The sequence below is a fragment of the Nocardiopsis sp. NPDC058631 genome (assembly GCF_042716955.1).
In the GTDB taxonomy this organism is placed as follows: domain Bacteria; phylum Actinomycetota; class Actinomycetes; order Streptosporangiales; family Streptosporangiaceae; genus Nocardiopsis.
In genome coordinates this window covers 1-56187 of record NZ_JBHXQY010000034.1, presented here as the reverse complement: position 1 = coordinate 56187, position 56187 = coordinate 1, and the positions used below count along the sequence as shown (strand labels likewise).

Here is a 56187-nt window from a genome sequence, read left to right as displayed (position 1 = left end):
GACGACGAACGTGTCGACCCCTCGTCCGCGCCATGATCGGAAGAGCTCCTCAACCGCCTCCTCCGTAACGGCCTCCGACGGTCAGCTGCCCTCGCACGCCAGGTGGCGGCTGATCACGAGGCGCTGCACCTGGTTGGTGCCCTCCACGATCTGGAGCACCTTGGCCTCGCGCATGTAGCGCTCGACCGGGAAGTCGCGGGTGTAGCCGTAGCCGCCGAAGACCTGGACCGCGTCGGTGGTGACCCGCATCGCCGTGTCGGTGGCCATCAGCTTGGCCATGGCGGCCTGTTGGCCGAAGGGCCGTCCGGCGTCGCGCAGCCGGGCCGCGGACAGGTAGAGGGCACGGGAGGCGGCGATCTGCGTGGCCATGTCCGCGAGCATGAAGCCGACGCCCTGGAAGTCGCCGATCGAGCTGCCGAACTGGCGGCGTTCCCTGGAATAGGCCACCGCGGCGTCCAGTGCGGCCTGGGCGACGCCCACGGCACAGGCGGCGATGCCCAGGCGACCGGAGTCGAGCGCGGCCAGGGCGATGCCGAAGCCCTTGCCCTCCTCCCCGATCAGGGCGTCGGCGCCGAGCCGGACGTCGTCGAGGAGGACCCCGGCCGTCGGTGAGGAGCGCATGCCCATCTTGCGTTCGGGCGGGGCCGACCCCAGCCCGGGGGTCCCGGCGGGGACGTGGAGGCAGCTGATGCCCCGGGCTCCCGAGTCCCGCGGGCCGGTGCGGGCGAAGAGGGAGTAGTAGTCGGCCTCGCCCCCGTGGGTGATCCAGGCCTTGGCACCGTCGACCCGGTAACCGCCGCCCTCCACCCGCTCGGCGCGGGTGGTCAGGGCTGCGGCGTCGGAACCGGACGTGCTCTCGGACAGGCCGTAGGCGCCGAGGAGGTCGCCGCCGACCATGCCGGGCAGGTGGGCGGCCTTCTGCTCCTCGCTGCCGAAGGCGGCCATCGGGTAGCAGGACAGGGTGTGGACGCTGACGCCCAGTCCCACCGCGAGCCATCCGCGCGCGAGTTCCTCCACCACCTGGAGGTACACCTCGTAGGGCTGCTCGCCGCCCCCGTACTCGCCGGGGTACGGGAGTCCGAGCAGGCCCGCCGCACCCAGGACCCGGAAGACCTCGCGGGGGAAGACCCCCTCCTCCTCGTCCTGGGAGGCGCGGGGGGCGAGCTCCTTGTCGACGATCTCCCTGGTCAGAGCGAGGAGCTGTTCCGCCTCTGGTGTGTACAGCGTACGTTCGACCGCCATGAGCCTCTCCCGCGGTTGCGCCCCGACCCATCCATTGTGTGGATGTAGTAGGACGTCAAACTATATGGTGATGAGCGGCACCCTATCCCACGGGACGCGCGCGCACGCGGGCCGGGGACGCCCGCCCCTCGACAGCCGCGAAGCGGACCGCCGACCGCCTGGACACCACGACTCCCAGCGCCTTCCCGAACAAGACGGCTGTACACGGACCCCTCGGCCGTCCTAGATTCCACGCATGGACCTCGAACTCCGCCACCTGCGCACCATCTGCCTCCTGGCCGACACCGGCAGCGTGACCAAGGCGGCAGCCGCGCTCTCCACCTCCCAGCCCGCTCTCACGACCCAGCTCCAGCGGATCGAGCGGGAGGTCGGCGGACAGCTGTTCCACCGGGGGCGTGCGGGGGTCCGCCCGACCGAGTTGGGGGATTTCGTCCTGGTACGCGCGCGCTCGGTCCTGCTGTCCATGGACGACCTGCTGCACGACATCACCGCGCGCGGGGCCTCTCCCGCCACGCTCAGGGTGGGCGGGGCCGGACCGCTGACCATAGAACTCTCGGCCCGGCTGCCGGAGGTCTTCCCCAACGTCCCCGTGCACGTGCGCACCGAGTACTCCCCCAAGCTGGTCACGGACCTGGTACGCGCCGGACGCCTGGATCTGGGGACCACCATCGACTACGTGGACCGCGACCTGTCCACGGACGGCCCCCTCTCCTGGGCCATGCTCTCGGTGGAACCGCTGCACGTGGCCCTGTGGGCGGACCACCCGCGCGCGCACCAGCCGCTGATCCGGCTGGGCGACCTGGCCGGGTGCCCGTGGGCGCTGACCCCGCCGGACGGCACCGGCTGGCCCGAGTGCTTCTACCTGGCCTGCCAGCGCGCGGGGTTCAGCCCCGATGTGCCCTACCGCCTCTACGACAGGTCGGAGATCCGCGACCTCATCGCCGACCGCCGGGCGATCGCCCCCTGCCAGTCGGACTTCGACACCGGCCGGGGCGTGGTGATCCGCCCGCTGGAGGGCGCGCCCATTCAGCTGCGACACCTCCTGGTCTGGCGGCGGGACAGCGCGGTGCACCAGGCCTCCGACGGCATCGCGCGGCTGGCGCGCGAGATCCTGCGGGGGGCGCCCAGGTCCGCGGGGGCGGCCGACCCCGCCGACGGCGCCGTTCCCACCGCAGGCTCCGGCCGCTCCCAGGGCCCGGCCTGACCCCCCACCGGGGCCGCCTGTGATCCGCACCACGGGCCCGCACGCACCCGGCGCCTCCCGGCAACACGGCGAAGACCGGCTTCCGGCTGTGGGCACGCGGTAGCCGTCCGTGCGCGCGGACCCGAGCCTCCACCGCCCGAGTGCGCACCGACGCCGCTCATATCGCGGTGGCGTGCGGCACGCGTATGGTGTTTACTCGCAAGTAACGTACTCGTGAGTAGGTTTTCCACCGCCTCCCGTTTCACACCCGTGAACTACTCCCCCAGGGGCCACACACCCAGTCTGATCAGGCGCGACCTAGCCCAGGACACCACACATGCGAACACTGAGCACCACCGCCTCGGCACTGGCCGTCGCGGTTCTCGTCTCCTCGTGCTCCGGCGGCCAGGCCGCGGACGACGGGGCCGCGGCCCCGGAGGCCGACACCCGGGGGGTCAGTGACGACGCCGTCGTCATCGGCACGCACCAGCCCCTCACCGGACCGGCCTCTCCCGGATTCCGCCACGTGTCCACCGGCGCCCGCGCGGTGTTCGACTACATCAACGACAACGGCGGCATCCACGGACGCCGGATCGAGTACCAGGTCCAGGACGACGCGTTCGACCCCGCGCGGACGATGGAGGCCACCGACGCCCTCATCAACGACCACGAGATCTTCGCGATGCTCGGCGGCCTGGGGACGCCGACCCACGAGGCGGTGATCGACGACCTCAACGAGGAGGGCGTCCCCGACCTCTTCGTCTCGTCGGGCGCCCTGGCCTGGGACCAGCCGGAGGTCTACCCCTACAGCTACGGATTCCAGGTCGACTACTCAAGGGAGGCCAAGGTCCAGGGCAGCTTCATCGCGGAGAACTTCCCCGGTGACGACGTGGGCCTGCTCTACCAGAACGACGACGTCGGCCCCTCCTCCCACGCCGGGATCGAGCAGTACCTCACCGAGGAGATCGTGGCCTGGGAGTCCTACGACCCGGGTGTCCCCGAACTCGACGGGCAGGTCGCCGAACTGAAGGCCTCCGGTGCCGACGTCGCGGTCTGCCACTGCATCCCCGCGTTCCTGGGCATGGCCATCATGGAGGCGACCGCCATGGGGTACACCCCGCAGTGGATCGCCCCCAGCTTCGGCGGCGACGTGGAGATCGTCACCGGTCTCATCGAGGAGTACGCGGAGGGCACCGCCGCGGAGGACCTCCCGGCGGAGGGCTTCACCGACGGGCTGATCATCACCGCGTTCCTGCCCATGGCGGCCCAGCGCGAGGACCCGTGGACCGAGTTCTTCCTGGAGATCCATGAGGAGTACAACGAGGGCACCCCGTTCACCGACACGACCGTGTACGGCATGGTGCAGGCGACCCTGTTCGCCCAGCTGCTGATGGAGACCGGACCCGACCTGACCCGGCCGAACCTGATCGACACCCTGCACGCACACGAGTGGGTCGGCCCCGGTCTGGTCCCGTTCGCGGCCACCGAGGACGACCACAGCGGCTACTCCGGCGTCATGGTGGTGCAGAACAGGACGGGGGAGGAACCCGAGGTCCTCCAGGAGCCGATGGTCACCGACAGCGACGGCGGGGAGATCCTCCCCTTCGAGATGGAGCGCCCCACCCCCGACGAGGTGGCCCTCTTCGGCCCCTCCGGCGGGTAGGGCACGGCCCCGTGGTGGCGGGCCCCGGCTCAGGCCGGCCGTTCCCGGGGCCCGGGCCCCGCCGCGGACCGGCTCCGCACCCACCACACCGCACCGATCACCACGGCGAGCAGCGTCCCCGCCACGGCCACCGGTACACCGAGGTCGGCTCCCCCGCCCCCGACCAGTACCAGTGCCGCCGTCGCGGGGACAGCTCCCGCGAACGTGCCCGAGGCGAACGGCCACACGCCCATCCGGGTCAGCCCGAGGCCGTAGTTCACCGCCTGGTACGGAACCACGGGTAGCAACCGCAACTGCAGCACCGCCACAAACGCATGCCCGCCCGCCAGTGCGTCCAGCCGGCCGCGGACCCCCTCGGACAGCCGCCGCGCCACCGCGTCGCCGGCCACGTGCCGGGCCACCGCGAACTGGACCAGGGCGGCGCCCACACCTCCCACCAGTGCCAGGACCAGTCCGAGGGGCACCCCGAACAGCAGCCCCGCGAGGGCGTTCAGGGCAGGCCGGGGCACGAAGGCGAACACCGCCACGACGTAGGCGGCGAGGTAGACCGCGGGACCGGCCGCGCCCGCGCCCTCCACCCAGCTGCGCAGTGCGTCCGGGCCGGGCCCCTGGACCAGCGCCAGAACCAGTACCGCGACCCAGACCGCGAGCAGCACGGCCCGCGACATCCGCCGGCCGCGCCCGCCGGCGCCGCCTCGCGGCTCCTTCCCCATCCCCGCAGCCTATTCCGGTCGGCCTCAGCGGCGCTCCAGGCGGGGGAACACCACCTGTTTCAGAATGATGGTGAGCGCCGCCGCCGTCGGGATCGCCAACAGGGCACCCACGAGCCCCATCAGTGCCCCGCCGACCAGCGCCGCGGTGATGTTCGCGGTCGGCGCGACGTCCACCGCGTGACGCATTACCCGCGGCGAGATCACATAACTCTCGATCTGCTGGTAGACCAGGAAGAACACCAGTGTGACCAGACCCAGCAACGGGTTTCCCAGGGCCACCGCCAGGGAGGCCACCAGCGCCCCGATGGTGGTTCCCACGAGCGGGATGAGCGCGGTCACGGCCACCACCAGGGCCAGGGTCAGGGCGTAGGCCGAGCCGATCGCCCACAGGAAGAAGAACGCCACCACGCCGCCGAAGACCGCCACCACCAGCTGGCCCGCGATGAACGAGCCGATGCGCCGGACGATCTCGTCGCCGATCCGGCGTACGCCGTCGCGGCTGGAACGCGGCACGAACCGGTAGGACACATCCAGGATCGCGGGCAGCGAGGCCATGAAGAACAGCGTCAGGACGAGCACCGTGAACGTGGCGAACAGGGAGTTGAACACGACCTGACCGACCCCGACCAGCCCTCCGAAGAGCTGCTGTCCGAAGTCCGGTGCGGTGACCACTCCCTCGAACCGGTCGAGCAGGTCGTAGCGCTGCTCCAGGTCGGCGAAGAAGGGTGTGTTCTGGAGATCGTTCAGGGTGTCCGGCAGGTTCGTGGCGAAGCTCGCCACCTGCTCGGTGAGCGGAGGCACGATGGTCCAGACGAACACCGCGGCGAAGAACACCAGCGTCAGGCACACCGTGAGGATGGCCCCCCAGCGCGGCATGCGCGCCCGGCGGCGCAGCCCCTCGATCACGGGGTTGAGCCCGACCGCGAGGAAGAGCGCGACGAGGATGTAGACCAGGACCGCACGGGCCCCGACGAGTGCCTGGGTGAGGAACCACGCGGTGAGCACGCCCAGGGCACCGACGAACCCGAGGAGGAAGTAGTTGGGGTGCTTCGGCCCGTTCCCGCCGGCGGGCAGTGCGATCAGTTCGCCTCCGGATGGCACATCCCCCTCCTCCGCTACTCGCTGGTGTCGGGGATGCGCAGGGTGAACACCGCACCGCCGAGCAGGTCGCTGTGCCCGGCCGTGAGGCTGCCCCCGTAGGACCGGGCGATCTCGCGCGAGATGGGCAGGCCCAGTCCGCTACCGCCCGGGTCCCGCTCACGCGACTCCTTGAGTCGCGCGAACCGTTCGAAGATCCGTTCGCGGTCCATGGCGGGGATGCCGGTCCCGTCGTCGTGGACCTCCACCACCGCGGCGTCCCCCTCGCGCTCGACGATGACGTCGACCCGGGACCGGGCGTGGCGTTCGGCGTTGGCGATCAGGTTGGTGAGGACGCGGACCAGACGGAGCCTGTTGAGGGTCACGTGGACCGGGCCGGAGGCGTGCACCCGCAGTGCGGGGTGGCGTCGCTTGTCCACGAACTCCCCCGTGATGACCGCCGTCAGGTCCATCGGCTCCCGTTGAAGGGCCACATCGGTGTCCAGGCGGGCGAGTTCGAGCAGGTCCGAGACGATGTTCTCCAACCGCTCGGTGTCCGAGAGCAGGCCGGTGAGCAGGAGTTCGCGCGAGCGGGTGTCGGGTTCGGGGTCGGAGAGCTCGACCTCCAGCTTGGCGCGCATCCCCGCGATGGGGTTGCGCAGCTCGTGCGAGGCGTCGGAGACGAACCGCCGCTGGCGGGTGACGGCCTCGTCCAGCCGGGCCAGGCTCGCGTTGGCGGTGCGGGCCAGGTGGGCGATCTCGTCGTGGGTGTGGGGGACGGGGAGCCTGCGGTTCAGGTCGCTGGCGGAGAGCGTGTCGAGCTGGGCGCTGATCCTCTCCACCGGACGCAGGGCTCGGCCGACCCCGAACCAGATGATGGCCCCGGTGACGACGAGGAGCACCACGGCCGTCCCCAGCAGCACCATCTCGATCGAACCCGTCTCCAGGATGCCGGGCGTCCTCGCCGCGGCCAGGACGAGGGCCTCGCCGTACTCGGATTCGTTGACGCCGTACCCGACGACGAGCAGGCAGTCTTCGGGCGTGGGTCCCGCGACCTCGCCGCAGACGGTGGTGTCGAGGCGGAAGTCCCCCCGGGCCGGACGCTCCTCCGTCATCGCGGGCTGGCCTTCCACCGAATCGGTGGCCGCGACCACCTCACCGGTCTCCCAGTCGACGATCTGCACGCGCAGGATCGTCGAACCGTCGGGGATGGTGCCCTCGTAGCGCTCGGTGGCGATGTGCTCGGAGACCCGGCGGGCCTCGGTGTCGGCCTGGTCCCTGGCCTGGTTCAGCGCTATCTCCCGGATGAGGAAACTGCTGAGGAAGAGCGACAGCCCGCCGACCAGCATCAGGGCGACGATCGCTCCGGCGGTGACCCGGGCACGGATCGACCGGGGGCGCAGCCTGCCCCACACTCCCCCACGCCCGCTCCGCTCTGACACCCGCCCATTGTCACCCAGCGCAACCATAATCCGGCGAAAGGTGAACGGTGTGGCGGAGAGCGGACCGGGGAGGGAGCGGCGTCGGCCCCGGGAGGCGGTGCGCGCCCCGCGGGCCCCTACTCGTAGGGGTCCGGCGGGTCGGTGACCTCCTGGACCTCCAGGGCCGTCAGCTCGTGTTCGCTGACCTCGAAGATCTCGCCCTCGGGCTCGACCCAGGTGCCCCGCACCGTCCACCAGGTGTCGGCCTCGGGTGCGGGCTCGTTGGAGATGTACACCTTGTTGACGACGGCGTCGGCGGCACAGCACGCCATCTGGAGGCGGGCCAGGTACCACCCGTCCCCGTCCTTCTCGGGCACCGCGAACCCGGTCAGTTCGACCTCCTGCCCTGCCAGCAGCCGGTCCTCGTCGATCCAGGCGCGCATCACGAACTGCCGGATGTCCATGGTGACCACCTCACCCGGGGCCGCCTCCTCGACCCCGTCGTCGAACACGCCCGAGCGCCGGTCCTCCGGGGGCGGCCCGGACGAACCGGACGTGGCCTCCACGGTGTAGGAGCCCAGCGCGGGCGGGGCGACGACGAACACGGCGAGCACCGGGAGCAGGAGCAGCCAGGCGACACCGGGGGCACGGGAGTGGTCGTGACCGCGTCTGCGGTCGTACGCCTCCTCGTAGTCCCTCTCCACGGCGGACGCGCTCTGCGCGTGGACCGCGGCGGGCTCCTCCTGTTCGTGCCGCTCCTCCACCGCATCGCCCTCGCCGCGGATCTCGGCGACGATGACGAGCACCCCGAGGAGGACCATCACCGCACCGGCGGCGATGAGGAAGGGTCCGAAACCGGCCTTGACCCAGTTGAGGTAGAGGTCGGTGGGGATCGTACTGGTCAGCGCGGCCGCGCCGAGCAGGACGAGGGTGAGCCCCTGGGCGATGCGGTTCACAGGATCAGTCCTCCGATCAGGAACGTGCTGAGCAGACCGACCAGCAGACACAGCGGCGCGAAGCGGACCACGAAGCGCCAGCCGAACACGCCCGCCTGCATCGCGAGGAGCTTGAGGTCGACGATCGGTCCGATCACCATGAACGCGAGCTTGGCCGTGGGCGAGAAGTCGGTGAGGCTGACGGCGACGAACGCGTCGGCCTCGGAGCAGATGGACAGCAGGATGGCGAGGAGGGCCAGCACGAGGACCGAGACCACCGGCATACCGGCGACCGTCAGCAGCCACTCGCGCGGCACCATGATGTTGAGGGTGGCGGCGGCCAGGCCTCCGACCACCAGGTAGCCGCCCGCGTGCATCATGTCGTGCAGCATCGACTCACGGAAGACCTGCCACCGGGAGCTTCCGGGCGCGTGCGCGTGCGTGGGCAGGCGCAGCCAGTCGGCGCGGCCGAAGCGCACCCAGATCCATCCGATGACCACGGCCGCCAGCAGCGAGGCCACGAACCGGGCCAGGACCATCTCGGGCTGTCCGGCGAAGGCCACCGCCGTGGCGATCATGACGACCGGGTTGATGGAGGGCGCCGCCAGCAGGAAGGTGAGCGCGGCCGCAGGGGCGACCCCGCCCTTGATCAGGCTCCCGGCGATGGGCACCGAGGCGCACTCGCAGCCTGGCAGCAGGGCCCCGGAGACCCCCGCGACCGGTACCGCCCGGCTCGGCTTGGACGGGATGAACCGCTGGTAGGCCGAGGGCGGCACGAACGCGGTGAGCGCGGCCGACAACGCCACCCCGAACACCAGGAAGGGCAGCGCCTGGAAGCTGATCGCGGTGAAGATGGTGGCCCACGCGAGGAACGCCTGGCTGGTCAGCTCGTCCGAGATCCAGGCGTGGCCCAGCGCCATCGCGGTGATGAACAGGGCGAACAGCCAGACCGTCCCGGTCCTGCGGCGGCCCCGCTCGCGCCCCCAGTCCGCGGGGGGAAGCTCTTCGCCGCGCTCCGCCCACCCCCCGGCGAGGGAGTCGCCGAGGGAGGCCGGCTGCGGGGTGGGTTCGGCGGCCGGTGTGGTCCGGTCGGGCACGTCGGTCTCCGTGGTGGTCGGGTGGGGTCTTCACGCATAATACCGACAATCGTTTTCGGCCGGGACAAGCCCGCTCCCCCCCTGTGGACGACCGTCCCCCACGGGTCGGAGCGGAGCCGGACACCGCAGGCCGTGCGCGCTTGCCCGTCACCGGCGCTTCGGCGTCGGACGGACCCGCTAGCGCTCCGTCGGGCCCTCCTCCTGGCCGCCGTCGCCCGGGGCGCCCTCCTCCCCGCCGGGGTCCGTGTGGGCACCACCCGTCCCACCGCCGTCCGCGTCCTGCTCCGCCAGGGCCGTGGCCGGGTCGCTCGGGGCCTCCCCCTCCCCCCGCTGGACGTCCTCGGGGAGGGAACCGGAGGCGGGGCCCCAGCACTGCACGTTCTGGATGTCGGGCATCTTGGACAGCGTGAACTGCGGGTCGAGCCCGTTGCGGAGCTGGCGGCTGTAGTCGGCCAGCAGGCGGAAGGCGACGGTGGACAGCGGTGCCAGGGCCACCAGGTTGACGGTGGCCATGGCCCCCATGGCGATGTCGGCCAGGTTCCACACCACGGTCAGCGGGGCCACGGAGCCGATGAACACCGCGGCCAGCACCGCGTAGCGGAAGTAGGTCATGTGCTGCGGGTCGGCGTCCAGGAACCGGAGGTTGGACTCGCCGTAGTAGTAGTTCCCCAGTACGGAGGTGAACGCCAGCAGGAACAGGATCACCGTGAGGGCGTGCACGGACCAGTCGCCCAGGGAGAACTGGAGGGCCCGCTGGGTGACCTCGGCCCCGGCCTCCGCCGAGAAGTCGGGGGTGTACACGAGGACGATGAACGCGGTCACCGAGCAGATCAGCCAGGTGTCGAAGTACACGCCGAGGGCCTGCACGAGGCCCTGTTTGGCGGGGTGGGAGACCGAGGCGGTGGCACCCGCGTTGGGGGCGGACCCCAGGCCCGCCTCGTTGGAGAACATCCCGCGCCGCAGGCCCTGCACGATCGCGGCGCCCACGCCGCCGGCCGCGGCCTCGCGCAGACCGAACGCCGAGGCGAAGATGTCGGAGACGACCCGCGGCAGCTCATCGATGTTGAGGATCACCACGGCCGCGCCGAGCAGGATGTAGAGGATCGCCATGAGGGGCACGAGTGCCTGGGCGACCGTGGCGATGCGGCGCACCCCGCCGAAGATGACGGCCGCGGTCAGCCCGGCCAGCGCCAGTCCGATCAGCACGTTCAGGAACCAGCCGGTGGGCGAGCCCAGGTCCTGCGCGGAGGTGGAGACGGCGCCGGAGATGCTGTTCGCCTGCACGGAGTTGAAGACGAGGCTGAAGGTGATGGTGATGAGGACCGCGAAGAGGGCGCCCATCCACCGTTGGCCCAGGCCGAGGAACATGTAGTACGCGGGTCCGCCCCGGAACCCCGTGCTGGTGCGCACCTTGTACAGCTGGGCCAGCGTCGACTCCACGAACGCCGCCGCTCCCAGCACGCAGGCCATCGCCCACATCCAGAAGACCGCTCCGGGCCCGCCCAGCATGATCGCGGTCGCCACCCCGACGATGTTCCCGGTCCCCACCCGGGAGGCGGCGGAGATGGCGAAGGCCTGGAAGGAGGAGATCTCCCTGCCGCCGTCGGGCGCGATTCCCGGACTGCTCCTCAGCACCCGGAACATCTCCGGGAACAGCCGCAGCTGCACGAGTCCCGAACGCACCGTGAAGTACAGGGCGAGAACGACCAGGAGCGGGATGAGGAAGTAGCTCCAGAAGAAGTCGTTGACGGCGACGAGAAGGACGTTGAGGACGTTCACGCGTTCCCCTTCAGGCGGCGTGGTGGTCCCGAGTACGGCATCGGGGCTGTCCGCAACTGTCCACTCCGCCCCCGGTTCAGGGCGATTCGGACACGCGAAGGGGCGGTAAAAGACCGTAATGGGTCAACAACCCCGGGCGGGCACATGATCGGGGGCCGACCTGTGGGGGTGGGGCCCGTGGCCAGCCGGACGCGCCCTTCCCACCGTTCCGGCATGGAACAGAACTCCTCCTGCGCGAGGTGCCACTGTCCGAGAGATGAGGGTGACCCCGGTACAAGGCTCGGGCCCGGCAGGAGAACCTGCCGGGCCCGAGTGCGTTCACACCCTAGTGCTGCGGGGCGGAGTCGTAGCGGTCGGTACGGGGACGGTCGCCCCGGTAGCCGCCGCCACCGCCGCGGTTGTCGCCGCCACGGTAGCCGCCACCACCGGCGCTGCCGCCACGGTAGCCGCCACCGCCGCGGTTGTCGCCGCCACGGTAGCCGCCCTCGGTGCGCGGGGCGTACTCGCGACGCTCTCCACCGCGGTAGCCGCCGCCCTCACCGCGGTCGGTGCGGGGACGCTCTCCGTCACGGAAGCCGCCGCCCTCGCCCCGGTCGGTGCGGGGACGGTCGCCCCGGTAGCCGCCACCACCGGCGCCACCACCGGCGCTACCGCCGCGGTAGCCGCCGCCACCGCCACTGCGGTCGCCGCGGTAGCCACCCCGGTAACCGCCGCCACTACCGCCACTGCCGCCGTAGCCGCCGCTGCGACGGGGGCCGCCGCGCCCGCGACGCTCGCGCACGGGCTCGGGCGGCTCGATCCACGGCTCCCAGGAGGGCTCCTTGGCCCCGGTCACCTCGGAGAGCAACTCGTCGCCCGGGTTGACCAGGTGCTGCTTGGCGTCGACGCCGGCGTCACTGAGCAGGCGGCGCGCCATGCGGCGCTGGTTGGGCGCGACCAGGGAGACGACCAGGCCGGAGGCACCGGCGCGCGCGGTACGGCCACCGCGGTGCAGGTAGTCCTTGTGCCCGGCGGGCAGGTCGATGTTGACGACCATGTCGATGCCGTCGACGTGGATGCCGCGGGCGGCGACGTCGGTGGCGACCAGCGCCTGGATCTTGCCCTCGCGGAACTTGGCGAGGGTGCGGGTGCGCACGCTCTGCGTCTTGCCGCCGTGCAGGGACGCGGAGGGCACGCCCGCCGCCGCCAGCTGCTCGCTGATGGAGTCCGCGCGGTACTTGCTGCGCACGAACAGGATCGTGCGGCCGTCGCGCGCGGCGATCAGGGTGATGATCTTGTTCTTGTCACGGGGCAGCACCTTGAGCAGGTGGTGCTCCATGGCGGTGACCTGGGAGACCGGCGGGTCCACGGAGTGGGTCTGCGGGTCGTTCATGTACTTGCGGACCAGCTTGTCGACGTCACCGTCGAGTGTGGCCGAGAACAGCAGGGTCTGGCCGTCGGGGCGCACCTGGTCGAGGAGCTCGCTGACCTGCGGCATGAAGCCCATGTCGCACATCTGGTCGGCCTCGTCCAGCACCGAGACCTCGACGTCGCTCAGGTCGCAGACGCCCTGGTCGATGAGGTCGGACAGGCGGCCGGGGGTGGCGACGAGGACCTCGACGCCACGGCGCAGTTCGTTGATCTGTCGGGTGTAGGAGCTACCGCCGACGACGTCGCCGACGCGCACACCCACGACGCGGGAGTAACCGCGCAGGGCGTCGCGCACCTGGTGGGCGAGTTCGCGGGTGGGAACCAGGATCAGGGCCCGGGGGCGGTTGGCTGCGGCGCGGCGCTCGGCGGCGCGCATCAGGACCGGCAGGCCGAAGGCCAGGGTCTTGCCCGATCCCGTGCGACCGCAGCCGAGGACGTCGCGGCCCTCGATGGCGTCGGGGATGGTGGCGGCCTGGATCGGGAACGGGGTGGTCACACCGTTCTTGGCCAGCTCGTCGACGATGTCCTGGGGAAGCCCCAGGGTGTCAAAAGCAGGCATTACGGCAGTGTCCGTCGTCAAGTGACGTGTACCTTCCTCATCGTTTGGCGGCGTTTCGAGGAAGGCTCCACACGGCCACAGCGGACCCAGCGAAGAAATCACACAAACGCGCCTGATCACACGCGGAAGCGGACCCCTTCGATCATCGGGGCTCCTACGCTCGGCAGATCCCACTGTGTGGGGACGAGCAGCTCTTCGGGTAAGAGTGGCGCCGACGGGGTCGACACGCTCTCCGCGTCTTGTGCGGCCTCGGCGCGCTCGGATGCGCGCGGCATTACTGAACGACCGCTTGCAAGAGCGTACTAGAGATCATCCGGGAACGGGGACGGGATGGGGGTTTTTCACCGGTGATACGGATCTCCCCCATCCCGTCCGAAGGTGTCTCGCCACGGGTGCGCGACCGCCTCGTCCCACGTGGCCGGCGAGCCTAGGCAGACATCGTCCTGGCGAGGGCGGTCAGGCGGCCGACCTGGGCGCGGCGCTCCGCGGCGGCCTGCTCTTCGAGCGTGTTGGCCGCGGCCTGTTGGAGGAGGGCCTTGGTGGCGACGGCGGCCTCGGCGTCCGTGGCCAGGAGTGCGGCGACGACGTCGTCCACGGCGCCGGAGAGCTCGTCGGCGGGGACGACGAGTTCGGCCAGGCCGAGTTCGCGGGCCTCCTGGGCGCCGACGCGGCGGGCGGTCAGGCAGATCTCGACCGCGCGGTTGACGCCGACGATGTCCACGAGGGGCTTGGTGCCGGTGAGGTCGGGGACGAGGCCGAGTGCGGGTTCCTTCATGCAGAACTTGGCGTCGTCGGCGAGGATGCGCAGGTCGCAGGAGAGCGCCAGCTGGAAGCCCGCGCCGATGGCGTGGCCGCGCACGGCGGCGATGCTGACCAGGTCGGGGCGGCGCAGCCAGAGGAAGCCCTCCTGGAGGCCGGCGATGTACGCCTCGACGTCGGCCTCGGTGGAGGAGCCGTCGAGGATGCCCGCGACCATGGAGCGCTCGCCGTCCACACCCTCGGGGGTGAACATGGTGAGGTCGATCCCGGCGGAGAAGATGTCGCCGTCCCCGGCGAGCACGACGATTCGGACATCGGCCGGGAGGGTCTGGCCGATGTGGGCCAAGGTGGTCCAGGTGCGCCCGGTCATGGCGTTGCGCCGTTCGGGGCGGCTGATGGTGATGCGGGCGACGTGGCCGTCCACGGCCAGTCTGAGCCCGGCCCGGGTCAGCTCCGCTTCCGTGGGCAGCTGCCCGGGCCCGTTCGACGCCTGTGCCATGGGTTCCTCCGTCGTGCTCGGTGTCACCTCAGATATTACTCATCGGTAACCACCGGTCGCGCGTGCGGGCCTCAGGCCTTGCGTGTGGCCCCACCCCGCCCGCGCAGCTCGGCTCCCGCCTCACTGAGCAGCCGGTGGACGAAGCCGTAGGAACGCCCCGTGGCCGCCGCCAGCATGCGGATGCTCTCCCCCGAGTCGTAGCGCCGCTTGAGCTGGGCCGCGAGCTCGGAACGGTCCGCCCCCGCCACCCGGGTGCCCTTCCTCAGCGCATCGTCCACAGTTCACTCCTCCGATTCGTCCGGTCAACCGCTTCTGGAATCCCTGCCATGATCCGGCATCGCGCTCACGCCCCGCCACATCCACCGTGCGCCACGCCGCGGCCCCCGCCTGGGCCCAGGTTTCGGAACGCCGCAAACAGCAACCGAAAAAGAGGGAGGTGAACCTCCCAGCGCGCTGGGCGTCCACCTCCCTCGCCAAGGGGCCTCACGGCCCCGTCTCACGCCAGCGAGATCAGGTCCTCGAAATCGGCGTTCCACACGTCCTCGACACCGTCGGGCAGCAGGATGACCCGTTCGGGGTGGAGCGCGTCGACCGCGCCCTCGTCGTGTGTCACCAGCACGATCGCGCCCTTGTAGTTGCGCAGCGCCGCCAGGATCTCCTCGCGGCTGGCCGGGTCCAGGTTGTTGGTGGGCTCGTCCAGCAGCAGCACGTTGGCGCTGGAGACGACCAGCGTGGCCAGGGCCAGCCGGGTCTTCTCCCCGCCGGAGAGCACACCCGCCGGCTTGTCGACGTCGTCACCGGTGAACAGGAACGAGCCCAGCGTGCGCCGCGCCTCCACCTCCGGGAGCTGCGGGGCCGCGCTCATCATGTTCTCCAGGACACTGCGCTTCACGTCCAGGGTCTCGTGCTCCTGGGCGTAGTAGCCGAGCTTGAGCCCGTGCCCGGGGATCACGGCGCCGGTGTCGGGCTCCTCGACCCCGCTGAGCAGCCGCAGCAGCGTGGTCTTGCCCGCGCCGTTGAGGCCCAGGATCACCACGCGGCTGCCCCGGTCGATCGCCAGGTCCACGCCGGTGAAGATCTCCAGCGAACCGTAGGACTTGGACAGCCCCTCCGCCATCAGCGGCGTGCGGCCGCTGGGCGCCGGGTCGGGGAAGCGCAGCTTGGCCACCTTGTCGGACTTGCGGACGCCCTGCACGCCGTCGAGGAGCCGGTCGGCCCGGTTGAGCATCTGCTGGGCCGCCCGCGCCTTGGACGCCTTGGCCCGGAACCTGTCCGCCTGCTTGCGCAGGGTGTCGGCCTGCTTCTCGGCGTTGGCCAGCTCGCGCCTGCGCCGCCGCTCGTCGGCCTCGCGCTGCTCCAGGTACAGCTTCCAGCCCATGTTGTAGATGTCGATGACGCTGCGGTTGGCGTCCAGGTAGAAGACCTTGTTCACCACGTGCTCGACCAGTTCGACATCGTGGCTGATCACGATGAGTCCGCCCTGGTGCGACTTGAGGAAGTCGCGAAGCCAGACGACGGAGTCGGCGTCCAGGTGGTTGGTGGGCTCGTCCAGCAGCAGTGTGTCCGCGCCGCTGAACAGGATGCGCGCCAGCTCGATGCGGCGGCGCTGGCCGCCGGAGAGCGTGTGCAGGGGCTGGGAGAGCACCTTGTCGGGCAGACCCAGGCTGGAGGCGATGGAGGCGGCCTCGGCCTCGGCGGAGTACCCGCCCAGCACGTGCAGGCGCTCCTCCCACCGGGAGTAGGCGCGCACACCCTTGTTACGGGTCTTGTTGTCGGTGCTGGCCATCTTCTTCTCGGCCTCGCGCATACCGCGCAGGGCCTCGTCGATGCCGCGTGCGGACAGCACGCGGTCCCGGGCGATGACGTCCGGGTCGTCCGTGCGCGGGTCCTGCGGCAGATAGCCGATGGTGCCGGAGGAGGTGACCGTGCCGCCGGTGGGCAGGCCCTCGCCCGCCAGCACCTTGGTCATGGTCGTCTTGCCCGCACCGTTGCGGCCGACCAGTCCGATCCGGTCCCCGGCGGCGACGCGGAAGGTGGTCGGCTCCAACAGGAGTCGAGGACCGACACGCAGTTCGAGATCGGTGGCGATCAGCATGGTGGGGCTTCCTACGAGGTGGTGGGACGGTTCGGTTCGGCCGGACGCGCACCCGCGGCGACGGGAGCGGTGGCTCCTCCGCGTTGGTGGGGGGTGGTGGCCTTCGGGCCGACCGACCCAGCCTAACGGCAAGGACGGGGGGTGCGGCGATCCCTTTCTGGAAGCGCCCCGACAGGGCGGTGCCCCCGCCACCCGGTCAACGGGGGCGGGGGCACCGTGCATTCCCCGCGGTCGGGCGGCGCCGGTCACCCCGGCACCCGCCCCGCGGCGTCCGCGGGCCCCTACTCCTCCTTGGCGGTGGAGCCGGTGCCCTCGGTCCCGCTGTCCTCGGGCGCCTCGGCCTTGGGTGCCCTGGCCACGACGACCGCTGCCGCCGCCACGGGTTGCTTGTCGTCGGGGACCGCCGACCGCGTGTGCGCGGAGCCGTCCTGGCTGCTCGGCGGGCGGTTGCGCAGCAGGGCCGCCAGGACCGCGGCCACCGGCGTGGCCAGGAACATCCCGGGGACGCCACCGACCACCGCGCCCACGGAGATCGCGATCAGCACGACGGGCGAGGGCAGGTCGAGCGACGCACCGTAGATGCGCGGCGCGAAGACGTTGCTCTCCAGCTGCTGCACCAGGACCACGGCGCCGACGACGAAGAGCGCGACGATCCAGCCCTCGGTGACGAACGCGACCATCGCGGCGAGAAGGCCCGTCAGGAAGGCGCCGATGATGGGCAGGAACGCGCCGACGAAGGTCAGCACGATCAGCGGGATGGCCAGGTTGATGTCGATCAGGAACACCAGGGCGAGGCCGATACCGACGGCGTCGAAGAATCCGACCGCGGCCACGCCGCGCACGTAGCGCCCCATGACGTTGTAGGAGACGTCGCCCGCGTGGCGCAGGCCCGGACGGGACCGGGGCGGGAACAGGGTGAGGAACCAGTCCATGAGCTGGTCGCCCGAGTGCACGAAGTACACGGTCAGGGCGATGATCAGGACGATGCCGACCAGGACCGAGATCACGGCGGCGCCCGCGGTCCAGGCACCGCTGAGCAGCTGGTCCTGGTTCTCGGAGATCATGGCCTGGATCTGCACCCAGGCGTCGTCGATCATGTCGGTGAACAGCGCCGGGTCGAGCCCGAAGGGCACATCGATGTCCTGGAGCTCGCCGACCGCGCTGGTGACGCTGTCGACCAGGGGGCCGAAGCCCTGCACGGCGGGCGTGACGATCATCGAGATGACGCCGCCGAAGATGACGAGTCCGGTGAGGACCGAGATCGCCGTCGACGAGCCCCGGCCCAGGCCCTTGCGCCGCAACAGGTTGGCGAGCGGCATGAGCAGGGCGGTGATGAACACCGCGAGGACCATCGGCAGGGTGACGACCGACAGGTAGACGAGCCCGTAGAGGACCAGGCCGGCCACGACACCGACGAGGAGGAAGCGCCATGCGACGTCGCTGACCGACTTCAGGATGTCCCCCGCTCCGACGTCGTCCTGTTCGGCCGGGCCCTGGTCGGGGTCCTGGGGTTCGGGCTCGGAGCGCTCGTTCTGAGCCTCCACCTGGGCGAGGCGCTCGGCTCTCGCCCTGCGGGCGGTGAGCCACTTGTTCAGGAGCGCCCACACTCCCGGCCGTTGGGCTTGCACATGAACTCCATTCTCATGATGCTGCGTGATGCCCGTACAGGAGGCGACGGGCACGGGGAAGCGGTACCGGGGGGATGCGCGGACGAGGCTCCTGGTTCTCCCGGGCCCGTCGGGAACTCAACGGCCTCAGAACTGCCAGGGTTCCCTGGGGTGGCCGCTCCGCACGATCTCGTTGCCGAACGGCGCCAGCGCCACGGGGATCATCTTGAGCGAGGCCCAGGCCATCGGAATCCCGATGATAGTGACGGCGAGGCCGACCGCGGTGGCGATATGGCCGATCGTCAGCCACCAACCGGCGACGATGAACCAGATGACGTTGAGGAAGGTGCTGCCGCCGCCGGCCCCCTGGTTGCGGACCAGCTCCCGGCCGAAGGGCCAGATCGCGTAGCTGGCCATGCGGAAGGAGGCGATCCCGAACGGGATGGTGATGATCAGGATGCAGCAGATGACTCCGGCGATGACATAGCCGACCGCCAGCCAGAAACCGGCGACGAAGAGCCAGATGACATTCAGGATGAGCCGCAAGAGGGCCACGGTGCTTTGTCTCCTTGGATTGGGTCCCGCATCCGCGGGTGCGCGCGATCCCGCATGGACGGGGGCCGCACCCGTTGCTTTCTACCGTCTGGGACGCCGCTGCACCATGACCCGTTCCGGGCTGTCGCCCTGGTCCTTCCCCTAGGGGTGGGGGCGTACGCGCACCGGGCCCCGGGGGGCGTGCGGGACGGCGCGTCGCGGCGTGCCCGGGGAGGATATCGACCCGGGGCGCCGGGGGCTGGCACCCCGCGCCGTGCACCCCGCCGGACGCGACGCAGGGTGAGGACATACGGTCACACCAAATCTCGGAGCCCAACACAGACCACAATGTGATCGGCGCATCAGGAGAACCCCCTAGGCAGGAGGGACATCGCACCATACGATGTGCTGTGTCCTGCTCAAGACCGTAGATCCTGTGATTTACGACAAACTCGGACAAACGACCGAAGACCAGTCAGTAGACATCAGGTTTCGGTAACGGTTGGGCGAGTAATTTCCCCACCCCCCGTGCAGGATCGGGAGTGGGGATGGCATGATTACGTACCGGCTCGGACGGAGGCCGTCACCGCCTCCGCAGCCGTTCGCGTGAGAGCACTCCGTCTTCAGCACATTCTGCCGCATGGTCTGTGCTTCTCGTGGTCTCAGCCACACCGGGGAACATCGTCTGCACCGTCCGGCGTTTGCGTCGTGCGGGGTGGCTCACGCCGCATGACCAAATTTTGGTGACTGAAGCTTTTTCCGACAGCTTACTAGTGATTTCAGTAGAGGTGGTTCAAGCATGTCTCAGGTACGTCGGCAGGCCGCGCTGCGCCCCCGCCCGAGCTGGGGGTGGCAGGATGCCGCCGCGTGCCGGGGCGAGGACCTTGTGCTCTTCTTCGGCCCGGATGGCGAACGCCAGCCGGAGCGGGAGATCAGGGAGCGCAAGGCCAAGGAGATCTGTGCGGCCTGCCCTGTGCGAACCGACTGCCTGGACTACGCGATCTCGCGTCCGGAGAAGTACGGTACCTGGGGTGGCCTGAACGAGGACGAGCGCGCCTCCGAGCGCCGTCGCCGTATGCGCCGCGCCAACGCTGCCTGACCGAGGTTTCCGAACCACGGCACAGCGGATCTCCCCCGGTGGCCCCGGCCCCCGTACAACCCGCGGCGCCCTGACGATCAACGTCGAGGGCGCCGCGGGTTTTCTTATGCCGGGCGGAGCGGTGGAAGCACCCCGGACCCCGCACCACGGGGTCGGCCCGCAGCGGGTTCACTCCCTGCGTCCCGCCAAATGCCGGTCGAACCAGTCCAGGGTCTCCACGGCGACCTGGCGCCACTCCTGCGCACCGTGGAGCAGCTGCTCGGCGCCCGACATCACACGCAGGTCGGTGGGACCGCCCATCCGGCCCCGCGCCCACTCACCCAGCTCCCGGACGAACGAGTCCCTGCTCTCCAGCAGGACCAGGACCGGTGCGCGGACCTCCGGCAGACTCGGTTCGGCCAGGTCGATCCGCCCTCCGTGGACCACCACGGCGGCCACGTCCTCCGGACGTTCGGCGGCGGTGACCAGCGCCGCCGGGGCCGCGTTCCCCGAACCCACCACTCCCAGGGGCCCGTCCGCGGCATCGGTCGCGCGTCGCAGCCAGGTGACGGCCGCGCTCAGCCGCTCGCCCTGCACGGCCGTGTCGGCACCGCCCGAACCCGAGTCCCGCTCCTCACCGGTCAGCAGGTCCAGGACGAGGGTCGCGTACCCGGCCCGCTGCATGGCCGAGGAGATCGCCCGCCAGCGCGGGTCCGAGCGCCCCTCCCCCGCGGCCAGCACCACCGCGCCGCGCAGGACGGCGGGCACGGTGAGGTCGCCGTCGAGGTAGACACGGCCGGCGCGCACCCGCACCCCTCGGGCCGCCTCGGACCGGGGGTGGACGCGGCCGTACTCCGCGAGGATCGCGGTGACGTGTCCGTCGGAGAGCTGGTCGAAGTCGCGGTACCACTCGCCGACCGCGTGGAAGTTGTCCGGCGCGCTGAGCACCACCAGTTCGTCGACGTCCTCCCGTAGGGCCTCCACGGCCTCGGGTGCCGCGACCGGCACCGCCAGGATCAGCTGGGAGGGCCCGGCCTGGCGCACCATCCGGAGCGCGGCGCGGGCGGTGCCGCCCGTCGCGACACCGTCGTCCACGACCACGCAGTCGCGTCCGGCGATGCGCGGACCCGACCGCTCGCCCCGGTAGACGCGGCGCCTGCGGTCGAGTTCGTCCCGCTCGGCGGCGACGGTGTCCGTCAGTGCCTGGCGGGGTATGCGCATCCGCGCCAGGGCGCGGTCGTCGAAGAGCACGCGCCCGTCCTCGGCGATCGCCCCCACCCCCGTCTCGGGTCGGCCGGGCAGACCGATCTTGCGGACCATGAGCACGTCGAAGTCGGCGTCGAGGCGGCGGGCGAGTTCGGCCCCGACCGGCACCCCGCCACGCGGCAGGGCCAGGACGAGTGGGTCGTTGACCGCGAGGGGGCGTACCCGCTCGGCGAGGCGGCGCCCCGCTTCGGACCGGTCGGCGAAGGGCAGTGAGACGGGTACCGGGTTCATATCCTCACCGGTGCCGGGACCGGGGCCCCGGCACCGCTCCTCTCGGCTGTGTGCAGTGAGCCGCTGGAAAGTGCTACGGGCATACCCCCCGACGTGGCGGTTCCAACCCCGCCCCCGAGCAAAAACCGTGGGGCTCAGGCCCGGCGGAACCCGTTCCTGAGCACCCCCATCAGCAGCGCGTCGTGTCTGCGCCCCTCCCAGAGCAGCGAGTCGCGCAGCCGGCCCTCGACGGCGAATCCGCAGGAGCGGTAGACAGCGATGGCGCGCATGTTGAAGGCGTAGACGTAGAGCCAGATCCGGTGGAGGCCGATGCGTTCGAAGGCGTACTCCAGCACGAGCTGGGTGGCCTCCCGTCCCAGGCCCTGCCCGGTGAACTCGATGGCGGACAGGGCGATGCGGTACCCGGCGCTCTCGTTCTCCGCGGCCACGGCGTAGATGGACAGCTCACCCAGGTAGCGTCCGTCCTTGGCCGCGATGATGGCCAGGTCCAGGCGGTCGGTGCGGCCGGCACGGGTCGCGCACCACTCCCTCGCCTGCGCGTAGGTGAGGTGGCGATGGGTGCCGGTGAGTCTGCGGACCTCCTCGTCGAGGCCGGCCGAGAAGTAGGCGTCGGTGTGCTCCGGTCCCAGTGGCACCAGGTGGACGCGGTCCCCGGTGAGAGTGGGTTTGTCTCGCAGCGCGCTCGTTCTGATCATGGGATCTTCCGGTTCCGTCCGGGCACCGTGCGAGACGGTTGCCGGTGTGGGGGAGTCGGCGGACAGCAGGCTGGGGGGGGGTGCCCTGCGCGCGAGCGGGCCGCGGGGCGGGCCGGGACAGGGGCCCTGGGTCGCGGTGGAGGCCGAGCGGCCCCGGATCGGGATCCCCTCGGTTTCGGAGCGGACCCCCTATGTAAATCGCGACCGCCTCCCATGGCAAGCCCGGTCGGACAGGTGACCGAAAACCTCTGTCCTCCCATGAGCGGACTGGATAGCATCTGCTCGCACTGAACAGTCCACGTGGGAGCCGCCTTGAGCATGTCCGCCGAGAAGACCGACGCACCGCCCCCGGAGGCCCGTCGGGCCCGGGTCGCGGTCTCCACCCTCTTCTTCGTCAACGGGTTCACCTACACCAACGCGGTTCCGTGGCTTCCGGTGATCAAGGCGCAGCTGGGACTGACCAACGCCGAGCTGGGCCTGGCGATCGCGGCGATGCCCACCGGGGCGATCCTCACCGGGATGCTGGCGGGGCCGCTGATCCACTGGTTGGGCAGCGGCCGGGCAGCTGTCGGGACCAGCATGATCTCTTTGGGAGCGCTCCCATTCATCGCACTGGCGCAGAGCTGGTGGATGCTCGCGGCCGCGCTCTTCGTTCTGGGCAGCGCGGACGCCTGGACCGACTCCGCCCAGAACTCGCACGGGCTGCGCGTCCAGCGGCGCTACCGGCGCAGCATCATCAACACCTTCCATGCGGTGTGGAGCCTGGCTGCGGTCGCAGGGGGTCTGCTGGGCGCGACGACGGCCGGGCTCGGGGTCCCCATCCTGTGGCACCTGGGCCTGGTGGCCGTCGGCCTGCTGGTGGTGAACCTGACGGTGGGCCGGATGCTGCTGCCCGGGCCGGACAGCAGCGAGCGCGAGGACGGGACCAGCGGCGAGGACGGGCGACGGCTGCGCGTCCCCGGCCGCGCGGTGCTCCTCCTGGTCGGGCTCGGCGTACTGCTGATGTTCGCCGGCGGTATCGAGGACTCGGCCGCGTCCTGGGGTGCGGTGTACATGACCTCGGAGCTGGACGCTTCGCTGTTCCTCGCCGCCCTGCCGTTCGTGGCCTGCCAGGCGATGATGACGCTGGGGCGGCTCGCCGGCGACCGGGTGACCGACCGGTTCGGCGCGGTGGCCGTGGGGCGCGCCAGCGGGCTGCTCGCTGGGGGCGGGATCGCGGTCGCCCTGCTCCTACCGCATCCCGTGACCACCGTGATCGGTTTCGGCGTGATGGGCCTGGGCGTGGCCACGCTGTTCCCGCTCACCCTGGCCGCCGCCGGGAACGTGCCGGGGGTGCGCACCGGCGACGGTGTCACCGTCGTCGGTTGGCTGGGACGTGCGGGTTTCCTGGGCTTCCCGCCCCTGATCGGTTTGCTGGCCGACTCCTTCAGCCTGGGAACGGCCCTGTGGGTGATCGCCGGTGGCGGCCTCGCGGCGTTCCTGCTGGCGTCGGCGCTGCGCCCGCGCGAGTGACACCGCCCCGGGGCCCGGGTTCCGTTGCGGCCTCCGGCGCACGGGCAGGGCCCCCGGCCGTGTGACACGACCGGGGGCCCTGGTGCATTCACGGTCGGACGACCGCGGAATGCGGATCCTGCTACGCGACCGGGGACGGGCGCCGGGCACTGGCCCACAGGGCCAGAACGCCGATACCCGTCACGACGGCGCCACCGAGCACGAAGCCCTGCATGTCGACGCCGGTCTGGGCGAGGGTCTCGTCGGCACCGCTGCTGACGGGAGCCGGAGCCTCGGGCGCGGTGGTGCCACCGGGGGTGGTGGTGCCACCGGGCGCCTGGCTCTCGTCACCGTCGTTACCGGGGTCGGTGCCCTCACCCGGGTCACCGGGGTCGCCCGGGTCACCCGGGTCACCCGGGTCACCAGGATCGCCCGGGTCGCCCGGGTCACCAGGGTCACCAGGGTCACCGGGATCGCCGGGGTCACCGGGGTCGCCCGGGTCACCGGGGTCGCCCGGGTCACCGGGATCGCCGGGGTCGCCCGGGTCACCGGGGTCGCCGGGGTCGCCGCCGTCATCGCCGCCGCCGTCACCGGGGTCGACGCCGTCATCGCAGGCGGCGTCACCGGGGTCGCCGCCGTCCCCGCCGCCGCCGCCTCCGCCCGCGCCGCCGTGACCGCCGCCGCCGTCACCGGGGTCGCCGCCGTCGTCGCCGCCGCCGTCACCGGGGTCGCCGCCGTCGTCGCCGCCGCCGTCACCCGGGTCACCGGGGACCTCACCGTCACCCGGGTCACCGGGCAGGTCGAAGTTCACCGGGTTCTCGATAACCGGAATGTCGATGAGCTGGGGCTCAACGGTCTCCTGGGCCGCCGCGGGGGCGGCGTCGGGGACCGTCTCGTCCAAGCTGTCAGCGAACGCCGGGCTGACGGAGAAACCGGCCATGAACAGACTGGCCGCAGTGACGGTCAGAACGCGCTTCTTGGGGGACATCCCACTCCTTTCTCTTCTTGGCGAGTGATCTGCTCAGGGGGAGAGATCTACTCAGGGGGGATGGCATAGAGGTGGTCCTCGTGGACCACGACGGCCCGCTCACCGAGCAGGCCGTTGGGCTGGACGGAGCCGTCGGGGGCCTCGACGGGCTCACCGGAGGCGCCGACGGCGACCAGGGCGCCCTCAAGTTGGCCGAAGACGTGCGGGCCGACCGCGATCTCGGGCGTGAAACCGGGGACCACGGCGGACTCGCCGGTCGCCGGGTCCAGGACCATGGGACCGTAGGCGACCAGGTCGGTTCCGACGGGCCCGGACCGGTGGCGGACGTCCTCCAGGAGTGCGGGGTCGACGGCCGCCGTGCCGACGACGCTGCCGTCCTCGCTGTCGTGGAAGGCCAGGATCGTGTCGTCGCCCTCACGGGGCTCCCAGCGCACGATGACGTAGTCGCGCAGGGCGGTGACCACGGCCTCCATGTCGCCCGCGTCGTCCGGACGCTCCGCGTTGACCTCGACGGGGTCGGCCCCGGGTCCGACCCACGTCCACGGTCCGCTGAGGACGGCGGTGAGGACGTTCTCCCCCTCGGCCAGCATCGGGGCCGCGCTCCCGGGAACCTCGACCGGCTCCAGCGCGTCTCCGACCGGGACGAAGGCCTCCTCCTCGCTGCGGACGAGCACCGAACTGCCCACGTACTGGGCGGAGGCGTCCTCCGGGATCGGGATCTCGACCGCGGGACCGCCCCCGGTGGGCCAGAACCAGAGGGTTCCGGCCGTCTCCGCCACGATCGCGGGCTCGCCCCCGTACTGCACGAACCGGGGGGCTCCCAGGAGTTCGCCGGAACCCATCGGCAGCTCGACCGCCCAGAGGCGGGAGCCGTCGGCGTCGAACAGGTTGAGGCGGTCCTCGGGGTCGACGTAGGCGAGGAAGTCGCCCTCGCGGCTGACCCCCGGATCGCTTCCCGTGGCGAGGGCCTCGCTGAAGTCGACGGTCTCGGAGAAGTGGGGCGGCGCCGGGTGGTTCAGGGTGGTGACGTCGGCGGTGGCCTGGTCGGCGGGGGCCGTGGCGGCCCCCGGCAGGAAGCGCATCACCACCGCGCCCGCACCGGCGAGCAGGACGAGGGCCAGGACGGCGGCACCGGCGATGACCAGTACCCGCTTGCCGCCGGAGCCCGCGGGCCGCGCCGGGTTCGGAACGGCCGCCTGGGCCGGTGCGTGGACGGGTGCCGGCTGCTCCGCTGCCTGGACCACCCCGTCGGGCGTGGCGACCAGCCGCCAGACGCCGTTGACGTCGCGGGCGTCGACGAGGACCGGCTGTCCGATTCTGGCCGCGTAGCCGGTGGCGACGTCCAGGGCCGCGCGCCGCGTCTCCTTCGCGGTCTGGCCGGTGACGAGGCGGCGGTGCCCCTCGACGACGATCTCGGCGCTGCGTTCGTCGGGTGCGATGACGATGACGGCGGTGGGCCGGGACTGCCCCGGTCGGGACGCCCGGCTCATGGTGCCTCCGAAGGCATGGGGAACGTGGACCTGTTCGTGTACGGGATACGGGAGACCTCGGTCAGCGGTGACCTCCGGTCGCGGCCTGGGTGGTCACCGAGCGGTGGAGTCGGCACACGCGTAGTCGATGCTCCAGGAGATGATACTGATGGTCGCCCGTTGGTCCTATTCCGGCCAGGGGCCGGGGAAGCGGGCATCCGCCGCGGAACTTCCGACAGTGTTTCCATTGCCCCTTCCTTGACCTGGCTATTTACCCCGAGCCGGGCTCCGGGACGAGCCTCCCGTGCTGTCGCAACCATGTTGTGGACACTCCGACCCGTCATGAGGTTCACACCGAAAATGGCCGGATCCGGCCAGCCCCCCGTGGCCCGGCCCGCACGGAGCACCCACGGCCGCCGGCCCCCGCCCTGGGGCGAAGGCGGGAGGAACCGGCCACCCGGGCACCCTGTGGCGGACCTGGGCGAGCCCGATGTACCCCTCGGGCCGGGAACGCTGGTCGGCGGCCGCGGTGGCGGCCGTTCCACCCGGCCCGGCCACGAGGTCGACCAGGACGCCCGGGACCGCCACGAAGGACACCGTGGTGCTGGAGAAACCGGACCACCTGCACCGGACGCTGTGCGGCCCCGGGAGGAGTCCGACCACGAGGCTCTCCCCGGGACCGACCGTTCCGACCCTGTCGCCGTCCACGTGGACCCGGTAGTCGACGAGCATGTCCCGCGCACCCGCGTGGGGCCGGTGGACCACCACCGGGACCCAGCCCCGCGGTACCTGTTCCGGACGGCGCAGGCCGATGATCTTGGGGCCGGTGAGCACGGATTCCGAGGCGGCCTCGCGCAGCCCCGCCCGTTCCCTCCTCCGGTGGCTCCAGGCCAGGACGGCGGCCGCGCAGGAGACCAGCAGCAGCGGGACCAGCGCCCAGGCGGAGTTGCGGACGATCTGAACCGCGGCGAAGAGGGTGAGGGGGACGGACGCGACCAGGTTGAACACGGTCGTCGTGGCGAAGGAGTGTGCCCCGTCCGCCCAGCGGCTCTTCTCCGACGGCGTCATCTCCCACTGGGCGAACATGGCGCCGTAGGAGACGGCGCATCCGAGGAAGACGGCGAGGAAGATCCCGGCGGCCACCGGCACGGGGTTGCCGGTGAGCCGCGTCCACGGGGCGATGATGACGCAGGCCAGGGGGCCCAGACTCGCACAGGTCGCGAGCAGGGGCGACGCCCTCACCTTCGGCTCCCCCGTTCCGGAGCGGCGGTGCGGAACCGGGCGTCGGCGCGCGGCGGGGGGACGGTCATGGGGGTGGCCCCTCTGGGTGCCCCGTCCGGGCTCGGGGGCGGCGGGACCGCGACCTGCCCGCCGGACGGCTACCGCGATGCTATCGGCGGGGTCGGACCCCCGAAGCTCCCGGAACGCCGGTGGTACACGGGTGGCCGGCACCGGTCAGCGGCCGTTGTTCTCCACGAGCGTGTCGAGGACGGCCTGTTCTCGGCGCTGGAAGAGCCGGTCCGCGCGTTCGAGGCGGCGGTTGGCGAGCTCGGCCCTGGCCGCGGCGGTGCGGACGGTCGGCCACATGGCGTCGATCCCGGAGTTGAACGAGGAACCCACCAGGACGGCGATGGCCATCACGTACAGCCAGGCCAGGATCGCGATCGGCGCCGCGAGCGAACCGTAGATGGTCACCTGGCCCAGGGAGGCGTCCAGGTAGGCGCGCAGGGCGACGGATCCCCCGATCAGCACGAGCGTGGCCAGCAGCGCCCCGGGCAGGTGGCGCCACAGCGGGGTGCGCACCGGCACGCTCAGCGCGTACAGCAGGGTGACGGCGGCGATGACGAGCAGCGCCACGGTCGGCCAGTAGAGGAGGTTGAGGCGTCCGACGGTCATCGGCAGGAGCGCGTGCACCAGGTCGGGCCCGGCCACCAGGACGGGCAGGACCAGGACCGCGAACAGCAGACCGCCCAGGTAGGCGACGAAGGCGAGGACCCGCTGGCGGATCCAGCCCCGCATCTCGTCCAGCCCGTAGGAGATGGTGATGGAGCGGATGAAGACGTTCATCGCCCGTGACCCCGACCACAGCGACACCAGGAACGTCACCGACAGGAGCCCGCCCTGGGCCCCGCCGAGGAAGTCGTCGACCAGCGGCCTGACGACGCTGTCCACCGTGCCCGGTGTGAGCACACGCGCGGCGAGGTCGAGGATCCAGACCCGGATCTCCTCGACGATGTCGTCCCCCAGCACGGTGGCCAGCGGACCCAGTGCCCCCAGCAGGCACAGCAGCAGCGCGGGCAGCGATATGAGGGTGAAGAACGCCGACTCGGCGGCGAGGCCGACCACCCGGTCGCGCGCGAACGCGCGCACGGTGCGCAGGACGAGCACCGTCCCGCCGCGCACGAGGGGGTGCCGTCGGAGCCACCCGTCGACGGCGTGCCACAACGCCTCCCAGAATCCCACCACGTGGAAACGTTAGCGGTCGCGAGAAGCTCCGGTGCGCGCGGGAGGGCCCGTCGAGTGATGTGACTCACGCCGGGGGCCGCTGGGAGCGTCTGGACAAAGTCCGGACCCCCGTGACATTGTCATTGCATGATCGCTGCCTTGGACCCCATGCTCTGCGTGCGCCGCCACGTGGACTTTCTTCGGGTCCGCAGTGCCATCTGTTGCAGCGTCGGTTAATCTCGCCGCCTTTTTGACGCACCCCAGGGGTGCGCGCGGCACCGGCGCTCTCCCTCTTCTTCGATTCCCCACACGCGGATTCCACCCGTGACGCCCGACACGACGATGTGCGGCGCGTACGGGCCAGCGGTGCGGGCGCCGGGACTGTGAGCACCCCGCGACCCCATCGGAGACACCCGCGATGCCTCCCTCTTCCGCGCAGCCCGGCAGGACAGCGACCGCGGCCCCGCCGCGACGCCGCCGTGGCGAGGGCCAGTGGGCCCTCGGTTACCGCGAGCCGCTGAACAAGAACGAGGAGAACAAGAAGAACGACGACGGACTCAACGTCCGCGATCGGATCATCAACATCTACTCCAAGCGCGGGTTCGACTCGATCGACCCGGCCGACCTGCGCGGGCGTTTCCGCTGGTTCGGGCTGTACACGCAGCGGGCACCGGGGATCGACGGCGGCAAGACGGCCGTCCTGGAGCCGGAGGAGCTGGACGACAGCTACTTCATGCTGCGCGTGCGGATCGACGGGGGCCAGCTGTCCGCGGCCCAGCTGCGCGCCATCGGTGAGATCTCCCGCGACCACGGGCGCGACACCGCCGACATCACCGACCGCCAGAACGTGCAGTTCCACTGGATCCGGGTCGAGGACGTGCCCGCGATCTGGGACAAGCTGGAGTCCGTCGGCCTCTCCACCATGGAGGCCTGCGGCGACACCCCGCGGGTGATCCTGGGCTGTCCGCTGGCCGGGGTCGCCGAGCACGAGGTCATCGACCCCACCCCCCAGATCCGCCAGATCTACGACGAGCACATCGGCAGCCCGCTGTACTCCAACCTGCCCCGCAAGTTCAAGACGTCGCTCTCCGGTTGCACCTCGCACTGCGTCAACCACGAGATCAACGACGTCGCGTTCGTGGGCGTGCACGACGAGTCCGGCGAGGCGGGCTACGACCTGTTCGTCGGCGGCGGCCTGTCCACCAACCCGATGTTCGCCCAGCGCCTGGGGGCGTTCGTCCGCCCGGACCAGGTCAGCGAGGTGTGGGCGGGTGTGTGCGCGATCTTCCGCGACTACGGCTACCGGCGCCTGCGCACGCGCGCCCGGATCAAGTTCCTCATCAAGGACTGGGGCGCGGAGAAGTTCCGCGAGGTGCTGGAGGAGAAGTACCTGGGGTACGCGCTGCCGGACGGTCCCGAGCCGGAGCTGGACCCCGGGCTGGAGCGGGACCACGTGGGCGTGCACCGCCAGAACGACGGGCGGTTCTACGTCGGTTTCGCGCCGAGGGTCGGCCGGGTCTCGGGCGCCTCCCTGCTGCGTATCGCCGAGATCGCGGAGGAGCACGGGTCGGACCGCATCCGGACGACCGCCGACCAGAAGCTGGTGATCCTGGACGTCGAGGAGGAGCGGATCGACTCGATCCGCGCCGCCCTGGGCGCCGAGGACCTCCAGGTCGAGCCGAGCGTGTTCCGCCGCCAGACGATGGCGTGCACCGGCATCGAGTTCTGCAAGCTCGCCATCGTGGAGACCAAGGCCCGCGCCTCCACCCTGATCGACGAGTTGGAGAGGCGGCTGCCGGACTTCGGTGAACCGCTGACCATCAACCTCAACGGCTGCCCCAACTCGTGCGCCCGCATCCAGGTCGCCGACATCGGTCTCAAGGGCCAGTTGGTGATGAACGCCGAGGGCAAGCAGGTCGAGGGCTACCAGATCCACCTGGGCGGCGGCATGGGGCTGACCCAGACCTTCGGCAAGAAGATCCGCGGCCTGAAGACCACCGCCGACGAACTGCCCGACTACGTCGAGCGGGTGCTGCGCCGCTTCCAGGACCAGAAGAAGGACGGGGAGTCCTTCGCGTCCTGGGTCGGCCGTGCCGACGACGCCGACCTCAAGTAGCAACCGCACGAACCCGGCCGGGGACGGGGACCCCCACCGGACCCGCCCCGGCCGGACCCCAGGAACACGACCAAGGAAGAGGTGAGCCATGTCCGAGAGGGCCGCGCCCCACTACTGCCCCTACTGCGGTGACGAGGACCTGGTCCCCGAGGAGGGGGCCGCCGTCAAGGGCGAGGGCTACCCCTGGGCCTGCCTGTCCTGTGCCCGCGTGTTCCGCGTCAAGTACGTCGGGTTGCGCTCCGCGTCGTTCTCCGCCGCGGACGCCCCCTCCAGACCGACGGAAGGGAACTCATGAACTCCACCATCACCGCCGCGGGCGGCCCCGAGCTCGCCGTGCGCGCCGCACGCGAGCTGGAGGAGGCCTCCGCCCAGGAGATCATCGTCTGGGCCTCGGAGACCTTCGGGGACCAGCTGTGCATGACCTCGTCCATGGCGGACGCGCTCATGGTCGACCTGGCCTCGAAGGCAGCACCCGGTATCGACGTGATCTTCCTGGACACCGGATACCACTTCCCCGAGACCCTGGGCACCCGCGACGCCGTCGCCTCGGTGTACGACATCAACCTGATCACCGTCGAACCCCTCCGCACGGTGGCCGAGCAGGACCTGGCCCTGGGGCCGCGCCTGCACGGACGCGACCCCGGGATCTGCTGCCACCTGCGCAAGGTGGAACCCCTCCAGCGGGCCCTGGCCCCCTATTCCGCGTGGTTGACCGGGCTCCGCCGCGAGGACTCGGTGACCCGCCGCGACACCCCCGTCGTGCAGTGGGACAAGCGGCGCCGGATGACCAAGGTGAACCCGATCGCCCGCTGGACCCAGGAGGAGGTGGACTCCTACATGACCGCGAACGGGGTGATGGTGAACCCCCTCCAGTACGACGGCTACCCCTCGATCGGCTGCGAGCCGTGCACGCGGCGCGTGGAGCCGGGCGAGGACCCGCGCAGCGGCCGGTGGGCCGGGACGGGCAAGACCGAGTGCGGGATCCACGTATGAGTGCCGGGACGCCGGGGTGGCGTTCCCCGGTGCCCCTGCTCGCGGTGGCCCACGGCAGCCGGAACCCGAGGGCGGCCGAGACGGTCGCCGCGGTCTTCGACCGGGTGCGCGCCCTGCGCCCGGGGCTGGACGTGCGCGTGTCCTACCTGGACCACACGGCGCCGGCCGCGGGGGACGCCCTGGCGGAGCTGGCGGCCGGGGGTGCGGGCGAGGTCGTGGTCCTGCCCGTGCTGCTGACCGCGGCCTACCACAGCAAGGTGGACCTGCCCGAGGTGGTCGCCGCCGCGCGTGGGCGCAGCCCGTGGCTGCGGGTGCACCACGCCGACACCCTGGGGCCGCATCCCCTGCTGCTGGAGGCGGTGGAGCGGCGCCTGTCCGAGGCTGGCGCGTCCGCCGGTCCGGGCACCGCGCTCGTGCTGGCGTCGGCGGGCTCCGGCGACCCGGAGGCCAACGCGACCGTCGGCGCGACGGCGGCGCGGCTGGCGGAGCGCGGTCCGTGGCGCGAGGTGGTGGCGGCCTTCGCCTCGGCGGCCCGCCCCTCCCCGGGTGAGGCCGTCGCCGACCTGCTCGAACGGGGGGCGCGGCGGGTCGCGGTGTCCACGTACCTGCTGGCCCCGGGCTTCTTCGCCGACCGGATCCGCACGCGGTCACTGGCCGCCGGGGCCTGCGTGGTCTCCGAGGCGCTGGGCGACGTGCCGGAGCTGGCCCGCGTGGTCCTGGACCGGTACGACGCGGCGGTCGCGGCGCGGCGCGCGGTGGTCCGGGCCTGAGAGGCGGGAGGTGGCGCGGGTCCTGCGACGCGGGGCCCGCCCCACCCTCCACCGCGCCGCGGCCCCGTCACCACTCCCTGGCCGAGATCAGCTCCTCCGCGTCCGCGTCGGTGAACCCGTAGACCGTGGCCACGAACCGGAAGCCCTCGCCGATCTCCTCGCGCGCGACGGTCTCGATCTCGCTGCCCGCCGCCTCGAACTCCGCCTCCAACGCGTTGAACTCCTCCGTCGCCGCCGCGGTGAGCGCGTACAGCGCCGCCGGGTCCGCGGGGCGCTCGGACCCGATCCGCTCGCACAGCCCGGGAAGGACGTCCCTCCCCCGGTCGACGACGTGGTCGGGGAAGTACGGGTCCTCGTACAGTCCTCGCAGGAACGCGTGGTCCGCCGCACGCCGGTTGGTGATCGCCATGGTGGTGTCCGTTCGTTTCCGGGGGCCGGTCCCCCGATGCTGCGCCACGGGGCCGACAGGACGGGGCCCGGCCGTGGCCGGGCAGGTCCGCGAGCGGTGCGGACGCGGTTCGACACGGTCGTCCACAGGTGGGGGGTCACCCTTGTCCCGGGGGGTTCGGGCGAGAAGAATCGGGAGCGGCGGCGGCCCGTTCGGGCGCCGCCGGTCGAGCGAGTCGTGGGGGTGGCCGTGGCAGGGGACCGGAGCCGGTCAGGGGTGCGGGGGCCTTCGGGGGCCCGGAGATCCGCGGAGGGCGGGATCCGTGACCTGCTGAGGGGGTTGCCGGTGTTCGCGGGGCCGCTGCCGGGGTTCGACCCCGCCGCGGCGCCCGACGACCCCTCGGAGCTGTTCCTGGAGTGGTTCACGGACGCGCTGCGGGACCGCGTGCCCGAACCGCACGCGATGACGGTGGCGAGCGCGGACGAGCGGGGCGCCCCGTCGGCGCGGGTGCTGATCATGAAGGACTTCACCCCGCGCGGGTGGTGGTTCGCCACCACGACGACCTCCCGCAAGGGGCGGGAGCTGGCCGTGAACCCCGCGGTGGCGCTGCTCTTCCACTGGGGGCCGCAGGGCCGCCAGGTACGGGTGCGGGGGACGGCGGAACTGGCCGGTCCGGACCTGTGCGCGGCGGACTACCTCGCGCGTCCCCTGGAGTCGCGGGTGGCCGGTCTGCACGGCAGACAGAGCGACCCGCTGACGGACCCCGCCGAGGTGGACCGGGAGGCGGACCGGGGCAGGCAACGCCTGGAGCGCGACCCGGGGCTGGTTCCCGCGGACTGGGGTCTGTACGTGGTCTCCCCCGCCGAGGTCGAGTTCTGGCAGGCCGACCCGGACCGGCGCCACACGCGCCTGCGCTACTCCCGCGCGGGCCACGAGGGCGCCTGGGAGCGCGGCCTCCTCTGGCCCTGACCGGTGGGAGGGCTCCCATGCGCCGTCGCCCGGCACAACCGGTCTGAACTGGCAGGAAAGCGCGGGACGGAGTTTCCACAGCGTTACCGCATCCTGTCCCGGGCGGCGTGTCGGGCGTGGGTAGGATGCCGGAACTCCCCGAACACCGAGCCAGAAGGACGGTAAGTCGATGCCCCCGACACACGAGGTGTTCAACCAGGCCGTACCGCTCGGCGACTACAGCGCCGGGGAGGACCCCGCCCTCCTTGAGGGACTGCGGCGCGAGGGCGCCGCATGGGCCGAGGCCGACGTGCGGGCGGTCGGCGACGCCGCCGGATCGGAGCGGGTGCGCGCCTGGGGCGAGTCCGCCAACGCCTACCCTCCGGTGCTGCGCACGCACGACCGCTACGGCCACCGTGTGGACGAGGTCGACTACCAGCCCGCCTACCACGTGCTCATGGACCAGGCGGTCGAGCACGGTATGCACGCGGCGCCGTGGGCGGAGGACCGGCCGGGCGCACACGTGGCCCGCGCGGCCAAGTTCTTCCTGTGGTCGCAACCGGAGAGCGGTCACGGCTGTCCCGTGTCGATGACGTACGCGGTCGTCCCCGCTCTGCGCCACTCCCCGGAGCTGGCGGAGAGGTACGAGCCGCTGCTGACGGCGCGCACCTACGACTTCGGCCTGCGGGCCCCGCACACCAAGCACGGACTGATCGCCGGCATGTCGATGACCGAGAAGCAGGGCGGCTCGGACGTGCGCGCCAACACCACGCGCGCGGTGCCCGCCTCCGAGGGGCACTACCTGCTCACCGGGCACAAGTGGTTCACCTCGGCGCCGATGAGCGACTTCTTCCTCACCCTCGCGCAGGCCCCCGAGGGGCTCACCTGCTTCCTGGTGCCCCGGGTGCTGGAGGACGGCGACCGCAACAGACTGTCCATCCAGCGCCTCAAGGACAAGTTGGGCAACAGGTCCAACGCCTCGGCCGAGCTGGAGTACGACGGGGCCGTCGCCCACCTGGTCGGCGAGCCGGGCCGTGGTGTGCCCACCATCATCGAGATGGTCAACAGCACGCGGCTGGACTGCGTGATCGGCTCGGCGTCGGGCATGCGCGCCGCCGTCGTCCAGGCGCTCCACCACGCCGAGCACCGCAGGACGTTCGGCACGGCGCTGGTGGACCAGCCGCTGATGCGCAACGTGCTCGCCGACCTGGCCCTGGAGTCCGAGGCGGCGACGGCGCTGATGACGCGCCTGGCCGGCGCGGTGGACCGCTCGGTGCGCGGCGACGGGGCCGAGTCGGCGTTCCGGCGCCTGGGTGTGGCCGTGGGCAAGTTCTGGGTGACCAAGCGCCAGCCCGCACACGCGGCGGAGGCGCTGGAGTGCCTGGGCGGCAACGGGTACGTGGAGGAGTCGGGGATGCCCCGCCTGTTCCGGGACTCACCGCTCAACTCCATCTGGGAGGGTTCGGGCAACGTGGCGGCGCTGGACGTCCTGCGCGCGATGGGCCGCAACCCGGAGTCGGTGGAGGCCTTCCTGGGGGAGCTGGGCACCGCCGCCGGTGTGGACGACCACTACGACGCGGCCGTCAAGCGCCTGGAGGACACCCTCGGCGACCCGGACGAGATCCAGTACCGCGCCCGGTCGGTGGTGGAGCTGATGGCCCTGACGCTGCAGGCGTCGGTCCTGCTGCGGCACGCGCCGACCCCGGTCGCGGAGGCCTTCACCGCGTCCCGGCTGGGCGGGGAGTGGGGGCACGTGTTCGGGACGCTTCCGCGCGGGACGGACACCGAGCTGATCCTGGACCGGGCCCGGCCGCGCCGCTGAACCGCCCGCGCCCCGGGGCCGCGTGCGGCCCCGGGGCCGCACGCGGTCCCGGGGCGGAACCCGGCAAACGGCGGTGATCCCCGCGGGGGAGGAAAACCCGGAGGTTCTCCGCCGAAGCGGAGAAGACAATTCCCACGACAGACACCAAAAAGGGACGCCCCCTCAATGATCATCGGCCGGGGGCGGCATACTTCGGCTGCCGGAGCGGAAGAAAGAAGTCGTCACCGAACACGACCATCCGCTTTCGGACAGGGGCGGGACGGACGACGACGCTTCCGACCGGGAACGGATTCGCGCCGCCCCGCCCGGACCCCGAAGGCCCTGACACCAAGAGACCGACAGATCCTATGGTGGAAGTCTGGCCAGGTAGTTCCTATCCGCTCGGTGCGACCTACGACGGGTCCGGCACCAATTTCTCCCTCTTCTCCGAAGCCGCCGAACGGGTGGACCTGTGTCTGTTCGACGACGACGGCGAGGAGACGCGTATACCGCTGACCGAATACGACGGATTCGTCTGGCACGGGTACCTGCCCGGAATCGGTCCGGGGCAGCAGTACGGCTACCGGGTGCACGGCCCCTACGCACCGGAGCACGGTTTGCGGTGCAATCCCAGCAAACTGCTCACCGATCCCTACGCGAAAGCTTTGAACGGCACTCTCACCTGGCACGAATCACTCTTCGGCTACCATTTCGCCGACCCTGCCCGGAAGAACACCGAGGACAGCGCCTCCTGCGTGCCCAAGTGCGTGGTGGTCAGCCCGTTCTTCGACTGGGGCAACGAGTCCCGCCCGCGCACCCCCTACCACCGGACGGTGATCTACGAGGCCCACGTGCGCGGTCTGACCATGCGCCACCCGGGCATCCCCGAGCACCAGAGGGGCACCTACTCGGGGCTGGCCCACCCGGTGGTGATCGACTACCTCACCTCCCTGGGGGTGACGGCGGTCGAACTCATGCCCGTCCACCACTTCGTGCCCGAGCACGCCATGGTGGCGCGGGGGCTGACCAACTACTGGGGGTACAACACCCTGTCCTTCCTGGCCCCGCACAGCGGGTACGCGGCACGCGGCTCCCGCGGCCAGCAGGTCCAGGAGTTCAAGGCGATGGTGAAGTCCCTGCACGAGGCCGGCATCGAGGTCCTGCTCGACGTGGTGTACAACCACACCGCCGAGGGCGACCACATGGGACCCACGCTGTCCCTGCGCGGCATCGACAACCTCAGCTACTACCGGGTGAGCGACGAGGACCAGCGCTACTACCTCGACTACACCGGGTGCGGCAACAGCCTGAACGTGCGCCACCCGCACTCGTTGCAGCTCATCATGGACTCGCTGCGCTACTGGGTCCTGGAGATGCACGTGGACGGGTTCCGGTTCGACCTCGCCTCGGCCCTGGCCCGGGAGTTCCACGACGTGGACCGGCTGAGCACGTTCTTCGACATCGTCCAGCAGGACCCGGTGATCTCCCAGGTCAAACTGATCGCCGAACCCTGGGACGTGGGTCCGGGCGGGTACCAGGTGGGCAACTTCCCCCCGCTGTGGACCGAGTGGAACGGCAAGTACCGCGACACGGTCCGCGACTACTGGAGGGGCGAGCCCGTGATGGGCGAACTCGCCTCGCGCCTGGCCGGGTCCAGCGACCTGTACCAGGACGACGGACGCCGCCCGGTGGCCTCGATCAACTTCATCACCTGCCACGACGGCTTCACCCTGGCCGACCTGGTCTCCTACGACCACAAGCACAACGAGGCCAACGGAGAGGGCAACCGCGACGGCACCGACGACAACCGGTCCTGGAACCACGGGGTGGAGGGGTCGACCGAGGACCCGGCGATCATCACACTGCGCCGACGCCAGGTGCGCAACTTCCTCACCACCCTGTACCTGTCGCAGGGGGTGGTGATGCTCTCCCACGGCGACGAGGTGGGCCGCACCCAGGGGGGCAACAACAACGCCTACTGCCAGGACAACGAGATCGCCTGGATCGACTGGAAGGGCGCCGGGCTGGAAGAGGGCGACGAGCCCGACAACGACCTGCTGGACTACGTGCGCGGGCTGGCGCACCTGCGCCGCGAGCACCCCGTCTTCCGGCGGCGCCGCTTCTTCCGCGGCGGCCCGGTGGAGGAGACCGCGACCGGGAAGGACGGCCTGACCGACATCGCGTGGCTGCGGCCGGACGGCGGACCGATGTCCGGTGACGACTGGAACTCGACCGGGCAGGCGCTGGGCGTGTTCCTCAACGGGGACGCCATCACCGAGCCCGATCCGCGCGGGCGGCGCATCCGGGACAGTTCCTTCCTGCTCCTGCTCAACAGCGGGGCGGACGCGGTGGACTTCACCGTCCCGGGGACCGAGTACGGAATGGCGTGGGAGACCGTCCTGGACACCGCCGAACCGGACGTGGCGGGACGGCCGTTCGTGGCCGCGTCCGGCCCGGTACGGGTGATCGACCGGGCCCTGGTGCTGCTGCGCCGCGTGTCGCACAAGCACACCTGAGACCGGTTCCGGGGAGGGCGGGGCCTCCCCGGACCTCCCCGGACGGCACACCACCGCCCACCCCCTACGCTGAGTGACCATGTCGACTGCACACGCCGGCGGTGCCGGTACCCCCCTTCCCGTCGTGTTCCGCGAGCTTTTGCCCTCACCGGGCGCCGCGGACGTCGACCTGGCCGGCGCGTACGCCTACCCGGTGGGCACGGACCGCCCCTGGGTGCGCGCCAACATGGTGGCGAGCGCGGACGGCGGCGCGGTGGGGGCCTCGGGGCGCAGCCGCGACCTGTCCTCGGCTCCCGACCGCCGGGTGATGGGCGTGCTGCGCGGCCTGTGCGACGTGGTGCTGGTCGGCGCGGGGACTGCGCGCCAGGAGGGCTACGGGCCGGTCCGGGCCAGGAAGGCGTGGGAGGGCCTGCGCGCGGGGCGCGCGCGGACCCCCGCCGTGGCCGTGGTCTCCCGCTCCCTCGACCTACCTGACACGCTGCTGACGGAGGCGCCCGAGGACGCCCGCACACTGGTCTTCACCACCCGGAACGCACCACGGGAGCGTCGGCGGCGGGTGGGTCGGTACGCCGACGTCGTGGAGGTCGACGGGGAGTCGGTGACACCGGCGCACGTGGTCGACGGGCTCGCCGAGCGCGGGATGCACCGCGTCCTGACCGAGGGGGGCCCGCACCTCCTGGCCGGGTTCCTGGCCGCAGGGCTGCTGGACGAGCTGTGCCTGACCCTGAGCCCGCACCTGCTGGGGCCGGGGTCCCCGCGCATCGTGGCGGGCGGCGCCCTCGCCCCCGGGGCGCCGGAGACGGGCTCACAGCCGAGCACACCCGTGCGTATCGCGCACCTGCTGGAGTCGGAGGGGAACCTCTTCGCGCGTTACGTCAGGGACGGGGGCGTCTCGCGGTAACACGATCGTCACCACTCCGTTTCGGTCGCCCCACAACGACGCATGAACCATCCCGGAATCGGACATACCCGATGTGTGCCCTCCACTGGAATCACCCCCACTGGACACACCGCATTGACGGGGCTTACCGGCTTGGCCCCCGGCCGAGAGGATGAACGTAGTGCCGACGTCCGAAAACGGGTCCCCTCCGGTCTACCGGGAGATAGCCGAGGAACTGCGCGGACAGATCCGCTCAGGACGGTACGCCGACGGCGACCGCCTTCCCGGGGAGAACGCCCTCATGGAGCGTCACCGCGTCGCGCGGGCCACGGCCCGGCAGGCGCTCTCCGTGCTGATCAACGAGGGCCTGGCCGTGGCCGTGCGCGGCTCCGGTATCTACGTCCGCGCGTTCCGGCCGGTACGCAGACACGGCGCCCGCCGCCTGTCCAAGGAGCTGTGGGGCCACGGGCGGGCGATCTGGCAGACCGAGGGCGAGGAGCGGGGATACGAGGTGGACGACCTGTGCGTGGACGAGACCGTGGCCGAGGAGCACGTGGCCCGCGCGCTGCAACTCGCGGAGGGCGGCGGGGTGCTCCGGCGCTCGCGCCGCTACCTCGTGGAGGGCAGGCCGGTCCAGCGCGCGGTCTCCTACCTTCCCCTGACGGTCCTGGTGGAATCCGCCGCGGCTCGGCGCGTGCGTGAGCACGACAGCGGGCCCGGCGGGATCTACGCGCGCCTGGCCGAACTGGGGCAGGCTCCCGCCCACTTCACCGAGGAGATCCGGGTGCGCATGCCCACCCCTGAGGAGAGCGCGGAGCTGAGGCTCTCACCCGGGACACCGGTGCTGGAGGTGGCCCGGACCGCGCTCACCTCCGAGCACCGACCCGTGGAGTTCAACGAGATCACGATGGACGGCTCGGCGTACGTGCTCCAGTACGACTTCGACGCCTGAACCCGCCCCGGGGCCGCCCGCCGCGGTTCCGGGGCGCTCCGCCGCGGCTCGGCCACGCGCGACCGCCCCGGCCCGGGCACGGCAGGAGGGGTGCCGCTCCCGGCACCCCTCCCTTGGACCCGGCTCAGCGACAGCCCCGCTTGGAGGCGAACACCAGGTACGCCAGCGGCAGGAAGACGAGTCCCACCGCCAGGGCCCCGGCGGCTGCGAAGAGCAGGGAGTTCGACTCGGTCATCGCCCACCGGGCCACACCGATCCCCAGGACCGTGGCCACGACGACGGCGCCCACCGCGAGCACCGTGGCGGACACCAGCAGCTTGCGATCGCTCCAGGGCTCGGGCCTGGCCAGCTCGGCCTGCCTCGTCATGGTGCGAAGACTCAGCTCCGTGGCCCACAGCAGTTCGCGGCCCGCGGCTGCCGTGCCACCGGTGACGGTCCGCGCCCGCCCCCGTACCCCCGAGGTGGTCTGCTCCAGCCACCACAGTCCGTATCGAATCCTGCCAACACGCAGCGGCCGTCTGTTGACTCCGAGTACCTGTTGCGTTGCAACCGCCATGTCACCCGCCTCACATGTACCGTACGACCACCGACCCTGCCGAATGCCGTACCCGTCGCGTTGACTACCGAACGTCGCGAAAGGTGAAGTTAGAGGTATCTAGCCATGAGGAATGATCTACCCGAACGAACGGCGCGATGCCCCGGAGAACGCCGAGGCGGCACCAGGACACGATTCGGGGTAGCGTCGTCACATGGCTGACTCACCGGACCAGGACCCGCAGACCGGCGACGGGACCGCACGACTTCCCCAGACCGACCAGGAATGGCGCGACCGGCTCAACGCCCAGGAGTACGCCGTGCTCCGCCAGTCCGCCACCGAGCGCGCCTGGACCGGCGCCTACGTCGACACCAAAACCAGCGGTGTCTACCGCTGCCGGGGTTGCGGAGCCGAACTCTTCCGCTCCGATGAGAAGTTCGACTCCCACTGCGGCTGGCCCAGCTTCTTCGACCCGGCCGACTCCGACGCCGTCACCCTGCACGAGGACGCGTCCCTGGGGACGGTGCGGACCGAGGTCCGGTGCGCCACCTGCGACTCCCACCTCGGCCACGTCTTCCGCGGGGAGGGCTACGCCACCCCGACCGACGCCCGGTACTGCATCAACTCCGTCGCGCTCACCCTCGAACCGACGGACTGAACCGCCCGCCCGGGTCCGGACGCGTGGTCCGGACCAGCCGACGCGCGTATGATCGTGCGCCGCGACCCACCCACGACGGGATCGGGGATAATCGCATCCAGCGCGTCAACGGGCGGCCCCTCGGCCGCCCGCGAGGCGCGGCGCGAAGGCCGGGACCAACCGGGCCCTTCGCGTACCAGCCGGCCCGCAGACCCCGGGCCGACCCCTCACAGCGGCAACCGATGTGCGGGCGAACCGACCGACCCGCAACGAAAGCGCTCGATGACCGACGACTCACCTTCCTCATCCGTCTCCCACCGCCCTCCCGCACGCCCCCGGTTCGGTATGGCCCAGGGGTCCGCCCCCTGGCTGCTGCCCGCCCTGGGAGCCGCCGGGGCCGCCGCGCTGGCGGCCCGGGGCTCCCGCGCGCGCACGGCTCTCGCGGTCCCGGTGGTCGCCCTCGCGGCGGGGATGACCTGGTTCTTCCGTGACCCCGAGCGGGGCCCGGCGACCGGGCGGGTGCTGTCCGCGGCCGACGGCGTCGTACAGAGCCTCGACCTCCAGCCCGACGGGCGAACCAGGGTCGCGGTGTTCATGAACCCCCTCAACGTGCACGTCAACCGTGCACCTCTCGCCGGTGTGGTGACCGGTGTCGAGCACCGCCCCGGGGGCTTCCGCCCCGCATTCGACAAGGACAGCGAGCGTAATGAGCGCGTCATCTGGACCCTTGAAACCGAGATCGGTCAGATCACGGTCGTTCAAATCGCCGGCGCGATGGTCAGGCGTATCGTCCCGTATCTCGCTGCGGGGCAGAAGGTCGAACAAGGCGAGAGGATCGGTCTCATCCGGTTCGGGTCCCGGGTCGACGTCTACCTTCCGGCCGGGATCACCCCGGCGGTGGAGATCGGCCAGAAGGTCCGCTCCGGAGAAACCCGTCTTGACGCAGGCTGACAGCGCGGAGGGCGTGGCCGCGGTCGAAGGGCACGCGGGCACCGCCGAGGCCGCCCCCCTGCTCCGCCTGGGCGTGGCCGACTACCTGACCCTGGGCAACGCCCTGTGCGGCTTCCTGGCCGTGTGGGCGCTGGTCGTCGCCCAGACCGCCCACGCGGCTGCCGGAGCGGTCGGCCCGCTGCCGCGTACCGCCATGGCCACGGTCGTGGGCCTGCTGATGGTCGCCGCCGCGCTGGACGTGTTGGACGGCCGGGTCGCCCGCAAGCTGGGCGGCAGCGGCATGGGGGCCGAACTGGACAACCTCGCCGACGTGATCAGCTTCGGGTTCGCCCCGGCGTTCTTCTTCGTCGTGTGGGGGATGCAGGCCGGGGACGCCGGCCTGCTGCCCGTGGCGGCCGGCGGCGCGGTGCTGCTCGCGGTCATCGTGCGGCTGGCCCGGTTCTCCTGCCAGGCACCGGGAACGCGCTACTTCACCGGTCTGCCCTGTCCGTTCGGCGCGATGGCCGTGGTGACGGTGGTCCTGCTCGACCCCCCGCTCCTCGCGGGCGTGGCGACGGTGCTGCTCATCTCCTGGCTGATGGTGAGCCGCATGGAGTACCCCAAGCCCCGCGGGCGCAAGGCCTACGCGGTCCTGGGCGTCCTCGGCTTCGGTGTCGCCCTGATGGCCGCCTGGGGCCTGGGGCTGCCCGCCGGGCAGTCGCTCATCTACCTGATGAGCGCCGCCGTCCTGGGCTTCATCGTGACCATCCCCTTCTACGTCCTGGCCACGCGGAGGTCCTCCGCCGCTCGGGACTGAGGCCGGCACACGAGCGGAGCGCCCCCGCCGCAGGACGAACCTGCGGCGGGGGCGCTCCGTGTTCCGCGTCCGGGGCCCTCCCCCGGACCGCCCTAGGGCAGGGCGTCGACCAGCTCGGCGACGCTCTTGCGGCGACCCGTGTAGAACGGCAGTTCCTCGCGGGTGTGCAGACGCGCCTTGGCACCGCGGAGGTGGCGCATCAGGTCCACGATGCGGTACAGCTCGTCGGCCTCGAACGCGAGCAGCCACTCGTAGTCGTTGAGGCCGAACGAGGACACCGTGTTGGCGCGCACGTCCGGGTAGGGGGCCGCCATGCGGCCGTGCTCGGCGAGCATCGCGCGGCGCTCGTCGTCCGGCAGCAGGTACCACTCGTAGGAGCGCACGAACGGGTACACGCAGATGTTGTCGCGCGGCTCCTCCCCCGCCAGGAAGGCGGGGACGTGCCCCCGGTTGAACTCGGCCGGGCGGTGCAGGCCCATGACCGACCACACCGGGGTGGCGACGCGGCCGACCTCGGTGCGGCGGAACGCCGCGTAGACGTCCTGGAGCCGCTCGGGGGTGTCCGCCACCCACCAGAACATGATGTCGGCGTCGGCCCGGAAGCCCTGCACGTCGTAGGCGCCCCGGGTGGTGACGCCGCCCTCGGCGGCCTTGTCCAGGAGCGTCCGCAGCTCGTCCGCGGCCGCGCCCCGGTCGACGCCGTCGAGGCGGTCGATCTTGAAGACCGACCACATGGTGTAGCGGATGAGCTTGTTGAGGTCGGTGCCGTCCTGGCCGACGGCTTCGTTCTGCTGGCCCGTCACGGGTTGACTCCTTGCTGGTTCGTTCCGGCGGCGTCTCGGCCGCCGCCGTGGCCGTTGGTCGAGAGGGCGCCGAGCAGGCGTTCGGCCTGCTGGTCGGCGTCCGCGATGCAGGCGGGGATGCCCACGCCGCCGTAGACCGCGCCGCACACCCCCAGTCCTCGGATCCGGTGCACGTCGGTGCGGACGCGCGTGACGAGGTCGGCGTGGCCGACGGCGTACTGGGGCAGGCCCCCGTTCCACCGGGTGACCCGGCTCTCCACGGGGCGGCCGGTCATACCGGTGACCCGGGCGAGGTCCTCGCGCGCGGCGGTCTCCAGCTCCTCGTCGGAGCGTTCCAGGACGGCGTCGTCGCCGAACCGGCCGATGGAGCAGCGCACGGCGACCAGGTCGTCGCCGGGGTTGGCCTCGGCCAGGGCCTCGGCCAGCCAGGGCCACTTGTTGCTGGAGAAGGTGGCCGCCTTGACGGTGAGTCCCTCCCCCGCCGGGACCAGGAACCCTGTGCCGGTCAGCGGCCGGGGGAAGGCTGCCGCGGGCAGGACGAGGGTCACGAGCGCCATGTCGGCGTACCGCACCGCGCCCAGGTCGCGCGCGGCGCCGGGCGCGTGCCCGGCGAGCAGGCGGGCGGCCTCCGGAGCGGGGCAGGCCAGGAGGACGCCGTCGCAGGTGATCCGCTCGCCGTCGTCCAGGTGCACCCTCCAGCCCTCGGGGAGGCGTTCGAGGGACGCGGTCCGGGTTCCCGTCCTCAGGTCGGCGGCGTGGCGCTCGGCGAGCGCGCCGACGAGCTCGGCGACGCCCCCGCGCAAGGACGCGAACACCGGCCCGGGCTTGGTGGGAGCCGCGCCTCGACCGCGGAGGCTGGTGTGCACCGCGCGCATCAGGGAGCGGTCGCGGCGGGCCATCGGCGCGATCTGCGGCAGGGTGGAGTCCAGGGAGAGGCGGTCGGCGCGGCCCGCGTACACGCCGCCCAGGAGGGGTTCGACGAGGCGGTCGACGACTTCGGGGCCCATCCGGGTGCCGACGTAGGCGGCGACGGACACGTCACCGCCCACGGGCGTGCGCGGGCGCACCAGGTCGAGTCCGGCGCGCAGGGTCCCGGTCCACGAGAGCACCCCGCTGCGCGCGAGGGCGCGCAGGTCCCCGGGCACGCCCATGAGCTGCCCCTTGGGCAGGGGCCTCACCCGTCCACGGCTGTAGACGGCGGCGGCGCCGGGGCCGGGGTGCACCACCCGGTCGTCCAGTCCCAGTTCGGAGAACAGGTCGAGGGCCTCGGGGCGGCGGGCGAGGACCGCCTCCGCGCCCGCGTCCATGGGCACGCCGGCCACCGGGGAGGCGCGCAGCTTCCCCCCGGGGCGGTCGGCGGACTCGACCACGGTGACGGTGGCGCCGAGACCACGGAGGCGGTGCGCGGCGGTGAGTCCGGAGACCCCGCCACCGACCACGACGACGTGCGGTGCTTCAGGCATGTCTCCAGCTTCCCAGATGGCGCGGGTCACAGTGCTCCGCCGTCCCTTCTGACCCACGGTGACATCGGTCCCCCTTCGGATGCGGGGGCGCGGGCGGCGTCGGACGGCGTCGGGCGGAAAGGCCGGAGCGGCCCGCCCCTCCGCCCCTGTTGCGGGGTCGTTACCAAAGGCCCGCAACGGGCACCGACCGGGAGGCGTCGAAGGGGCATGGCTACTTCAGCGGTCCCCCCGACGCGGCGTGTCGTCGGGGCAGCGTTCTCCGTGGGTCTGGCGGCCCTCCTCCTCACGGCCTGCGGGGCCGCCCAGTCCACCGGTGCCGGCAGTTTCTCGGGCGGGGCCGCCGAGGACGCTCCGGCCGTGTCCGAGGAACACGCCGGGAGCGCCGAGGGCGACGGGGCCGCGGAGCGGGAGGGCACCCCCTCCGCGGTCGGCGCCGACGTGGAGGTGGGCGAACGCGACCTCGTCCACACCGCCGACCTGACCGTACGGGTGGACGACGTACCGGAGGCCTCCGATCTGGCCAAGGAGCTCACGATCGAGGCGGGCGGATACATCGCCTCGGAGACTCTCTCCACCCCCTCCGGCGGCGCCCCTGAGGGCCACCTGACGCTGCGTGTGCCCAACGGCGGCTACGAGGGGGCGTTGGAGGCCCTGGCCGGGCTGGGTGAGCAGTCGCACCTGGAGCGCTCCGTGGAGGACGTCACCGAGGAGGTGGCGGACGTCGAGAGCCGCATCGAGTCGTCCGAGGCTTCCCTGGAGACGCTGCGCGGCTACCTGGAGGAGGCCCGGGACGTCGACGACCTGCTGCGGGTGGAGAGCGAGATCCAGACCCGGCAATCGGAGCTGGAGGCCTTCCAGGCACGCCTGGAGACGCTGACGAACCAGACCACGTACTCGACGGTGAACCTTCGGCTGACCCCGCCGCAGACCTATCTGGAGGAGCCCGCGGAGGAGGGCATCGGCTTCCTCGGCGGGTTGGAGCGCGGTTGGCGCGCACTGGCCTCCCTGGTCGGGGGCATCGCCGTGGCCGTGGGCTGGCTGCTGCCGTTCCTGGTCGTGGCCGCCGTACTGGGAGCCGGCCCGCTGTGGTGGTACCGCTCGCGCCGGCGCGGCGCGGCCCCCGGGCGCAAGGTCCGGACGGGGCGCGGACGCACCGCTGCCGCTCGGCGCCCGGCCGGCGGGGACGCGCCGCCCGTGGCCGGCGGGACCTCCGGGGACAAGGACAAGGCGGACGTCCCCGACGCGGCGGACGTCGACGGGAGGTCCGAGGGCTGACCAAGCGCGGCGGCGCCCGTTCCCCTGCGGGGCGGGCGCCGCCGATGCGTGTCGTGGTCCCCGGTGCTCGGAGCGGACCCCCGGAGGGCGCCTACCGGTCGGCGGTCTCCTCGTGCACGAACGCCGTGAGGCGCTGGAGCACGTCCGGGTCGGTGCTCGGCAGCACGCCGTGCCCCAGGTTGAAGACGTGGCCCTCGGCGGCGCGCCCTCGGGAGAGGATGTCGCGGGTGCGCTCGGCGACGACCTCCCACGGCGCGAACAGGGTCGCCGGGTCCAGGTTGCCCTGGAGCGCGGTACCGGGGCGGACGCGCTGGGCGGCCTTGTCGAGCGGCACCCGCCAGTCCACGCCCACGACGTCGGCCCCCGCCTCGCCGAGCAGACCGAGCAGCTCGCCGGTGCCCACGCCGAAGTGGATGCGCGGCACCTCGTACTCGCTGAGCTGGCCGAAGATCCACGAGGTGTACGGAAGCACGGAGGTGCGGTAGTCCTCGGCGCTGAGCGCGCCGACCCAGGAGTCGAAGAGCTGGACGGCACTGGCGCCCGCTTCGATCTGGGTGCGCAGGAAGCCCAGCGTGATGGTGGCCAGGCGGCGCATCAGCTCGTCCCACAGCTCGGGCTCGCCGTACATGAGCGCCTTGGTGTGCTCGTGGTTCTTCGACGGGCCGCCCTCGATGAGGTACGAGGCCAGGGTGAACGGGGCGCCCGCGAAGCCGATGAGCGGCTTGTCGCCCAGCTCGCCGAGGAGCTGGCCGACCGCCTCGGTCACGTAGGTCAGATCGTCGGGCTCGATCTCGCGGAGCCGCTTGATCCCGGCCGCCTCACGGATCGGGTCGGCGACCACGGGGCCGACCCCGGGCTTGATGTCGAGGTCGATACCGATGGCCTTGAGCGGGACGACGATGTCGCTGAAGAAGATCGCGGCGTCGACGTCGTACCGGCGCACCGGTTGCATCGTGATCTCGGTGATCATGTCTGGGCGCGCGCACGCCTCAAGCATCGGCACGTCGGCGCGCACCCGTCGGTACTCGGGCAGGGAGCGCCCGGCCTGGCGCATGAACCACACCGGTGTGTGGCTCACGGGAAGGCGTCGGCAGGCACGGAGGAAAGGAGATTCTTGCAGCGTCACCCCTCGATCGTGCCATGCCCGCCCCGGTGCTCTCACTCGGATCGCCCAAGCGGGGTGGACCGAGGGGGGTCCGGGGCGGACGAAGGTCCCGAACCGACGCTGTGGAAGGCGAACCGGTCCCAAGATCATCACAAAACACCGACACGCCGCTCCAACTCCGACTCCCGGCCGGTGACTCGTGCCACGGTCGGGTGCGTGCCCCTCCTCCTGCCCGTGGCGGGACGGCGGAGCACGTTCAGACGACACCCGCCGGTGTGTGTTCACCACAGAACGAAGGCTGACGTTTCCACCATGCCCGATGTCGGTAGCGCCGAGGACGCGCATGAGACGTTCCGGCGAGCGGTCGAGGCCCTGCACTCACCCCTCCACCGCCCCGAGATCACCGTCGGGGAGATTCCCGCCCCCCAGCGGTTGGCCCCCCACTCCGCAGCCGTGTCCGCCGAGGTGACGGTGGACGGCGAGGAGATCGCCTGGGGCCGTCTCATCGTGCTGTACGACCCCGAGAACACCCGCGACTGGCCCGGCCCCTTCCGTGTGGTCTGCCAGGTCAACTCCGAACTGGAGTCGGACATCGCGACCGATCCGCTGCTCGGACCGGTCGCGTGGAGCTGGCTCACCGACGCCCTGGAGGCCACCGAGGCCACGCACCACACGCTGAGCGGCACCGTCACCCGGGCCACCACCGAGGGTTTCGGCACCAAGGCGGACCAGGGGGCCACCACCGAGGTCGAGATGCGCGCCTCGTGGACCCCGGAGTCCGACGACCTCTCCGTGCACGCCAACGCGTGGACGGCCCTGCTCGCGTCCGCGGCGGGGCTGCCCCCGCTGGACGTCGCGGACATCGCCCGCCAGCGCCCGCGGCCCTGAGTCCGCAGGCGGAGGCCGCCGGGGCGGGAACGCGCCCCCCGGCGGCCCTTCTCCGTGCCCGCGCCGACCGGGTGCGGTGAGGGGACGGGGTCGGGCGCGCCGACGGTGCCGGGCGGGGTTTCGGGCCGTACGGAGACCACCCGATTTCCACGTCCGGTGGCGACAGCGCATACCGTAGTGGTGTGGCGAACGCGTTGAACTCCAAGACAGAACCCCGCGAACCAGGCGACGACGACGCTGAGAGGGCGCCCCTGCTGCGGGAGCCCCGTGAGGGCCTGCCCGAGGTCACCGCCGACGCCGAAGCCCTGGCAGGTGTGGTCGCGGCGCTCTCCGCGGGCACGGGACCCGTGGCGGTGGACGCCGAGCGCGCCTCCGGGTACCGGTACGGGCAGCGGGCGTACCTGGTCCAACTGCGGCGCAACGGGGCGGGGTCGGCACTGGTCGACCCCATCGCGTGCCCGGACCTGAGCGATCTCAACGCGGCGGTGGGAGAGACCGAGGTGGTGCTGCACGCCGCCCACCAGGACCTGCCGTGCCTGTCCGAGATCAACCTCCGCCCCAAGCAGCTGTTCGACACCGAGCTGGCGGGGCGGCTCCTGGGCTACCCGCGGGTCGGCCTGGGTTTCATGGTGGAGCGGATGCTCGACATCCGGCTCGCCAAGGAGCACTCGGCGGTGGACTGGTCGCAGCGTCCCCTCCCGAAGGACTGGCTGCGGTACGCGGCACTGGACGTGGAGATCCTCATCGAACTCCGCGACTCCCTGGAGGTCGAACTGGAGGAGACCGGCAAGATCGGTTGGGCCCGCGAGGAGTTCACCGCGGTCCTGTCGGCGCCGCCCAAGGAGCCGCGCACCGACCCCTGGCGTCGCACGTCGGGCATCCACAGGGTGCGCAACCAGCGTGCGCTGGCCGCCGTGCGCGAGCTCTGGTACGAACGCGACCGCATCGCCCAGGAGCGGGACATCTCGCCGGGGCGGGTGCTCCCGGACGCGGCGATCGTGGAGGCGGCGACGACCATGCCCCGCTCCACCACCGACCTGGCGAAGATCCGACAGTTCGGGATCAAGCTGGCGCGGCGCTACCTGACGACGTGGATCAAGGCGATCGACCGTGCCCGTGACATGGCGCAGACCGACCTGCCCCGGCCCAACGCGCCGGGTGACGGACCGCCGCCGGTGAACCGCTGGGCGGACCGGGCCCCGGAGGCGGCTCGGCGGCTGGAGGCCGTCCGCGCCACGGTCACGGGTATCGCCGAGGACATCGTGATGCCGACGGAGAACCTTCTGCTGCCGGACGCGGTGCGCCGGCTCGCGTGGGCGCCGCCGAAGGCCGTGGACCCCGACGCCGTGGGCGCTTTCCTGCGTGAGCGCGGGGCCCGCGAGTGGCAGGTGGGACTGACCGCGGAGCCCCTGGCCACAGCTTTGCGGCTTGCTGAGGAAAGCTGACGTTTACCCGCTTCTCACCTAATCAATCCAAGCGTGATGAAAGTCACTGTCCCTCAAGGGCGTTTGATGCCTGTTCCATAGCCCCCTGTCCGATTAAGTTATAGAAACGTGCCCTGGAATATCAGGGCTCCTCGACTTCTTACGGGTGTGACGACCGTCGGCCGCGAGGCCGCGGTGCGCGATCAGGGAAATGTGGTGAGTCTGCTGTCGTTCTGGCGTGCGTTGCTGCGCGAGACCGGGTTGACGGGTGCGACCAGGACACGGTCCGCTGATACCGCCGACGCCCTACCGACACGCGAGGAACAGCCTGTGGCGCGATCGGCCGAGGTCTCCCTGCCCAGCCCCACTCCGGTCTCCGTGGGAGGCATCGAGACGCTGTCCCTCGCGGATGAGCGGGTCGAGGCCGACGCGGACGGGGCTCCCGCCCCCACGTCGGGCATGCGGGCCGCCTCCCTGGAGCGGACCCTGCGCTCCCTCGTGGAGCGGCTGGGCACCGAGCACCCCGACACGATCACCGCACGCAACAACCTCGCGACCAAGTACGCGCAGATGGGGCGCCGCCAGGCGGCGGTCCAGCAGTTCGAGCTGGCGCTCTCCGAGGCCGTCGAGGTCTTCGGTGAGGAGCACCCGCGCACCGAGATCATCCGGGAGAACCTGGCCTGGGCCTACGAGGACGCGGGGCGCCCGGCCGATGCCTCCGGGCAGTGGGAGCTGCTGTTGCGCGAGCGGGAACGCCAGTTCGGCGCCGCGGACGAGGACACCGTGGAGGCGCGCATGCGCCTGGCCGTCTGCTACCGGCGCAGCGGCCGCCTGGACGCGGCCGTCGCGCACTACCAGCGGGCCATCGAGGACGTGGCCTCCACCGAGCGGCGCGAGGAGCTGCGGCTGGGGCTGAGCGCCGCGCACAGCATGGCCGGGCGCTACGACGAGGCGATCAACCAGCTGCGCATGGCCCTGGCCGCGCGGCGCCGCCGTCTGGGCAAGGGCCACCTGGACACCCTGGCGGTCCACCACCGCCTGGGCCGCGCCCACACGCAGGCGGGCCGCACCGACGAGGCGGTGGAGACCCTGCGCGAGGCCTACCGGGTGGCGCTGAACTCCTCCGGTGACCCGGAGGTGCGGCGTCTGACCCTGCGCCTGCGCCGCGACCTGGCGGGGGCCTACAACGCGGCCGGGCGCTACCGCGAGGCCAACACACTGCTCTGAGGGCGGCGTGGCACGGGGCCGGGGGTGCGTGACCCCCGGCCCCGACGCGTGTCCGCGGCCCTCCCCGCGGGCACCGGCCCTCAGGCCACCTCGGCGGTGCTCTGCGCCTCGGGGTTCCCACCGGTGAGCAGCTGTCCCGCGGCGAGGCCGCGGTAGAGCCCGTCGGCCGCGACCAGCTCCTCGTGGGTGCCCACGGCGCGCACCCGCCCGGTGTCCATGACCACGATCCGGTCGGCGCTGGTCACCGTGGACAGGCGGTGCGCCACCACGATGACGTTGGTGGTCCGCGCGGCCTCCAGCATGACCTCCTTGAGGGCGCTCTCGTTGGCCGCGTCCAGCTGTGACGTGGCCTCGTCCATCAGCAGCAGCCGGGGACGCCGGAGCAGGGCCCTGGCGATCGCCACCCGCTGGCGCTCGCCTCCGGAGATGGTCACGCCGCGGTGGCCGATGGCGCTGTCCAGCCCGTCGGGCAGGCGGGAGACGAGCTCGGTCAGGCGCGCGCGCCGCACGATCTCGGCGACGTCGTCCCCCGTGGCGTGCGGCGCGGCCATGAGCAGGTTCTCCCGCAGGGTGCCGTCCAGGACGGGGGCGTCCTGTTCGACGTAGCCGATGTGCGCGCGCAGCGCGTCCAGTGGCCAGTCGCGCACGTCGGTCCCGTCCAGCAGGACGGTCCCCGATGTGGCGTCGTAGAACCTCTCCACCAGGGAGAAGACGGTGGTCTTACCCGCGCCGGAGGGCCCGACCAGGGCGGTGAGCCCGGCTCCCGCGGCCTCGAAGTCCACTCCGTGGTGGATCAGGGGCAGGTCCGGGCCGTAGCGGAAGGTCACGTTCTCGAAGGAGACCGACGCGGGGCGGTCGGGCGCGACGGCCGGGGCCGAACCGGTGCTGGTGTCCTCCTGTTCCAGGTCGGAGACCTCGTCGATACGGCGGACAGCCGCCAGACCGGTCTGGAGCTCGGTCAGCGACTGGACCAGGGTGCTGATCGGCTCCATCAGGTAGAAGAGGAGCAGCAGGAAGGCGATGAGCGAGGAGACGGGCAGGTTCCCGGCCGCGACGAGCCCTCCGCCCACGGCGAGGACCGTCAGGAAGGCGACGTTGACCGCCAGCCAGGTCGCGGTCCCCGAGACGGCGGTCCACCCGGCGACCGCCACCCCCTTGCGCCAGGACTCGACGGCGGCGGTGTCCAGGCGGGCGATCTCGGCGTCCTCGGCGGAGGACGCCTTCACGGTGCGAAACGCTCCGAAGACACGTTCCAGGTGGGAGCCCATCTCCCCGAGCGCCACCTGGGCGGCCCTGGTCGCGGCGCCGATCCGCGGCAGGACCACGCCCATGAGCAGTCCGACCACGACGATCATCCCGGCGGCGACCAGGAACAGCGTCAGGTCGAGCACGGCCATGACCACGACGCCGCCCACCAGGAGCACGCTGCTGGTGAAGAGGTTGGTGATGCCGCTGGTGGCGACGGTGCGCAGCAGGGTGGTGTCGGCGGTCAGGCGGGCGACGAGGTCGCCGGGCTTGAGCCGGTCGACCTCGGCGACGCGCAGCCGGACCAGGCTGGCGACCAGGTTGCGCCGCACGCCGAGGACCACGCTCTGGCCGGTGCGCTCCAGGAGGAAGGCGCCGATCGCGCCGACCACCGCGCCGCCGACGATGACGCCGGTCAGGGCGAGGACCGGGCCGAGGATGGAACCGCCCGCGCCGAGCGCGTCGATGACGTACTTGGCCATGAGCGGCTGCGCCAGACTGGTCATGCCCCCGAGGAAGCCGAGCCCTCCGCCGAGGAGGAGCACGCGCCCGTGGGGCCGGGCGTGCTCCCACAGCCGGCGCACGGGCGCCTTGGGGGCGGCGCGGAGCATCGCCGTGTGCCCTGGGCCCCGCCCGTCACTACTTGCCACGTTCTACCCCCGATGTGTCGGTCTGTTGCGAATCCGCACCAAGCCAAGCGCGTCACGGGGACGGTGACAACCATCGATGGTCATGGAACGGCCCCGGTTCTCCGGCTTTGCGAAGTCGTCGGCCCCGCCGCTCGCACAATTTGTTACTGACGAGTAGCATGGGCGCAACAAGTCCACTCACCCCTGGAGAAGGAGGGCCCATCGTGCCGCGAACTGCCCGCGATGTCGTGTTTGTCGACGGGGTCCGCACCCCGTTCGGCAAGTCAGGCAAGGGCCTCTACGCCGAGACGCGCGCCGACGACATGGTCGTCCGCGTCATCCGCGAACTGATGCGCCGCAACCCCGGCCTGCCGCCGGAGCGCGTCGACGAGGTCGCCATCGCCGCCACCACCCAGATCGGCGACCAGGGCCTCACGCTCGGGCGCACCGCCGCGATCCTCGCCGGGCTGCCGCGCAGCGTCCCCGGCTACTCCGTCGACCGCATGTGCGCCGGAGCGCTCACCGCCGTCACGACCTCCGGCGCGGGCATCGCCTTCGGCGCCTACGACGTGGTGATCGCGGGCGGCGTGGAGCACATGGGCCGCCACCCCATGGGTGAGGGGGTCGACCCCAACCCGCGGATCGTCTCCGAGAAGCTGGTCGACCCGTCCGCGCTGGTCATGGGCAACACCGCCGAGAACCTGCACGACCGGTTCCCGAGCATCACCAAGGAGCGCGCCGACGCCTACGCCGTGCGCAGCCAGGAGAAGGTCGCCAAGGCCTACGCCGACGGCAAGATCCAGCCCGACCTGGTCGAGATGCTGGTCCGCTCCCTGGAGAAGGGCTACGGCCTGGCCACCCAGGACGAGCCGCCGCGCCCCGGCACGACCATGGAGTCGCTCGCCGGCCTCAAAACCCCGTTCCGCTCGCACGGCAACGTGACCCCCGGCAACGCCGCGGGCCTCAACGACGGTGCCACCGGCGCACTCCTGGCCGCCGAGGACGTTGCCGAGGAGCTCGGCCTCGACGCCAGGATGCGCCTGGTCGACTTCTCCTTCACGGGTGTCGAACCCGAGGTCATGGGTGTCGGCCCAGTCCCGGCCACCGAGAAGCTGTTCGCCCGCCAGGGCATCACGATCGACGACGTCGGCCTCATCGAGATCAACGAGGCCTTCGCCGTCCAGGTGCTCGCCTTCCTCGAACACTTCGGCCTCGCCGACGACGACGCCCGCGTCAACCCGTGGGGCGGCGCCATCGCCCTCGGCCACCCGCTCGCCTCGTCCGGTGTGCGCCTGATGATGCAGCTCGCGCGCCAGTTCGCCGAGCGTCCCGACGTCCGCTACGGCCTCACCACCATGTGCGTGGGCCTCGGCATGGGCGGGACCATCCTGTGGGAGAACACCAACTACGAGGGGGGCAAGTGAGCACCGCGATCGAGGAAGCACGGGAGCTGTTCAAGGACGAGGTCGTCACCAGCGCGATCGCCCGTGACATCGAGCTCCCCCACGGTGCGGGCACCGCGGTCCTGATCACCCTGGACAACGGGCACGACCACACCAAGCCCAACACCTTCGGCCCCGGCGGCCTGCTCAGCCTGGACGCCGCGATCGAGGCCGCCAGGGCGCGCACCGACATCGTGGCCGTGGCCGTCACCGGCAAGCCGTTCATCTTCGCCGTCGGCGCGGACCTGACCGGTGTCCCGGCGATCCGAACCCGCGAGCAGGCGCTGGCCATCGGCAAGCTCGGACACGACGTGTTCCGCAAGCTCGGCGAGCTGGACGTGCCGACCTTCGCCCTGGTCAACGGCGCTGCCATGGGCGGCGGCGTCGAGGTGGCGCTGCACTGCACGTACCGCACCATCTCCTCGGGCGTCCCGGCCCTGGCCCTGCCCGAGACCTTCCTCGGCCTGGTACCCGGCTGGGGCGGCACGTACCTGCTGCCCCACCTGATCGGCGCCGAGAAGGCCCTCAAGGTCATCATCGACAACCCGCTCGCCCAGAACAAGATGCTCAAGGGCACGCAGGCCTTCGAGATGGGCATCGCCGACGCGATCTTCGAGCCCGCCGACTTCGTCGAGGAGTCCCTGCGCTGGGTCGCGAAGGTCCTCAAGGGCGACGTCGTCGTCGAGCGCCCCGAGGTCGACAAGGGCGAGGCCTGGGACAACGCGGTCAACATGTCCCGCTTCACGGTCGAGGGCAAGCTGCACGGCGCCGCCCCGGCCCCGGCCCGCGCCGTCGAGCTGGTCGCCGAGGCCAGGAACCGCACACGTGACGAGGGCTTCGCCGCCGAGGACGAGGCGCTCGCCGACCTCATCATGAGCGACGAGCTCAAGGCCGGCCTCTACGCGTTCGACCTGGTGCAAAAGCGCGCCAAGCGTCCCGCCGGGGCACCGGACAAGTCGCTCGCCCGCAAGGTGACCAAGGTCGGTGTCGTCGGCGCCGGGCTGATGGCGGGGCAGCTGGCGCTGCTGTTCGCCCGCCGCCTGGACGTCCCCGTCGTCATGACCGACCTGGACCAGGCGCGGCTGGACAAGGGCGTCGCCTACGTCCACGGCGAGATCGACAAGCTCCTGAAGAAGGGGCGGGTCGGCAACGACAAGGCCAACCACCTCAAGGCCCTGGTCAGCGGTTCGCTGACCAAGGACGCGTTCGCGGACGCCGACTTCGTCATCGAGGCCGTGTTCGAGAACATGGAGGTCAAGCAGCAGGTGTTCGCCGAGGTGGAGGCCGTGGTCTCCCCCGAGGCGATCCTCGCGACCAACACCTCGTCGCTGTCGATCACCGAGATGGCCTCCAAGCTCCAGCACCCCGAGCGGGTCGTGGGCTTCCACTTCTTCAACCCGGTCGCCGTCCTGCCGCTGCTGGAGATCGTCCGCGGTGAGAAGACCGACGACTCCTCCCTGGCCACGGCGTTCGCCACGGCCAGGAAGCTGAAGAAGACCGCCGTCCTGTGCAAGGACGCCCCGGCGTTCGTGGTCAACCGCCTGCTGACCCTGTTCATGGGCGAGGTCCTGGCCGCCGTGGGCGAGGGCACCGAGCCCGAGGTCGCCGACCGTGCGGTCGCGCCCCTGGGCCTGCCGATGTCGCCGCTCCTGCTGCTCCAGCTGGTCGGCCCCGCGGTCGCCCTGCACGTGTCCGAGACCCTGCACGAGGCGTTCCCCGAGCGCTTCGCGGTCTCCGCCGAGCTGGCCGAGATCGTCAAGGCGGGCAAGACGGCCATCTTCGCTCCGGACTTCACCATCGACCCCGAGGTCAAGGAGCTGTTCTCCGGCGGCGGCGAGCCGTCCGAGGAGAGCGCGATCCTGGACCGGGCGCTGCGCGCGCTGGCCCAGGAGGTCCAGCTGATGCTGGACGAGGGTGTCGTGGCCGAGGCCGCCGACATCGACCTGTGCCTGCTCACCGGTGCGGGATGGCCGTTCCACACCGGCGGCATCACCCCGTACCTGGACAAGGTCGGCGTGTCCGAGGCCGTGAACGGCAAACGGTTCCACGAGGGCGCCCCGAAGGCGTTCTAGTGTCCTGAGTCTCAAATATCCATATAGTTGTGTGATGGTACGACCAGGACCCAAACTCGCGCCGCTGGACCTGACCGCTGACGACAAAGCAGAAC

Annotated in this window: 47 protein-coding genes; 22 read left to right on the top strand and 25 right to left on the bottom strand. The window is 71.7% G+C overall.

What is annotated here, in order from left to right:
- Nucleotides 1-81 precede the first annotated feature (81 nt).
- Nucleotides 82-1242 (bottom strand): acyl-CoA dehydrogenase family protein, encoded by a 1161-nt coding sequence (locus tag ACFWTE_RS13845; protein WP_378779710.1) that lies wholly within the window; start codon nt 1240-1242, stop codon nt 82-84.
- Nucleotides 1243-1477: 235 nt separating this feature from the next.
- On the opposite strand from ACFWTE_RS13845, the gene ACFWTE_RS13840 reads away from it, so the two are divergent.
- A complete protein-coding gene (locus tag ACFWTE_RS13840) occupies nt 1478-2446 on the top strand; it encodes a LysR family transcriptional regulator (RefSeq protein WP_378779709.1) in 969 nt (322 codons plus the stop codon).
- 316 nt (nt 2447-2762) lie between these two features.
- A complete protein-coding gene (locus ACFWTE_RS13835) occupies nt 2763-4088 on the top strand; it encodes an ABC transporter substrate-binding protein (protein WP_378779708.1) in 1326 nt (441 codons plus the stop codon).
- A 29-nt stretch (nt 4089-4117) separates the two neighbouring features.
- On the opposite strand, the gene ACFWTE_RS13830 is transcribed toward ACFWTE_RS13835, so the two are convergent.
- From ACFWTE_RS13830 to ACFWTE_RS13775, 12 genes are all read right to left on the bottom strand, one after another.
- Nucleotides 4118-4801 (bottom strand): TVP38/TMEM64 family protein, encoded by a 684-nt coding sequence (locus tag ACFWTE_RS13830; RefSeq protein ID WP_378779707.1) that lies wholly within the window; start codon nt 4799-4801, stop codon nt 4118-4120.
- Between the two features lie 24 nt (nt 4802-4825).
- Entirely contained in the window at nt 4826-5902 is a 1077-nt protein-coding gene (locus tag ACFWTE_RS13825; protein WP_378779706.1) for an AI-2E family transporter, read from the bottom strand.
- Between the two features lie 14 nt (nt 5903-5916).
- Nucleotides 5917-7320 carry an ATP-binding protein gene (locus ACFWTE_RS13820; protein ID WP_378779705.1) on the bottom strand — a complete coding sequence of 468 codons (1404 nt, stop codon included), beginning with the start codon at nt 7318-7320 and terminating at the stop codon, nt 5917-5919.
- A 116-nt stretch (nt 7321-7436) separates the two neighbouring features.
- Entirely contained in the window at nt 7437-8255 is an 819-nt protein-coding gene (locus ACFWTE_RS13815) for a TIGR03943 family putative permease subunit (RefSeq protein WP_378779704.1), read from the bottom strand.
- On the bottom strand, nt 8252-9331 hold the full coding sequence (locus ACFWTE_RS13810; RefSeq protein WP_378779703.1) for a permease: 1080 nt from the start codon (nt 9329-9331) through the stop codon (nt 8252-8254). The genes ACFWTE_RS13815 and ACFWTE_RS13810 overlap by 4 nt, the downstream gene beginning before the upstream one ends.
- Before the next feature lie 177 nt (nt 9332-9508).
- Nucleotides 9509-11110 (bottom strand): alanine/glycine:cation symporter family protein, encoded by a 1602-nt coding sequence (locus ACFWTE_RS13805; RefSeq protein ID WP_378779702.1) that lies wholly within the window; start codon nt 11108-11110, stop codon nt 9509-9511.
- Between the two features lie 325 nt (nt 11111-11435).
- Nucleotides 11436-13079 carry a DEAD/DEAH box helicase gene (locus ACFWTE_RS13800; RefSeq protein WP_378779701.1) on the bottom strand — a complete coding sequence of 548 codons (1644 nt, stop codon included), beginning with the start codon at nt 13077-13079 and terminating at the stop codon, nt 11436-11438.
- 427 nt (nt 13080-13506) lie between these two features.
- Nucleotides 13507-14337 (bottom strand): enoyl-CoA hydratase/isomerase family protein, encoded by an 831-nt coding sequence (locus ACFWTE_RS13795; protein ID WP_378779700.1) that lies wholly within the window; start codon nt 14335-14337, stop codon nt 13507-13509.
- A 71-nt stretch (nt 14338-14408) separates the two neighbouring features.
- Entirely contained in the window at nt 14409-14615 is a 207-nt protein-coding gene (locus tag ACFWTE_RS13790) for a helix-turn-helix domain-containing protein (RefSeq protein ID WP_378779699.1), read from the bottom strand.
- Between the two features lie 218 nt (nt 14616-14833).
- Nucleotides 14834-16432, bottom strand: coding sequence for an ABC-F family ATP-binding cassette domain-containing protein (locus ACFWTE_RS13785; RefSeq protein ID WP_378779698.1), 1599 nt, complete (start codon nt 16430-16432; stop codon nt 14834-14836).
- Nucleotides 16433-16713: 281 nt separating this feature from the next.
- Nucleotides 16714-18060: an AI-2E family transporter gene (locus ACFWTE_RS13780; protein WP_378779697.1), complete on the bottom strand. Its 1347-nt coding sequence runs from the start codon at nt 18058-18060 to the stop codon at nt 16714-16716.
- Nucleotides 18061-18186: 126 nt separating this feature from the next.
- Complete coding sequence (locus tag ACFWTE_RS13775) at nt 18187-18594, bottom strand: YccF domain-containing protein (protein WP_378779696.1); 408 nt, start codon at nt 18592-18594, stop codon at nt 18187-18189.
- Between the two features lie 778 nt (nt 18595-19372).
- On the opposite strand from ACFWTE_RS13775, the gene ACFWTE_RS13770 reads away from it, so the two are divergent.
- Nucleotides 19373-19672, top strand: a complete 300-nt coding sequence (locus ACFWTE_RS13770; protein ID WP_017588640.1) for a WhiB family transcriptional regulator — start codon at nt 19373-19375, stop codon at nt 19670-19672.
- Between the two features lie 168 nt (nt 19673-19840).
- Here the strand turns inward: ACFWTE_RS13770 and ACFWTE_RS13765 are convergent, their stop codons facing one another.
- Nucleotides 19841-21148: a phosphoribosyltransferase family protein gene (locus tag ACFWTE_RS13765; protein WP_378779695.1), complete on the bottom strand. Its 1308-nt coding sequence runs from the start codon at nt 21146-21148 to the stop codon at nt 19841-19843.
- Between the two features lie 134 nt (nt 21149-21282).
- A complete protein-coding gene (locus tag ACFWTE_RS13760; RefSeq protein WP_378779694.1) occupies nt 21283-21843 on the bottom strand; it encodes a GNAT family N-acetyltransferase in 561 nt (186 codons plus the stop codon).
- 318 nt (nt 21844-22161) lie between these two features.
- Between ACFWTE_RS13760 and ACFWTE_RS13755 the strand changes: the two genes are divergently transcribed.
- Entirely contained in the window at nt 22162-23355 is a 1194-nt protein-coding gene (locus tag ACFWTE_RS13755) for an MFS transporter (protein WP_378779693.1), read from the top strand.
- 121 nt (nt 23356-23476) lie between these two features.
- On the opposite strand, the gene ACFWTE_RS13750 is transcribed toward ACFWTE_RS13755, so the two are convergent.
- The 4 genes from ACFWTE_RS13750 to ACFWTE_RS13735 form a co-directional block, all read right to left on the bottom strand.
- Nucleotides 23477-24322: a hypothetical protein gene (locus ACFWTE_RS13750; RefSeq protein WP_378779692.1), complete on the bottom strand. Its 846-nt coding sequence runs from the start codon at nt 24320-24322 to the stop codon at nt 23477-23479.
- Nucleotides 24323-24369: 47 nt separating this feature from the next.
- Nucleotides 24370-25812 (bottom strand): hypothetical protein, encoded by a 1443-nt coding sequence (locus ACFWTE_RS13745; protein WP_378779691.1) that lies wholly within the window; start codon nt 25810-25812, stop codon nt 24370-24372.
- A gap of 246 nt (nt 25813-26058) precedes the next feature.
- On the bottom strand, nt 26059-27033 hold the full coding sequence (locus tag ACFWTE_RS13740) for a hypothetical protein (protein WP_378779690.1): 975 nt from the start codon (nt 27031-27033) through the stop codon (nt 26059-26061).
- Between the two features lie 213 nt (nt 27034-27246).
- Nucleotides 27247-28257 carry a YihY/virulence factor BrkB family protein gene (locus tag ACFWTE_RS13735; protein ID WP_378779689.1) on the bottom strand — a complete coding sequence of 337 codons (1011 nt, stop codon included), beginning with the start codon at nt 28255-28257 and terminating at the stop codon, nt 27247-27249.
- A 397-nt stretch (nt 28258-28654) separates the two neighbouring features.
- On the opposite strand from ACFWTE_RS13735, the gene ACFWTE_RS13730 reads away from it, so the two are divergent.
- The 4 genes from ACFWTE_RS13730 to ACFWTE_RS13715 all read left to right on the top strand — a co-directional run bounded on the left by ACFWTE_RS13730 (nt 28655) and on the right by ACFWTE_RS13715 (nt 32115).
- Nucleotides 28655-30352, top strand: a complete 1698-nt coding sequence (locus ACFWTE_RS13730) for a nitrite/sulfite reductase (protein ID WP_378779688.1) — start codon at nt 28655-28657, stop codon at nt 30350-30352.
- A gap of 88 nt (nt 30353-30440) precedes the next feature.
- Nucleotides 30441-30647, top strand: coding sequence for a hypothetical protein (locus ACFWTE_RS13725; protein WP_378779687.1), 207 nt, complete (start codon nt 30441-30443; stop codon nt 30645-30647).
- Nucleotides 30644-31345, top strand: coding sequence for a phosphoadenylyl-sulfate reductase (locus ACFWTE_RS13720; RefSeq protein WP_378779686.1), 702 nt, complete (start codon nt 30644-30646; stop codon nt 31343-31345). The genes ACFWTE_RS13725 and ACFWTE_RS13720 overlap by 4 nt, the downstream gene beginning before the upstream one ends.
- Nucleotides 31342-32115 (top strand): sirohydrochlorin chelatase, encoded by a 774-nt coding sequence (locus ACFWTE_RS13715; RefSeq protein ID WP_378779685.1) that lies wholly within the window; start codon nt 31342-31344, stop codon nt 32113-32115. Before ACFWTE_RS13720 ends, ACFWTE_RS13715 begins: the two co-directional genes overlap by 4 nt.
- A gap of 67 nt (nt 32116-32182) precedes the next feature.
- Here the strand turns inward: ACFWTE_RS13715 and ACFWTE_RS13710 are convergent, their stop codons facing one another.
- Nucleotides 32183-32524, bottom strand: a complete 342-nt coding sequence (locus ACFWTE_RS13710; RefSeq protein ID WP_378779683.1) for a DUF5713 family protein — start codon at nt 32522-32524, stop codon at nt 32183-32185.
- A 324-nt stretch (nt 32525-32848) separates the two neighbouring features.
- Between ACFWTE_RS13710 and ACFWTE_RS13705 the strand changes: the two genes are divergently transcribed.
- From ACFWTE_RS13705 to ACFWTE_RS13685, 5 genes are all read left to right on the top strand, one after another.
- Entirely contained in the window at nt 32849-33472 is a 624-nt protein-coding gene (locus tag ACFWTE_RS13705; RefSeq protein ID WP_378779682.1) for a pyridoxal 5'-phosphate synthase, read from the top strand.
- Between the two features lie 169 nt (nt 33473-33641).
- Nucleotides 33642-35273, top strand: coding sequence for an acyl-CoA dehydrogenase family protein (locus ACFWTE_RS13700; RefSeq protein ID WP_378779681.1), 1632 nt, complete (start codon nt 33642-33644; stop codon nt 35271-35273).
- Between the two features lie 347 nt (nt 35274-35620).
- Complete coding sequence (gene glgX, locus ACFWTE_RS13695; protein ID WP_378779680.1) at nt 35621-37768, top strand: glycogen debranching protein GlgX; 2148 nt, start codon at nt 35621-35623, stop codon at nt 37766-37768.
- Between the two features lie 79 nt (nt 37769-37847).
- On the top strand, nt 37848-38669 hold the full coding sequence (locus ACFWTE_RS13690) for a pyrimidine reductase family protein (RefSeq protein WP_378779679.1): 822 nt from the start codon (nt 37848-37850) through the stop codon (nt 38667-38669).
- Between the two features lie 151 nt (nt 38670-38820).
- Nucleotides 38821-39600 carry a GntR family transcriptional regulator gene (locus ACFWTE_RS13685; protein WP_378779678.1) on the top strand — a complete coding sequence of 260 codons (780 nt, stop codon included), beginning with the start codon at nt 38821-38823 and terminating at the stop codon, nt 39598-39600.
- A 124-nt stretch (nt 39601-39724) separates the two neighbouring features.
- Here ACFWTE_RS13685 and ACFWTE_RS13680 read toward each other — a convergent pair whose 3' ends face one another.
- Nucleotides 39725-40156 (bottom strand): hypothetical protein, encoded by a 432-nt coding sequence (locus ACFWTE_RS13680; protein WP_378779677.1) that lies wholly within the window; start codon nt 40154-40156, stop codon nt 39725-39727.
- Nucleotides 40157-40349: 193 nt separating this feature from the next.
- Here ACFWTE_RS13680 and msrB point away from each other — a divergent pair, with 193 nt between their 5' ends.
- The 3 genes from msrB to ACFWTE_RS13665 all read left to right on the top strand — a co-directional run bounded on the left by msrB (nt 40350) and on the right by ACFWTE_RS13665 (nt 42519).
- On the top strand, nt 40350-40793 hold the full coding sequence (gene msrB / locus ACFWTE_RS13675; protein WP_378779676.1) for a peptide-methionine (R)-S-oxide reductase MsrB: 444 nt from the start codon (nt 40350-40352) through the stop codon (nt 40791-40793).
- A 261-nt stretch (nt 40794-41054) separates the two neighbouring features.
- A complete protein-coding gene (locus ACFWTE_RS13670) occupies nt 41055-41723 on the top strand; it encodes a phosphatidylserine decarboxylase (protein ID WP_378779675.1) in 669 nt (222 codons plus the stop codon).
- Between the two features lie 13 nt (nt 41724-41736).
- Nucleotides 41737-42519, top strand: a complete 783-nt coding sequence (locus tag ACFWTE_RS13665; RefSeq protein ID WP_378779716.1) for a CDP-alcohol phosphatidyltransferase family protein — start codon at nt 41737-41739, stop codon at nt 42517-42519.
- 92 nt (nt 42520-42611) lie between these two features.
- On the opposite strand, the gene hemQ is transcribed toward ACFWTE_RS13665, so the two are convergent.
- Both hemQ and hemG read right to left on the bottom strand, forming a co-directional pair.
- The gene (hemQ, locus tag ACFWTE_RS13660; protein ID WP_378779674.1) at nt 42612-43322 is read right to left on the bottom strand and encodes a hydrogen peroxide-dependent heme synthase; all 711 of its coding nucleotides are present in this window, start codon (nt 43320-43322) and stop codon (nt 42612-42614) included.
- Nucleotides 43319-44815 (bottom strand): protoporphyrinogen oxidase, encoded by a 1497-nt coding sequence (hemG, locus tag ACFWTE_RS13655; RefSeq protein WP_378779673.1) that lies wholly within the window; start codon nt 44813-44815, stop codon nt 43319-43321. Before hemG ends, hemQ begins: the two co-directional genes overlap by 4 nt.
- 177 nt (nt 44816-44992) lie before the next feature.
- Here hemG and ACFWTE_RS13650 point away from each other — a divergent pair, with 177 nt between their 5' ends.
- Nucleotides 44993-46060, top strand: coding sequence for a DUF4349 domain-containing protein (locus ACFWTE_RS13650; RefSeq protein WP_378779672.1), 1068 nt, complete (start codon nt 44993-44995; stop codon nt 46058-46060).
- Between the two features lie 91 nt (nt 46061-46151).
- On the opposite strand, the gene hemE is transcribed toward ACFWTE_RS13650, so the two are convergent.
- The gene (hemE, locus tag ACFWTE_RS13645) at nt 46152-47180 is read right to left on the bottom strand and encodes a uroporphyrinogen decarboxylase (RefSeq protein WP_378779715.1); all 1029 of its coding nucleotides are present in this window, start codon (nt 47178-47180) and stop codon (nt 46152-46154) included.
- Nucleotides 47181-47477: 297 nt separating this feature from the next.
- Here hemE and ACFWTE_RS13640 point away from each other — a divergent pair, with 297 nt between their 5' ends.
- The 3 genes from ACFWTE_RS13640 (at nt 47478) to ACFWTE_RS13630 (ending at nt 50704) form a co-directional block, all read left to right on the top strand.
- Nucleotides 47478-48053, top strand: a complete 576-nt coding sequence (locus ACFWTE_RS13640) for a DUF3000 domain-containing protein (protein WP_378779671.1) — start codon at nt 47478-47480, stop codon at nt 48051-48053.
- Nucleotides 48054-48247: 194 nt separating this feature from the next.
- Entirely contained in the window at nt 48248-49498 is a 1251-nt protein-coding gene (locus ACFWTE_RS13635; RefSeq protein WP_378779713.1) for an HRDC domain-containing protein, read from the top strand.
- Nucleotides 49499-49702: 204 nt separating this feature from the next.
- The gene (locus tag ACFWTE_RS13630) at nt 49703-50704 is read left to right on the top strand and encodes a tetratricopeptide repeat protein (protein WP_378779712.1); all 1002 of its coding nucleotides are present in this window, start codon (nt 49703-49705) and stop codon (nt 50702-50704) included.
- A gap of 80 nt (nt 50705-50784) precedes the next feature.
- Here the strand turns inward: ACFWTE_RS13630 and ACFWTE_RS13625 are convergent, their stop codons facing one another.
- Nucleotides 50785-52560 (bottom strand): ABC transporter ATP-binding protein, encoded by a 1776-nt coding sequence (locus tag ACFWTE_RS13625; RefSeq protein WP_378779711.1) that lies wholly within the window; start codon nt 52558-52560, stop codon nt 50785-50787.
- 242 nt (nt 52561-52802) lie between these two features.
- Here ACFWTE_RS13625 and ACFWTE_RS13620 point away from each other — a divergent pair, with 242 nt between their 5' ends.
- A complete protein-coding gene (locus ACFWTE_RS13620) occupies nt 52803-54002 on the top strand; it encodes a thiolase family protein (RefSeq protein WP_378779670.1) in 1200 nt (399 codons plus the stop codon).
- Nucleotides 53999-56092 (top strand): 3-hydroxyacyl-CoA dehydrogenase NAD-binding domain-containing protein, encoded by a 2094-nt coding sequence (locus tag ACFWTE_RS13615; protein WP_378779669.1) that lies wholly within the window; start codon nt 53999-54001, stop codon nt 56090-56092. Before ACFWTE_RS13620 ends, ACFWTE_RS13615 begins: the two co-directional genes overlap by 4 nt.
- The last annotated feature ends 95 nt before the right edge of the window (nt 56093-56187 follow it).

Excerpts from the sequence above, each read along its gene's own strand:
- ACFWTE_RS13845 (WP_378779710.1), bottom strand. The coding sequence starts at position 1,242 with ATGGCGGTCGAACGTACGCTGTACACACCAGAGGCGGAACAGCTCCTC.
- ACFWTE_RS13840 (WP_378779709.1), top strand. The coding sequence starts at position 1,478 with ATGGACCTCGAACTCCGCCACCTGCGCACCATCTGCCTCCTGGCCGAC.
- ACFWTE_RS13835 (WP_378779708.1), top strand. The coding sequence starts at position 2,763 with ATGCGAACACTGAGCACCACCGCCTCGGCACTGGCCGTCGCGGTTCTC.
- ACFWTE_RS13830 (WP_378779707.1), bottom strand. The coding sequence starts at position 4,801 with ATGGGGAAGGAGCCGCGAGGCGGCGCCGGCGGGCGCGGCCGGCGGATG.
- ACFWTE_RS13800 (WP_378779701.1), bottom strand. The coding sequence starts at position 13,079 with ATGCCTGCTTTTGACACCCTGGGGCTTCCCCAGGACATCGTCGACGAG.
- ACFWTE_RS13795 (WP_378779700.1), bottom strand. The coding sequence starts at position 14,337 with ATGGCACAGGCGTCGAACGGGCCCGGGCAGCTGCCCACGGAAGCGGAG.
- ACFWTE_RS13785 (WP_378779698.1), bottom strand. The coding sequence starts at position 16,432 with ATGCTGATCGCCACCGATCTCGAACTGCGTGTCGGTCCTCGACTCCTG.
- ACFWTE_RS13770 (WP_017588640.1), top strand. The coding sequence starts at position 19,373 with ATGTCTCAGGTACGTCGGCAGGCCGCGCTGCGCCCCCGCCCGAGCTGG.
- ACFWTE_RS13765 (WP_378779695.1), bottom strand. The coding sequence starts at position 21,148 with ATGAACCCGGTACCCGTCTCACTGCCCTTCGCCGACCGGTCCGAAGCG.
- ACFWTE_RS13760 (WP_378779694.1), bottom strand. The coding sequence starts at position 21,843 with ATGATCAGAACGAGCGCGCTGCGAGACAAACCCACTCTCACCGGGGAC.
- ACFWTE_RS13755 (WP_378779693.1), top strand. The coding sequence starts at position 22,162 with ATGTCCGCCGAGAAGACCGACGCACCGCCCCCGGAGGCCCGTCGGGCC.
- ACFWTE_RS13750 (WP_378779692.1), bottom strand. The coding sequence starts at position 24,322 with ATGTCCCCCAAGAAGCGCGTTCTGACCGTCACTGCGGCCAGTCTGTTC.
- ACFWTE_RS13745 (WP_378779691.1), bottom strand. The coding sequence starts at position 25,812 with ATGAGCCGGGCGTCCCGACCGGGGCAGTCCCGGCCCACCGCCGTCATC.
- ACFWTE_RS13730 (WP_378779688.1), top strand. The coding sequence starts at position 28,655 with ATGCCTCCCTCTTCCGCGCAGCCCGGCAGGACAGCGACCGCGGCCCCG.
- ACFWTE_RS13725 (WP_378779687.1), top strand. The coding sequence starts at position 30,441 with ATGTCCGAGAGGGCCGCGCCCCACTACTGCCCCTACTGCGGTGACGAG.
- ACFWTE_RS13720 (WP_378779686.1), top strand. The coding sequence starts at position 30,644 with ATGAACTCCACCATCACCGCCGCGGGCGGCCCCGAGCTCGCCGTGCGC.
- ACFWTE_RS13715 (WP_378779685.1), top strand. The coding sequence starts at position 31,342 with ATGAGTGCCGGGACGCCGGGGTGGCGTTCCCCGGTGCCCCTGCTCGCG.
- ACFWTE_RS13710 (WP_378779683.1), bottom strand. The coding sequence starts at position 32,524 with ATGGCGATCACCAACCGGCGTGCGGCGGACCACGCGTTCCTGCGAGGA.
- ACFWTE_RS13700 (WP_378779681.1), top strand. The coding sequence starts at position 33,642 with ATGCCCCCGACACACGAGGTGTTCAACCAGGCCGTACCGCTCGGCGAC.
- glgX (WP_378779680.1), top strand. The coding sequence starts at position 35,621 with ATGGTGGAAGTCTGGCCAGGTAGTTCCTATCCGCTCGGTGCGACCTAC.
- ACFWTE_RS13690 (WP_378779679.1), top strand. The coding sequence starts at position 37,848 with ATGTCGACTGCACACGCCGGCGGTGCCGGTACCCCCCTTCCCGTCGTG.
- ACFWTE_RS13685 (WP_378779678.1), top strand. The coding sequence starts at position 38,821 with ATGAACGTAGTGCCGACGTCCGAAAACGGGTCCCCTCCGGTCTACCGG.
- ACFWTE_RS13680 (WP_378779677.1), bottom strand. The coding sequence starts at position 40,156 with ATGGCGGTTGCAACGCAACAGGTACTCGGAGTCAACAGACGGCCGCTG.
- msrB (WP_378779676.1), top strand. The coding sequence starts at position 40,350 with ATGGCTGACTCACCGGACCAGGACCCGCAGACCGGCGACGGGACCGCA.
- ACFWTE_RS13670 (WP_378779675.1), top strand. The coding sequence starts at position 41,055 with ATGACCGACGACTCACCTTCCTCATCCGTCTCCCACCGCCCTCCCGCA.
- ACFWTE_RS13650 (WP_378779672.1), top strand. The coding sequence starts at position 44,993 with ATGGCTACTTCAGCGGTCCCCCCGACGCGGCGTGTCGTCGGGGCAGCG.
- ACFWTE_RS13640 (WP_378779671.1), top strand. The coding sequence starts at position 47,478 with ATGCCCGATGTCGGTAGCGCCGAGGACGCGCATGAGACGTTCCGGCGA.
- ACFWTE_RS13625 (WP_378779711.1), bottom strand. The coding sequence starts at position 52,560 with ATGCTCCGCGCCGCCCCCAAGGCGCCCGTGCGCCGGCTGTGGGAGCAC.